The organism is Acinetobacter sp. YH12117 (genome assembly GCF_013418865.1).
Classification (GTDB): domain Bacteria; phylum Pseudomonadota; class Gammaproteobacteria; order Pseudomonadales; family Moraxellaceae; genus Acinetobacter; species Acinetobacter indicus.
Genome location: NZ_VPBF01000019.1, coordinates 1 through 56,641, shown reverse-complemented (window position 1 = coordinate 56,641; position 56,641 = coordinate 1). Strand labels below are relative to the sequence as shown.

Genomic DNA, 56,641 nt, shown 5'->3' with positions numbered 1-56,641 from the left:
CAATATGCAACGGTTTAACACGCGGCGCCAGTAAAGCCACCAGCTCTTCCTGCAAGGCTTTATACAACGAGTGTGAATAAATCAGATCACCACGCGCGGTACGTTCAGTCAGGTTGGCAATAATGGTTTTGGTGGCATCGACACCAATATCGGCCACCAGCAATTGCTCTTCAACTTCTTCTAAAAGTTCATCATCAATTTCTTTGCCACCAATTAAGATGTTGACCATCCCATCGGCAAAGTTTTTACGGGTTTTGGTTAACCCTTCTTTCATACGGCTGAAGAAACCGCCTTTTGATTTCTCTTCAGCTGCTTCTGTGGCTACAGGCGCAGAAACAGGTGCTTGTTCTACTTTAGGTGTTTCAACGATAGGTACATTTACCGCAGGTAAACTTGGTAAAGTGACATCGTCATCCCCGATATCAGCATCAATCAAAAATTTATTTTGCCCATTAGATTGCTGTTGCATGCCGAATCCTTGAAAAGCAGTGCGTTAAAAAGTTGGATTCTAACATAAACTGCCCGCTTTGACTTGTCATTGCCAATCATGTGTCGCAGGCTGCAAAAAGTTACAGGATTCCCTTGCTTTCACTGCCCCGTTTCTGAAGAATGAAAGCAAATACAGATGCATTGCGGATCATCTTTGTGATACTGAACAATAAAATTTTGCCTGCTGTGGTTCATCATTTAAAACAACAACGTTTCGCCCTTACCCTACTTCTGATCGGTTTCTCATCGAGCGCTTTGGCGGCCAATACTCAAAGCGAGCTGGCACGCAGTACCGTTGAAACCACGTTAAAAAACGGTTTAAAAGTCATTATTCGTGAAGATCATCGTTCGCCGATGGTGATGACTCAAATCTGGTACAAAGTTGGTAGCAGTGATGAGTCGGGAAATTTACTCGGTATTTCCCATGCGCTGGAACATATGATGCTCAAGGGCACGCATAAAGTGCCAAATGATGAATTTACCCGACTCAGCCGGATTTACGGCGGCCGGGTCAATGCCTCGACCTTTACCAATTACACCAATTATTATCAGCTGTATCCAAAAACCTATTTTCCGATGGCGCTGGAGCTTGAAGCCGACCGGATGCGTAATTTATTGCTGCGCCAGCAGGATTTTGCCACCGAAATCAAAGTGGTGATGGAAGAACGGCGCCAGCGTACCGATGACAATCCGCGTGCTTTGGCTTTTGAACGGTTTAAATGGATTGCCTACCCGACCAGTCATTATCGCCAGCCAATTATTGGGCATATGAAAGATCTACAAAATATCCAGCTGGAGGATTTACGTCAGTGGTACAAGCAGTGGTATAGCCCGAATAATGCCATTTTAATTATTGTCGGCGATGTTAATGCTGAAGCGGCTTTGCTCCAGGTACAAAAATACTTTGCCGATATTCCAGCGCGCAGCCTGCCAGCCCGCAATGATGTCCGCGAATTTGAACGTCTGGGCTATCGGCACATGGAACTGAATTTTCCGGTTCAGGTGCCGAATTTGTATATGGCCTGGAATGTCCGTTCGCTAACGACTGCGACCAATCCGCAAGATGCCTATGCACTCACCATTATTCAGCATTTATTAGACAGCGGCATTTCTTCTCGTCTGCAGCAGCGTCTGATTCGTGAGCAAAAACTCTTAAGCGCCTTAAGCGTCAGCTATGATCCATATAATCGTGGCGACAGCCTGTTTACCATTTCAGCTTTACCGGTGGATGGCGTGGATCTGGCCGAAGCCGAACAGGCGATTCAGGCTGAAATTGAACGCCTAAAAACCGAGCTGGTGCATGAACAGGAAGTGAAACGCGTGACAGCCAAGTTTGTGTCGAATTTGCTTTATAGTCAGGATGATCTGGCTGGACAGGCCAAGATGATGGGTAATCTGGAGGTGAATGGATTGAGTTATCGCCTGATGGATGAGCTGCCCCAGCATTTTGAAACCGTACGCCCGCAAGACATTCAACGCATCGCCAATGTCTATTTTGTGCGTGACAATTTGACCACCTTATATTTGCGTCCACACAGCAAGTCACCCTAAAGGATACCGACATGCCCTATTTCCGTTCCTGCGTTCTGGTGGCCAGCTTATTTGCGATCAGTTCTGCACAGGCCAATGTTAATACCACCGCCGAAGTGGATGAAAATCCAAATACCTTGCAATCTCTGCCGCTGCTGCAAAGTCTCAGAAATATTAATCAGCAGAAATTGGATTATCGCGCGCCTTATGTGCATGACCTGAATAACCGCTATCAGGTCAGAACCCTGTTTGTGGAAACACAGGACTTGCCAATTCTGGATATACAGCTGACCTTTAATGCCGGTGCCGCGCGTGATCGGGAAATTGAAAGCGGCTTATACGGCGTGGCCAATATGGCCGCCCAGCTCTTAGATGAAGGCACGCCCAAATATAACGCACAACAAGTGGCTGCCGTGTTTGAACAGGTCGGTGCGCAGTTTAGTGCGCGAGCCTATCGAGATATGTTTATTGTCAAATTACGGGTGCTGTCTGACCCGGAAAAATTGGAACCAGCTTTAGCCATGATGATGGAACTGCTCAAACATGCCACCTTTGAAAAACAGAGTATTGGCATGGTGGTCAGCAATAACCAGCTGGGGCAAAAACAGCTGAAAGAAAATCCCAGCCGGATGATGGAGATTCAGCTGTATCGCAGCTTATATGGGCAACATCCTTATGCCCAGCCAATTAACGGCACCAATGGCAGTATTCAGCGGATTCAGCCCAAACATCTGCAACAGTTCCGTGAGCAGTTTCTGGTGGCGCAGAATATGAATATTGCTATTACCGGGAAAATGCAGGCCAAAGCAGCTTTAAATCTGGCAGAACGCATTGCCGGCAACTTAGCGCAAGGTCAGGCGGCTGCACCACTCCCCACACCCATCACAGCAAATGGCTTTCAGATTGTACACATGCCCTATCAGTCCAGTCAGGCGCATATTGTGCTCGGTCATATTGGCACCACACGTCATGATCCAGACCGGCTGGCTCTAGAAGTGGCCAATCGTATGCTCGGCGGTAGTGGTTTTCATTCTGTTTTGATGAAAGAACTGCGGGTAAAACGTGGCTATACCTATGGCGCATCTAGCAGCATGAGCTTTAGTCAGGCACCGGGTGTATTTCGCATCAGCTACTCAACCCGGCAAGATCAGCTAATGGACAGTATTCGTGTCGCGCATAAGGCACTGGTCGATTTTGTCCGTGAACCGATTGATCCGAAACAGCTGGAAGAAACCAAAAACGGCTTGTTAAGAGCCTATCCCAACCATTACAGCAGCAATGCCAGTATTAATGCCCAGCTCGGCAGTTTGGGATTTTATGGACAATCGGCACAGAGCTTGAGTGAATATTCAGCACAGCTCAGCAAAATTAGCGCCGAAGATGTGCAAGCTGCGGTACGCCGGCATCTGCATCCGGAACATCTGACCGTGATTGTAGTGAGTGAAAGTTTAGATAAGGCGGCTTTAGAACAACTGTTGCAGTACAATTTACAGACCACTGGCGGTCAATCGCTTCCTCAGGTTGGAGATATTCCGGCGATTAATACGCCTCCACATCCAGGGGAGGAAGTTGTTTTGCCTGACCCAGTTCCATCTGATGGGCCTGCATCAATTTAAGATATTGCCCATAACGCACCTGTGGCTGCTGCATTAAGCGCACAGCCATCTCCTGAGTTTCAGGATACATCGACTGCTGTGACAGATACTCAATATTCTGAAATTGTACGGACCCGACCGGGCGATAAAGTGCAATGGAAGATAACAGGAGAATAATGACAATAATGCTGACCACTACCCCATTATAAATTTGCTCTAACGTGAGTCGTGATTTTAATTGAATGAATAATTGAGAAATTTTTTGTATTGCGTCATGCATAGCCTACCTCGAATAGCCGTAGTGTAGGATGCTAGCGGTATTTGCACAAGATAGATGACCCAATTTTACCCGAACTGGCGAGTAAAATTGAGCCACTGCTGCTTAAGTCATCAGCGCGCGGAATACGGTATACAGGATAATACCCGCGACAATGGCCAGCACAATGAAGATGGCAAAGATACTGACCCCTTTTTCGGCATCAGCCGGATGCAGTTCATCATCATCGGCAATGCTGATTAGCTCACCATTATAAATACGGTAGAATTCTTCACGCTGCTGTGGATCGAGTGTACTGGTAAAGTCATGCACACGTTTACGCTGCGCCAGACAATACTCACCTAAATGAATTTCCTGATGGAACACCGCCTCATCGAGTTTTTTACGGTGATGATGGGCCAGCTCGATAATCTGCTCCGCACGTAAAGGCAGATCAAAGTTAAAACCGTCTATTGTATTTGTCATGTGGCTCTCCTTTTTATGTTACCTTTCTTATATGCATATCATAATAAAATTATAGAGTGTTCAATGTTTAATCATGTAAACTTGAAATATCACGGATCTGCCCCATCTCTTAGTTGACATTTCAACGAATGTGTAATATTAGTTTAACACAACCTCGATAAACTATTATTTAGACTGGCTATACAGTCTTTATTGCGATCATAATTAAAATAAAGGAGTTTTATATGATTCAGAGTATCTCTCACCATGATCTTGAAATTGCATATGCAAATGCGGTTAACACCATTCAATCACAGATGAACTTCCAAGATGCTGTGGCTGAACTTGAACAGGTTGCCCGCGCGGGTCATGGCAAAGCCGCTATGTTCTTAGCTGAACTGTACTATCAAGGCTTCCGCGTAGAACGCGATTCACTCAAAGCACAGTATTGGCAGAATATGGCCACCATGCAAGCATAAACAGACGTCACCTAGGTGGCGTTTTTTAATGCCTGAAATTTGTTTTTTATATTTGTTTACGATTTAACGCAAAGCTTAAACGCTTTATTCATCTGAATTTCCTACAATACAGGCACCACATTAGTGTTTATATGACATGAACCAGATTAAGTCTTTAAAACCCGCTGCCCAAGATATTCACATGAAAATCAGTATTCTAAAATCAATGATGTATTGCGGGGTACTTTGGGGGCTATATCATCAGGGTTGGGCCATGACCTCCGATCAGGATGATTTTATTTTTCCCTTTTGGTTAAACGGTGTCCAAGCCTATAAATATGCCAAGAAACACTGGCCAAACTACACTCCGCGCCAGATTAGCCCGCAGGATTTTCAGAATTCTTTGCTACCAACCTTAACCCGTTTAAAAGTCACACCGGCGCTGTGCCATTGCTCCAGCCAGCAATTCAAGCTGACCACACAGCAAATGAAACACTTTTTCTTTAATGATGCCCAGTTAAAGACCGCTTAACGTAGAGATTCATGCACCATTAAACCTCAATGAAAACAATATGACTGCTGATTATTGCCTCTAATGATAAAACTATTGGCATTTTTCAAAATTGAGGTTAAGTTAGAACCCATACCAAGAACAAAAATGGCAAGGACCAGACAGAATGACCAATGTAACACACGTATTAAAAGATAAGCATAGCCAGGAAATATATACCGTTAGCCCGGAAGCAACTGTACTCGAAGCAATTTCAATTATGGCCGATAAAGGCATTGGGGCGCTTGTGGTGACCCATGAAGGTCAAGTGGTCGGGATTTTATCCGAGCGTGACTACACCCGTAAAATTGCCCTGATGGAACGCTCCTCTTATGACACCACCGTCAACGAGATTATGACAGCAAAGGTACTGACCGTGACCCAAAGCACCAGCGTAGAAGACTGTTTAAGCCTGATGACCGATCGTCATTTACGTCATTTACCGGTAGTAGAAGATGGCAAGCTGGTCGGACTGGTGTCGATTGGCGACCTGGTAAAAGCAGTAATGGATAATCAACGTAAACTGATCGACCAGCTACAACAATATATTGCCAGCTAAACAGACAATATAAAAAACAAAAAAACTCTCCTTCAGGAGAGTTTTTTTATGGCTAGCCTTTTAAAAAACGATCTTTTTTAAAACTGCTCGTTTAAAAGAGACTAAACAGGATTAATTCAGCCCTAGCTTGTGTGCCACATAGTCCGCATCTTTGTCGCCGCGACCGGACAGGTTTACCACAATATTAGTATCTTTAGACATTTTTGGTGCTTCACGTATTGCCCATGCGACCGCATGCGAGCTTTCCAGTGCCGGCACAATCCCTTCAACCCGTGATAGCTGAATAAAGGCGTCCAAACATTCCTGATCAGTAGCAGTGGTATATTCGACACGACCAGCATCTTTCAGGAAGCTGTGCTGTGGCCCTACACCCGGATAATCCAGGCCAGATGCAATCGAGTGTACCGGGAGTGGCTCACCCTGCTCATCTTCCAGCACATAACAGACCATACCGTGTAACTGACCCGGTTTACCTAAGGTGAGGGTTGCAGAGTGCATATCGGTATTCAGGCCATGACCGGCTGGCTCAACACCAACCAGTTTTACTTCCGGATCATTCAGAAACGCGGTAAAAGCGCCCACAGCATTAGAACCACCACCGACACAAGCCACAATATAATCCGGCTGTGCACCAAAACGTTCCTGCGCCTGAACTTTAATTTCATCACCAATAATGGCCTGGAAATCACGTACCATCATCGGGAATGGATGCGGTCCCACCACCGAACCAATCGCATAAATATAGTTTTTCGGATCTTTTAAGTATTCTTCGAAGGCGCTGTCTACCGCATCTTTTAAGGTTGCAGTGCCGCGGGTCACGGAAATCAGCTTGGCGCCCAGAATTTTCATTTTTACGACATTTGGATGTTCTTTCTCAATATCGACCTGACCCATGTGAATTTCGCATGGAATACCCACCAGAGCACAGGCGGTTGCCAATGCCACGCCATGCTGACCAGCGCCAGTTTCGGCAATGACTTTGGTTTTGCCCATATATTTGGCCAGCAAGGCTTCACCTAAACAATGGTTAATTTTATGTGCACCAGTGTGGTTTAAATCTTCACGTTTTAAATAGATTTGTGCCCCGCCCAACTGCTCAGATAAACGCTTGGCATGAAATAGCGGACTTGGACGACCTACATAATGTGCGAATAGCTCAGCCAGTTCCTGCTGAAATTCCGGAGTCTGACGAATTTCTTCGTAGGCCACTTTAATATCATCCATCGCCGCTTTCAGATGCGGTGGAATAAACTGCCCGCCATATTCACCAAAAAAGCCATCTTCATTGGGTAAGGCAACGCCATTCATCTGAGAGTTCATGCAGTATTCCTTCTATTTTATGAAGCTTAACGCGCCAAATAACGGGTTAAATCTTCAATCCCCTTTAACGTCATGGGATACATATGATTTTCAAAAATTTGCTGAATTAAACCGATGGTCTGGGTGTAGTGCCAATATTGCTCTTGTTCCGGGTTCAGCCAGGCGGTTTTATCAAAATGCTGGCGTAAACGGCGCAACCACACCTGCCCGGCCTCATCATTCATATATTCCACTGAACCCCCAACGGCATTCAGCTCATAAGGTGCCATACTGGCATCCCCGACCACAATCACACGATAGTCGCGTCCATAGGTATTGAATAAGTCCCAGGTATTCATACGAGTGTGTGAACGGCGCACGTTGTCTTTCCAGACATAGTCGTACAGGCAGTTATGAAAATAAAAATATTCCAGCGTTTTAAATTCGGTTTTGGCGGCACTAAACAGCTTTTCACACTGGGCGATGTGCGCATCCATGGAGCCGCCGACATCAAACAGCATTAACACTTTAACCCGGTTACGCCGTTCGGGTACCAGTTGCACATCCAGAATACCCTGTTTGGCGGTTTCACGAATGGTGCCATCGACATCTAATTCTTCAGCCGCGCCCTGACGGGCAAACTTGCGCAGACGGCGCAGCGCCATTTGCATTTGCCGTGAACCGAGCAGCTGGTCATCATCCAGATTACGGTATTGACGCTGTTCCCAGACTTTAACCGCTGAACGTTTACGGCCCGGCCCGCCTATACGCACCCCTTCAGGATGATCACCATAGGCACCAAACGGCGAGGTTCCACCGGTCCCAATCATGCGGTTACCGCCCTGATGCTTTTTATGCTGTTCGCGTAAACGCTCTTCCAGCATTTTCATCAGCTCTTCCAATGAACCGGCTTTTTTCAGTTCTTCGCGCTGCTCTGGGGTTAAATGCTTTTCCAGCAGCTCCAGATCAAACCAGTCTTTCGGCAGCTTATGGACCTGATTCAGCAATTCATCCAGATCAAAGGTCGAGATACCATCAAAGTAATCTTTCATGGCCCGGTCGAACTTGTCAAAAAAGCGCTCATCCTTGACCATAATGGTTTTGGCCAGATGATAAAACTCATCCTGATTGGCAAAGACCAGACCTTCTGCCACTGCACGGTTCAGGTCAATCAGTTCGCGGGTGGTGACCGGGATGCCGTATTTTCTTAAGGTATAAAACAATCGCACAAACATGTGGCGATTACTCCCTTAACGACGGGCCATAAAGGCTAAGCGTTCCAGTAACTGAACATCCTGCTCGTTTTTAATCAGCGCGCCATACAATGGTGGAATGGCTTTGGTTTTGTCAGCATTACGCAGAATATCGTCCGGCATGTCATCCGCCATTAACAGGCTCAGCCAGTCAATCAATTCAGAGGTTGAAGGTGGTTTTTTCAGGCCCGGAATCTGGCGTAGTTTAAAGAATACCTGTAAGGCTTCTGACACCAAAGTCGTGGAGATATTCGGGAAATGCACATTGATGATGTCGCGCATGGTGGCTTCATCAGGGAAATCAATATAATGGAAGAAACAGCGACGCAAGAAAGCATCGGGCAGTTCTTTTTCATTATTGGAAGTGATGATCACAATCGGACGCTGCGTTGCGCTAATGGTTTCGCCAGTTTCATAAACGAAAAAGGACATTTTATCCAGCTCATGCAGCAAGTCGTTTGGAAACTCGATATCGGCCTTGTCAATCTCGTCAATCAGCAGTACACAGCGCTCTTCACTGCTAAACGCTTCCCACAGTTTGCCCGGCTTGATGTAGTTTTTAATATCATAAACCCGGTCATCCCCCAGCTGACTATCACGTAAACGCGACACAGCATCATATTCATACAGGCCTTGCTGGGCTTTGGTGGTCGATTTGATATGCCAGGTAATCAGTTTCAGTCCTAGGCTTTGTGCGACCTGCTCGGCCAGTAAGGTTTTACCGGTACCCGGTTCACCTTTAATTAACAGCGGTTTCTGTAAACGGCGAGCCGCCTGCACCGCCAGCTTTAAGCTGTCAGTGGCGATGTATTGATCGGTACCAGTGAAGTGTTGTGTATCTACAGACATGAGATAACCTTATTTCAATTTAAACTTATTTTTGTAATTAAAGCGCTGTGCTGTTGTTCTTGGCAGCAAGACCTGCTTTACGCTGGCTATATTTAGACCAGAAATAACCAACCACCAGTCCTAAACCAATCACCACCAGAATGGCAGATAAATTGGACCAGACCAACGGCATTTCCTTGGTTAATACACCAAACAGCAAACCAAAGGTGGCCGGTGCAATACCTGCATTATGCCCTTCGGAAATGGTAGGGGTCAGCAAGATGGCAAAGACCACAATCCAGCTTACGCCACCGAGTGGATGAGGCAGACGTTTGGCAATTTCATACCAGCACCATAAAATAATCAGGCTACCCAATAGATAGACCGTAACGGCAATGGTATTTTCAGGAATTGATTCTAAAAAAGTCATTAAATTTTCCATCACTCAACTCCTGAATTTAACTTAGGCACCGCGTAAGCCTTCTGGCTCAACCGCATTCGGATTAATTAAACCTTCTGGCGGCATTTGAATAAAGAAGCCTTTGGTTTGAATCGAATCCATGACATGCAGAATATTGGCCCGCGCCAGTTTACGGTTTTCATGCAATTCTAAATCCATGACAAACGTTGCACGACCAAATGCAGTACGTAGCACTTCTGGTACCACTTCAAGCGGATCTGCCGCTTCTGCTTGATCATCTTGGCTTTCAATACGAGCGACATAAAGATACATTTCATCTTTTTTGCTCGATTTATAAATTGAACAGAACATATTCAGCACAATACTCGTTTAACTCAGGCCAAAGCATACATCAAAAAAAAGACGGATACATTAGTGATTATTAACGCATCAGTCGTGATTGTGTACAAATCATAATTCTGGCAGCAGTTTGCTGTTTTTTTAATCCATCACTTTCATATGATTGGATAAATACTGCTGATCTTGATGCAGCACTTCAATCAGCGGCTTGGTCAGCAGATCATAACGCCAGCCCAATAAATAGCTTGGTAAATCCTGCTCATCATTTTTAAATACCACATGCTGATACAGGGCATTCAGCCATTTTTTCCGCATCAGTACTTCTTTGGGGATGTCGGTTTCATTGACGCCGCGTTGAATCACCTGCTCAATGTGCTGCCCGACTTCTTTGGAAGAATGGCGAATTGGACGCGCCATGCGCAGCGGCCAATGCTCTGGATCGGGCAGGAATTTCAACAGGTCTAAAATAGTTTTGCCATGTTCACGTAAAATATTCGGACGGATTTCCTTCACGTGTGACAGCTGGAAATTATTTTTCGGATTTTTTTCAACCAGATCCAGTAAGGTGGTATTTTTCAGAATAAAGCTGCGTGGCTGGTTTAAAGCCTTAACCATCTGTTCACGCCAGACCACCAGTTGCTGCAACTGCATGAGCTGACGGCGTGAATGGCGGTAATTGCCGATATCCTGATACAAACGCTCTAGCGGTGTATCTTCCCCAATTTCCTGGGTTAAATGACGGCAATCTTCTACCACCAGATTCAGTAACGATTTTTGCTGCAAGTCCTGCTGTACTTTTTCTGCCAGTTGCATTAAATACAGCACATCATTGGCTGCATATTGCAACTGTTCCGGTGATAATGGTCGCGCCAGCCAGTCCGAGCGGGTCTGGTCTTTGTCAATATCGACCTCTAGCACCTGCTTTAGAGCATTCTGATAGCTGACCTGCAGACCATAGCCCAAAAAAGACATGCCAACCTGGGTATCAAATACGTTTTTCAGTGATTTTTGCTGGGCATAATGATAGATCAGGTCAATATCTTCGCCGCAAGCATGGAAAATATTCTGCTGCGCCTGGAAGATTTTTTCCCAGAACGCCGAAAGATTCAGCGTTGTTCCATCCAGCAAATAAACTTTTCCTGCGACATTAATCTGGAACACCCCCAATTTGGGCCATAAGGTATCGACCTTGATGAATTCGGTATCCAGTCCATAGGTAGAGTTTTGACTCATTAATGTTAAAACATTTTCAAAGTCTTGTTGCTGTTGAATAAATTGGAACATAGCAGAGAGAGTCGTTAAAGTTTCTCAAGGGGTATTTTAACCAATAAATATAATTTAGCTATAAAAAAATAAAACTTACGGTATATTTTGCTGATTTTTTTAAAGTTTAAGCTCAAGATAAACAAAAGTTTATATTTTTTATATCTTAGTTAAAGTTTCAATATTTGATTAAGACCCAATTTAAAAAGTTGAAATCTGATGAAATAAGCACCGGGGTACTTATTTCATACGCATACGGTTATGGACAGCCTGACTTAAAGTGTGACTGTCGATATATTCCAGTTCACCACCTTGCGGCACGCCCTGGGCAATCCGGGTCATCTGCACCGGTAAATGCTTGGTCGCTTCGACCAGATAATGCGCCGTCGCCTGACCTTCTACCGTGGCATTGGTCGCCAGAATCACTTCTTTGACCTGACCCGAGCTTAAACGGTGAATTAAAGCTGGAATCCCGATTTCTTCCGGGCCAATCCCGTCAAGCGGCGATAAATGCCCGCCCAAGACATGATATTTACCGCGGAAGCTGCCACTTTGTTCAATTGCCATGACATCGGCTGGTGATTCCACCACGCAGAGTAATTCTTCATCACGTTCCGAAGATGCGCAGATATTGCACACTTCATCTTCGGTTAAAGAATGGCAGATGGAACATTCGTGAATATGCGTGGTCGCCTCATTTAAGGCATAAGCCAGACCCAGCGCGCCTTCACGGTTTTTCATGATCAGGTGCAAGGCCATGCGCTGGGCCGATTTTGGCCCAACACTTGGCAAAATACGCAAGGCTTGTACCAGTTGATCAAAACGATCGCTGAACACAGATGCGCTACCTTAGAACATGCCTGCCAAACCTGGTGGTAAGCCCATACCAGAATTCGCTGCTTTCATACGTTCTTCAGAAATGGTTTCTGCCTGACGCGCTGCATCATTCATGGCCGCAGCAATCAAGTCTTCAATCATGTCTGGATCGTCTTGTAACAGTTCAGGATTGATTTCAATACGCTTCACCACGTTACGGCAGGTCATGGTTACTTTGACCAGACCACCGCCCGCTTCGGCATGCACTTCAGTTTGTGCCAGTTCTTCTTTGGCTTTCTTGATATTGTTTTCTACTTCTTTCTGCATGCGCTGCGCTTGCTGCATTAACATATTAATGTTCATAAAAATCTCCGAACAAAACTGACATCTTTGGCTAAGCACTCTACACGAAAATTCAGCAAAAAGATGTCAGAATTTATAAATTAAATCAGGTCTAAACCACGGCTAAGGTCGCGAATAATATCATCAATATCTTCCAGACCCACAGAAACACGAATTAAACCCTCTGAAATACCGGCTTGCTGTTTGGCTTCGGCAGACATACGGCCATGTGAGGTGGTAGCAGGATGGGTAATTGTAGATTTTACATCGCCCAGGTTACTGGTAATGGATAAGAAACGCGTGTTATCAATGACAGTCCATGCGCCTTCACGCTCACCTTTCACCACGAACGATACAACACCACCAAAACCGCTTTGTTGTTTTTTCGCTAACTCATGCCCCGGATGCTGCGGCAGACCGGCGTAATACACGGTTTCCACTTTTGGATGGGCATCCAGCCATTCTGCCAGCTTCTGCGCACTGGCACAGTGGGCTTTCATCCGCAGGTTCAGGGTTTCCAGACCTTTAAGGAAGACCCAGGCATTAAACGGGCTCATCGAGTTACCCAGGGTACGAATCACGCCATTAATTTCTTCCAGCAGCTGGTGATTACCCACCACAGCACCACCCAGGGCACGGCCCTGACCATCAATATATTTGGTTGATGAATAAATGATTAAATCCGCACCAAATTTAATCGGCTGCTGCAAAACCGGGGTACAGAAAGTATTGTCGACGGCAAACAAGGCATTGGCTGCATGGGCAATATCGGCAATCGCTTGCAGATTACCGACCTGTGCCAACGGGTTAGATGGGGTTTCAATAAACAGTAAACGTGTATTCGGGCGAATCGCCTGCTGCCAGGCCGCTAAATCTTCCAGATCAACAAAGGTTACATCTACGCCAAATTTCATGACGTATTTTTCAAATAATGAAATGATCGAACCGAATACCGCGCGTGAACACACCACATGATCGCCGGCTTTTAAATAGGCCAGGGTAATTGCATGTACTGCAGCCATACCTGAACTGGTGGCCACGGCACGTTCTGCGCCATCGAGCACTGCTAAGCGTTTTTCAAAAGTATGGACAGTCGGATTGGTATAACGGGAATAGGTATTCCCTTCAATTTGCCCAGAAAATTTGGCGGCTGCATCAGCTGCACTTTCGCAAACAAAAGACGATGTTAAAAAGATGGGTTCACTATGCTCACCCTCGAAGGTACGGTCATGACCAGTACGAATTGCCAAAGTATCTAACTGATATTCGATCTCGTCTTGTTCGCTCATCTCGATTTTCGCCCTTAGACTACCGTTATAAGAATTGCCAACATTTTGAGCGCCCAAGGTGTTTAAGGTCAAGGTAAAATATGGAAATATCGCTTAGACTTCATCCAACTCAGCGTCATGACAAGCAGATAGAGGCTATGAACCCAGTACAGAAAAAATTTGCAGATCAACGCAAGAAGTTAAAAAACTTATCGACCCGGCTTTTTAACAGCAAGACTTTGGTGCTCTCCCAAACCACACCGTATGAGATCATTGGCGAATACCAACACGCACACATCCGTTATTACGCTTCACCCAATAAAGCCTATCAGGAGCCGCTGGTCTTTGTTGCGCCGCTGGCGATTAATATGGCGATTTATGATTTGTATCCCTATCGCTCTTTAATCAAGCATTTACAGCATAGCGGTTTTGATGTCTACCTGATTGACTGGGGACGTTTAAACTATACCCATCGTCATTTAAATTTTATGTACTTTATTAATGCTGCGATTCCGCATTGTATTGAGCAGATTCGACAGCACTCCCATAGCGAGCAGATTTCCCTACATGGCTGGAGTATGGCCGGCGTCTTTGTGATGCTGTATACCGCCTATCGTCAACCTCAGATTGTGAAAAACCTGATGGTGCTGGGCAGCCCGGTAGATAGTTATGCTTCCGGTCGCATCGGCCAGCTGTTTAAACGCAGCAACCAGCTGATTTCACGTAATCACAAATTAAAACAGGCCTTACATCAGGGCTCTATTCCCCCACATTTCATTCATACACCCGGCATCATCAACGCTTTAGGTTTTAAAATTCTAGATCCTAAAGGCTGGCTGGACAGTCAGCGCCAGCTGTTTCTCAACCTGCATGATCCGCAAATACTGCATGAACATGCCACGCTGGGGAATTTCCTGAACAATATGATCGATTATCCGGGCGGGATTAATCAGGACATGGTACTGAATGTCTGGCTGCAAAATCCGCTGAAAAACGGCATTATCCGCCTGAAGGATGAACATATTGAACTAAAAAATATTTGCTGTTCTTTATTTGTCGGGGCCGGGCAAAGCGACCAGATTGTGACGGCTGCCGCTGCACAGCCTTTAAGCCAGTTGACAAGTAGTACAGATGTCACGTTTACTCTTATTCCGGGTGGTCACTTAGGCCTGATGTCCAGCCAGAAAAGTGCCAATGAATTCTGGCCCAAGCTGACCCGGTGGCTCGAGCAAAGATCGACAAAAATACACAAGGAAACCGCATGATTCAGTCTGTTGCATTTATTGGTTTGGGCGCTATGGGATACCGCATGGCCGCACATTTACCCCAGCATTTTGATACAGTCTATGTCTGGAACCGTAATTTTGCCAAAGCCGAGCAACACGCAGCGGAATATGCTACACAGGCGGTTGAGCTTGAACAGGCCGTACAGGCCGATGTGATTTTTTCCTGCCTGCCGACCAGCCAGGATGTGGAAAATCTGTTAGACGGTTTGAGTTTAAAAGCCGGCTCTATCTGGGTGGACTGTACCAGCGGTGTTCCAGATTCTGCCAAAAAAGTGGCTGCGCAGCTCAAAGCACAACAGGTAGATTTTTTAGATGCACCTGTGAGTGGACAAACCATCGGTGCAGAAAAAGGCACCTTAACCGTGATGGTGGGCGGTGATGCGCAAGCTTTTGAAAAAGCCCTACCCGCAATGCAGGCTTTTGGGCAACTGATCAAGCATGTCGGTGAACCGGGCGCTGGTTTTGCTGTTAAAGCCATTAACAACATGTTGATGGCTGTCAATTTATGCGCCGTTGCCGAAGGATTTATCACCTTAAAAGCGCATGGGGTAAACTTAAACGAAGCGCTGGATTGTATTAATGCCTCAAGCGGCAAAAGCGCGGTAACGGAAATGGTGCTACCTCAACGTATTCTTAATCGCGCATTTCCACTAACCTTTGCCCTGCCACTACTGGCCAAAGATACCGGAATTGCTTTAGACTTGGTACGCGATGCAAAACTTTCAGCACCGGTACTGGGGCTGGCCCAAAGTTTGATACAGGCTGCCAATGCTACTGCGGAACCAGATAGCGACTTCTCCAGCGCCGTTAAAATGTATGAGGCCTGGAGCAAGATTACAATTGAGTAAGATCTGGCCATTGAATAATCAGAATAAAACCTAATATTGTGAGTAGATGCTTACCCACAATGTTATTACAGAGGAAACTCGTATGAATAAGCTCACTGTTGCATTATTGACCAGTCTTGCAACATTCATTGGGGCAAATACCACGGCTTTTGCTTCAGCACAGGAATGTCAAAAGCTGAAAAATGATCATGATGTGATTTATGCATCAAAAGGCTTCTGCTTTAAAGATCCTGAAGCCAAAGCCAAGTTTGGCAATGACAACTGCTATACCACCAAGCCAAAATTTTCTGAAAGAGAGCAACAACGACTTGACGAAATCAAGGCGCGTCAGAAAGAATTGAACTGTAAATAATTCAATGCATTGATTAAAGGAAATATCATGGCTTACGATGATCAAAATATTTTTGCAAGAATCCTGCGTGGAGAACTGCCTGCAATTAAAGTCTATGAAGATGAACAGGTTCTTGCGTTTATGGACATCATGCCTCAGGCAGATGGTCATACACTGGTCATCCCGAAATCACCTGCGGTTACCCTGCTCGACTTAGATCCACAAGTGGCAGCCTACACCATTCAGGTGGTGCAGAAAGTTGCCAAAGCCATGGAAAAAGCCTTAGGGCTAGATGGAATTGTATTAATGCAGCTGTCTGGCGCTGCTGCGGGACAAACCGTACCGCATGTTCATTTCCACCTCATTCCAACCTCGGTACATCAACTCGGCAAACATGCTGCGCAGATGGGTGACCAGGAAAAAATCATGCAACTGGCTGAAAAGATTAAGGCAGTGCTTTAAAATATTTTCCCCGGTGAAATGTAAAAATGAATGGAGCGACTGCTCCATTTTTTTAAGCAGAACTTCTGCTAAACCTATTTTTATGACACTAAGGTGTCAATTCGCTTGCAATTAAGTGATTCATTTTAAAAATTTTTCCAGATTTTTAAATTTATCTTTTTATAACAATGCTATTAAAAGTAAGTTTTTGATCTGATTTGTACTTTTTAATATTTTTGAAATATTTCCTTAATATTACTGTCGCATTTGTAAGGAATACTTAGCACCAATAGAGAACGGGGGTAGATCAATCCTACTTCTGAACAATGTTTAGGACTAAAAACAATAGTCTGTATTGGAGCTACACATGAAAAAAACGCTTTGCGCATTAGCAGTTGGGGCAACCTTATTTACACCAGCATTAGCTATGGCTGCTGATGTAAAAGTATATGGTCGTGCACACGTATCTTTAGACTATCTTGATGATGGTGCAGACTACAACGAAGTTGGACTATCTTCAAACTCTTCTCGTTTAGGCTTCAAAGCTGAACAAAAATTAGAAAACGGCATGACTGTTTTTGGTCAAATCGAACAAGAAATTAACTTCGCTAGCGGTTCAGCAAACGATGATTTAGAGTTTGCAACTCGCGATACTTTCGTTGGTTTAAAAGGTGATTTTGGTCAGGCACGTGTAGGTCGCTTTGACAGCCCGTTTAAAGTTGCTCGCGGTCCAGTCAACTTCTTTGGTGACCAATTAGGTGATATCCGTAACGTAACACGTGCAGGTAACTTACGTTTTGATGAACGTAATGCCAATACGATTGAATATAAATCACCAAAATTTGGCGGTGGCTTTAATGTAATCGGCGCATTATCTCTACACGAAGATAACAGCGTAGATAACGAAGCAAATAAAGATAAAGCTTATGACCTTGCTTTAACATATAAAGAAGGTCCAGTTGATTTTGCTGCTGCGTATGAACACTATGAAGAAGATGCAAACCGTGGTGAACGTGATGGCTTCCGTGTTGCAGCTGCATATAAAATCACACCTGAATTAAACTTCGGTGGTTTATATCAGTATTTAACGCATGATAACGATGCTGACAACCCAGATGCTCAAGTATTTGGTGTAGCAGCGGATTATAAGTTTGCGCCAAAAACTTATTTACGTGGTCAAGTGTTCCACCGTGATGTAGATGCAGATGATGCAAATGCAACTCTTCTTGCAGTGGGTCTTGAACATCGCCTAGACAAAGCAGTACGTGTATATGGTAACTTGGCTACTGTACTGAATGATGAAAACTCAAATCTGACTCCATGGTCTCAAGGACGCTCAAATAGCGTAGATGGTACACGTGGTGAAGATGCATTCGGTCTTTCTCTAGGTTTCCGTTACGACTTCTAAGTCTAACCTCTACCTAAAAAGCAAAAAAAAACACGCTTCGGCGTGTTTTTTATATCCAGATTTATGGATTTAAAAAGCCAACCTCAGGTTGGCTTCATTATATAAACAGGCTTATCTTTTCAAGAAACCTGACACCATATTCAGCACATTCTGAATATCATTATTGGCTTCAGTTTTACTGGTCTGCTCACCCTGTGGAGTTAAAGAGTCAATAATCTGTGGCAACACCTGTGAAATTGCGCCATAAATATCCTGTTTAGGGGCATGGGTTTGCTGCGCTACCTGTTCCACTTCTTCATCATCAAACAGATTCTGGACTTCCTGCGGATTCACACTGGCATTCTCGCCCGGCCCGGTCGAAACCCAGTCATCCACCTGGCTGCTTAGGCCCTGACCTTTTAATTTGTCCAGTGCACCTTGCAAACCACCCTGCTTTTGGATCCAGGCCAGCACCAAAGGCAATACCGCAACCAGAAGAGAAGTTTTAGAACTACCACCTAGCCCCTGACTAGAACCACCGAATTGGCCCAGCACAGAGCCTAAAATCCCACCCAAACCGCCTTGCTGGCTTTGCCCACTCTGCTGGTGATTATTTCCAAGTTGACCTAGAACTGAACCGAGAATACCGCCTAGCCCACCACTTTGTTGGGATTGCTGCTGATTGGAATTTGAACCTAAGGCCTGTTTCGCCAAAATTTCCACAATATTGCTTAAGTTTGTCATGATTTTTATTTCTTCCTTTAATGACATTCACTCAGCATACGATGCTTCATTCATTTGAAACATCCGAAATTGTTATGTTTTTGCAAAAACCGCAGAAAAGCTGAGCATTACCAGCGATATTTATCCCAGTTTTCCGGGTTAGCCCAAAATTTGGAGTTAAACCAGTCCGGTACATGCTTATAGGTCAAAATATTAAATTGCCACAACATTAGGTCATGCTGCGGCTGACTTTTATCCATCAGCTGGGTAAAGCCCAAGGCACGTAATAAAGGTTCATCTTGACGTTTAGTCACCACCACCATACGTTTGGCCAGCAAATCACGCAGTTTCACCAAAAGCTGCGATTTCTGCGCGCTGCTCAAATCTGCCATTTCTTCAGTATCGAGTAGTACAAAAGCCAAATCAAAACGCTGGGTAAAAGGCAGATTTAAAAGCGTAGTTACGTTAAAATATTGCCATTGAATTGTCTGATGATGATCGTATTGTTCAAGATGTTGACCAATACACAATGCAGTAGAAACTGGCTGCTCCTGGGTTAAATCGTCTAGCATAGAACTGATGACATTCATCTCAGCCATGACTGCATTCCTTATGATGAAAGTGAGTATTTTTTATGGAACTACAAGGCATTTGCCATAAAATGCATGCAGGTCTAAAGGACCTTAGTGTAACTGATCAACAGACACACCGGGCAAATGTTGAATATAAATTTATTCTGGATCGCTCAGAAATCGAACTGCCTTTTCGCTTGGGTCAAGAAATAGAAATTGAATGGACCGGCAATATTTACTGTGTTTCTTGCGGCAGTAAAACACCAAAATCCTATTCACAAGGTCACTGCTTTAAATGCTTTAAAACCAAAGCGTCCTGTGACATGTGCATTATGAAACCTGAAACCTGCCATTATCATTTAGGCACTTGCCGCGAAGAAGAATTTGCACGATCTGTCTGCTTCCAGCCGCATGTGGTGTACCTAGCCAACTCCAGTGGCTTAAAGGTCGGGATTACCCGTATTGGCCAAATGCCAACACGCTGGCTGGATCAAGGGGCGACTCAGGCCTTACCAATTATGAAAGTCGGCTCTCGTCGTTTATCTGGGCAACTGGAAATCATGTTTGGTTCACAAATTGCCGATAAAACTGACTGGCGCAAACTGCTCAAAGGTGAAGCTGAACCGGTCGATTTAATTGCGACCCGTGACCAGCTGATTGAAGAATTTGCACCAAAAATCAGCACCATTCGTGAAGAATTTAACCAGAATCTTGAGTTTAATGAAACATTGGAATTGATGGAGCAGGAACGTCCACGTGAGTTTATTTATCCGGTGGAACAGTATCCTGAAAAAATTAAATCGCATAATCTGGATAAGACCCCGGTGATTCGCGGCAAACTTTTCGGGATTAAAGGACAATATTTAATTTTAGATACTGGCGTAATTAATATCCGTAAATATACCGGCTATGAACTGATTATCCGTACTGAATAAACTTTTCACCAAAATATAAGCACAATAAAAAAACCGGCGTTTGCGCCGGTTTTTTATTATGCAGTCAGACTTATTCAATATCTGCTTTAGCTTTCAGATACTGGGTATAGTCATCCAGTTCTTGCTGGGCGCGCAGCTGTTGATACAACTTGGCCAGCTCCTGTAACTGTTCAGGCGTTAAAGCATTTGAAGTGGTACGGTTCACATTCGATACTGCCACGACCACCAGTTCATTTGGCAAAGCTGCCGTGGTCACAGACCACATCCCTTGCTTCGGTGGCATCAAGCTGAATGCAGCACGCTCAATTTCACGCTTTAAACGACCTTCAGCACGGGTAAATACACCAGCATCTTCAAAACGGATTTGCTGCTGAGCCAAGACTTCTGCAGCCGGTTGCGTCTTGAACTCATCCAGTGATTTCTGGATTTTGGCTTTGGCTGCATTAAAGGCTTTTTCTTCAATCAGTTTGGCACGTACACGTGGTGTTGCTTCAGCCAGGGTTTGCACACCCGCAGCATGATACTCACGTACTTTCACCCAAACCACATTACCATTGGCCATTTGAATGTTACTTGAAGCGTTACGATCGCCGTTTTTCACATCATCATTAAACAGTTTCACCTTCACACTTGGATCAGATAATACTGGATGCTGAGAGGCCAGACTAAAGCCTTTTACCGATTCAACCTTGGTGCCTTTGACTTCCTGAGATACCACATCCAGCGCATCACTACCTACCACCATCTCATTCAGGCTATTTACCGTATCCGAGAAGGCATTTTGCTGTTTGGTCTTTTTCAGTTCTGCAGTTAAACGGGCTTTTTCCGCTTCAAAAGAAGGCACCTGAACTGCATCGGTTTCAACCTGAATTAGATGATAACCATATTGGGTTTTCACCGGCTGAGAAATCTGACCTGATTTCAGACTGGTGACTGCCTGATCAAAGGCATTGCCAAAGGCACCCACGTCATAAGCCTCAAATAAGCCACCCTTGTCTTTAGATTCCGGGTCTTCTGAATATTTCTGTGCAGCAGCGGCAAAACTGGTGCCCTGCTGGATTTCAGCATACACCTGATCCGCCAGTTTTTTGGCAGCTGCATCATCACGTGCATCGGTGGTAATTAAAATATGTTTAACCTCACGCGCTGCATTTTTTTGCTGGGCTTCAACAAACTTGTCATAGGCCTGTTGCAATTCTGCATCGGTGATTGCAGCTTCAGTCGCGGAAATATGTGCTGGCGTCAGAACAATAAAGTCGACATCAACATTGGCGACCTGCTTAAACAGGGTCGAATGTTTATTGTAATAATCACTGATTTCTTGCGCTGAAACCTGAATATTTTTCTTATATTCATCCAGTTTAATGCTGGATAAATGCAAGGTACGCTGTTCGGTTTGTAAATTGGCAATCTGCTGGATATCCAGCTCGCTCACCAAGGCATGATCCATAAAGCTCGCGCTAAGCATTTTCAAGGCATGATCCTGACGCAGATTCTGGATTAAAGCCTGACTGCTCATACCCACTGAACGCAGGTAATTGGCATACAGTGCTTCAGAAAACTGGCCATTTTCCTGAAAGCTTGGTTGCTGGGCAATCATCTGCTCAATTTGCGCATCGCTTAAGGAAATACCCAAATGTTCAGTCTGTTGTAACAGCAAGGTGCGTGCAATCAGAGTATCGAGTGCTTTATTTTCAATATACGCCTGATTCAACAAGGTCTCATCGCCCTGTGTATAGCTGAGATATTGTTGTTTTAATGAGTTGGATAAGGCTTCTAATTCCTGTTTGGAAACCTGTTGCCCATTTACTGATTTTGCCGAGTCGGCAGAATTGCCGCCACTAAAATATCCTTCAATACCTACAAGTGCTAAAGGGATCAGAAACAGAACGAGCAAAACCTTGCCCAACCAGCCCTTAATAACATTACGAAAAGATTCCATAAGTATTCCAATATTTTACTTGTGCAGGATTTTAACCGAAAACCCTCAGCGAATGAATGTATTAAAACCCGAAACTCTGATTATTAATAAAAAACGCGCCAGGAGGCGCGTTTAATACTGCTTAAAAGATCAAGCTACAGAATCTTTTAAACCTTTACCCGCTTTGAAGCTAGGTACTTTGCTTGCTTTAATCTCAAGTGTTTCACCAGTTTGTGGGTTACGGCCTGTACGAGCAGCACGTTCTTTCACATTGAAAGTACCGAAGCCCACTAAAGTCACTGTGTCGCCTGCTTTCAGCGCTTCAGTGATTGAAGCAATTGTAGCGTCTAAAGCCTTACCAGCGTCAGTCTTAGACAATCCCCCTTTCTCTGCAATTGCATCAATTAATTCTGATTTATTCATGAAGATTACGTCCTCTTAATATCGTTTATTTAAGGTCCAAAGATTTCGTTTAAGTTACCGTAATGCCTTTATAGCAATGCTTTGAGGGTAAAAGCAATACTCTCCAGACGCATTTATACAAAATAAGTTGCAAAAATCTGCCAAAAAAATGCCAAAGCTGTCGAGATTTTCACTTTTTCAGGAGTTGTTCTTTTAATTGCTTATTTTCTTCAATTAAAGCATCAACTTTGCTGTGCAGTTGCAGCACCAGCTGCTCTAAATGCTGGATATCTTTCACGGTTACCAGCCCTATACGGTTCAAGGAATGATGAACACTATGGTCAATCATCCGTTCAACCTTATCTTTGGTATCGACCACCGATTCTTTGGCCTTTTCAGAAACTTTTTCTACGGTCTGATCGGCAATTTCGGTGGTTTTGGATTCCAGTTCTTCCCCCACCTTGACCAGTGAGTCAAATAATTTATTGCCTTCTTCTTCAGCACGGGAAAATGCGCCTAAGCCGGCCAGCCAGATCTGTTTGGTATATTTGCGAAAATCCAGCGCCGATTTACGCCCAGAACGTACTCTTGCTTTGTTTTTAGACGCTTTTTCATTTTCGTTTTGTGGTTCTGGCGATTCTACTGCTGCTTCATCCATTCGCATTTCTCCTGCTTATTTTGTATACCATTCAATATCATAAACCAACAAAATGCTCTTATAATAGCAAATTAAGCACTTGAACGTTTTGTTAAACTGTTCTACAAAGCAAGAATATTATGTATTACTTCCTGGTAATGCACCGCTTGGATATGCACGACTCGATCTGGTTAGGGACTAAATTGTATGAATGAATCGCAACAAAGACAAAATGAATCACATTTGTTGCTGACGATGGTGATGATTGTTCTGGAAACAATCTTTAGCTTTATCTTGAAATATGATCGTGTCGTTGCACTTCAGGCCAAAAAATTTGTAGACCAGAAAATTGCAGTCAAAATTAACAGCTATATCCCCTATTTCGACTTCTATGTGCAGTTTAGCGAACACGGCATCCTGTTTGATCTAAAAGCACCTGAAAAAGCCGTCGAATTAGATGTCCGTACCACATTGCTGGATTTGATCAAGATTTTTGTCTTGGGGAATCGCCGCAGTATTCGAGCCATGCGCATTGAAGGCGACCCGACTTTAAAAGATGAATTCCGTGATCTGCTGACCTTATTCAGTATTCCTAAAGTGCTGTCGGACTGGCGTCAATGGCTGGCCGATCCTGAACACGAGCAGGAACTGGAAACCTCTAAACGCCGGATTGCCCCGTTATTAGAGAAAATTGACCTGCAACGCTCGACCATTAATACCCTGCAAGTAGAAGTTAAACAGTATAAAAACCGCATTCGTCGCATGCAACGCAACCAAAAGCGAATTAATCTGGCTTTTAGTCTAATTACTCTGCTATTAATTGCGTTATTAGTGTATAATTTATGGATCGTTTAAATCCTTAATTTCCCTGCGATTGAATCGAATATCCGAATAATAAAAAAACTTGACTATTTTAGTCAGGATTCATAGAATCTACACATCTAGTCCAACCATGTGTATCGAATCATGCGCTTAACCACTCGCGGTCGCTACGCAGTGACTGCTCTACTTGATCTAGCTTTGCAGCCAACTGAACAAACGATCACTCTTGCAGAAATTGCAGCTCGACAATCTATTTCTGTCGCTTACCTTGAGCAGTTATTTGCGAAATTAAAGCGTCACGGCCTGGTTTCCAGTATTCGTGGAGCCAATGGTGGTTATCTTCTGGCGCGTAATGCTCAAGACATCACTGTGTTAGAAATCATTGAAGCTGTAAACGAAACCGTTGATGCTACTCGCTGCGACCATAAAGGCAACTGCCAGAATGGTGCGATGTGCTTGACTCACGATTTATGGCAGGAACTCTCCCACCACATTGCCGATTATCTCGCAAAAATCTCGCTTGCTGACCTCGTAGCTCGTGACAACGTTCAAACCGTTTCACTACGCCAAAATTCAGCATCTTTTGATTCAGCTCTTTTATCGGTTACAGGTATTTGACATGAAACGTCCGATTTATCTTGACTATGCAGCAACCACTCCTGTAGACCCTCAAGTTGCAGAACGCATGATGGAATGCTTAACTTTCGAAGGTACCTTCGGTAATGCTGCATCTCGTTCACATGCCTATGGCTGGCAAGCAGAAGAAAAAGTGGAATATGCACGTGAACAAGTTGCGAACTTGATCAAAGCTGACCCACGTGAAATTGTCTGGACTTCAGGCGCAACTGAATCTGACAACCTTGCCCTGAAAGGTGTGGCTCAATTCTATGCATCTAAAGGCAAGCACATCATTACCTCTAAAATTGAACACAAAGCAATTTTAGATACCTGCCGCGAGCTTGAGTCTGAAGGCTTCGAAATTACCTATCTTGAGCCACAACCACAAACCGGTTTAATTACCCCGGAAATGGTTCAGGACGCAATTCGTCCAGATACCATTCTTGTTTCCCTGATGATGGTGAACAACGAAATTGGTACCGTGACTGACGTTGCTGCAATTGGTGAAATTACCCGTGCCAACAAAATCTTCTTCCACGTTGATGCTGCACAGGCTGCGGGTAAAGTCGAGATTGATCTTTCAACCTTAAAAGTTGATTTAATGAGCTTCTCTGCACACAAAATCTATGGCCCTAAAGGCATTGGTGCCTTATTTGTACGCCGTAGCCCGCGTGTGCGTCTGAAAGCGCAAATGCACGGTGGCGGTCATGAGCGCGGTATGCGTTCTGGTACGCTGGCGACCCATCAAATCGTAGGTATGGGCGAAGCATTTGAGCTGGCAGGTAAAAACCTGGAAGCTGAACAAACCCGTTTACGCGTGTTACGTGACAAACTCTGGAATGGCCTGCAAGATCTTGAACAGGTATTCCTGAACGGTCACCCGACTCAAAACGTAGCCAACTATTTAAACGTCAGCTTCAACTTTGTTGAAGGTGAATCGTTAATGATGGCGCTTAAAGATGCAGCAGTGTCTTCAGGTTCTGCATGTACGTCTGCAACCCTTGAGCCATCTTATGTACTGCGTGCGCTAGGTCTGTCTGACGAGCTTGCGCACAGTTCAATTCGCTTCAGCTTTGGTAAATACACCACTGAAGAAGATATTGATCATGTGTTATCAATTACCAAAGCTGCTGTTGAGAAATTACGTGAACTTTCTCCGCTTTGGGATATGTATAAGGAAGGTATCGACCTTTCTACAGTTGAGTGGGCGGAACACTAATTCGACACTGAGATGAAGCTTTATTCAGCTTCATCTCATTGATAAAACGAATATTGACCCCATATTAATATTAACGCTGACCCCGAGGTTTGGAGAAGCAAAATGGCATATAGCGAAAAAGTAATTGATCATTACGAAAACCCACGCAACGTTGGTGTTTTAGACAAAAATGCAGACAACGTAGGTACAGGCATGGTCGGTGCACCAGCATGTGGCGACGTGATGCGTTTACAGATTCAAGTGAATAACGACGGTGTAATTGAAGAAGCACGCTTTAAAACCTATGGCTGTGGTTCGGCAATTGCATCAAGCTCACTAGTAACTGAGTGGTTAAAAGGTAAAACTTTGGACGAAGCTCAAGCCATCAAAAACATTGATATTGCAAACGAACTGGCTTTACCACCAGTTAAAGTACACTGCTCTGTACTTGCAGAAGACGCGATTAAAGCGGCTGTTGAAGACTATCGTACCAAACAGCAAAAAGCTTAATTGTTTCTCGTTTTAAAGACAGATTAACGGAGTTTTCATGATCCATTTAACTGAAAATGCTGCAACTCATATCAGCAATTACTTAAAGAATCGCGGTAAGGGTGAAGGTATTCGCGTTGGTGTGAAAACTTCCGGCTGTTCGGGTCTGGCCTATGTGCTTGAGTTTGTTGATGACGTCAATGCATACGATCAGGTATTTGAACAGCACGGTGTAAAAGTATTCGTTGACCCGAAAAGTTTGGTCTATCTTGAAGGTTTAGAGATGGACTATGTCAAAAACGGCTTGAATGAAGGCTTCGAATTCAATAACCCGAATAAAAAAGGTGAATGTGGTTGTGGTGAATCCTTCACGGTTTAACTCCCGACCTTCCCTTCTTTTGCAGATTAAAACAGTGTCTTGTACACTGTTTTAATCGCATTTATGCAGTCCTTTTTTGCAATCAATCGCGGATTATCTCTCCCATGAATCATTTTGAGCTGTTTAACCTGCCTGTAGCACTCGATATTGATTTGGCTACTTTAAAAGCAGAATTTTTAAAGTTACAGCAACAATATCACCCCGATAAAGCCGAAGATAAAGACCAGGCCCTGATTCAGTCCAGCGAAATCAACCAGGCGTATAAAGTTTTATCTCAGGTTGACAGCCGCGCAGGTTATTTACTGAGCTTAAAAAAACAGGATTATCATCTGGATCAGTCGATCAGTGATTTCGAGTTTTTACAGTCTGCCCTGGAAATTCGTGAGCAGCTGGATGATGCCCGCTCTGCCGATGAACTGGCTTCCCTGAAAACCGAAGTCCAGCAATGGATTGATGGTCTGGTTCGCGAATTTAAAATTGATTATGCAGATGAAGACTGGGGCGAAGCACGCGATACAGTACGTAAATTGCGTTTCTTCCAGAAAGTCATGACCGATATTGACAAGGCTGAAGATCGTTTCCTCGACGACGACAGCTTTGACCTAGATGACGATTTTTAATTTTATTTTTTCAAATTAACGTGCAAAGGATGTAACACAATGGCGCTCTTGCAAATTGCAGAACCAGGACAATCAAGCGCACCGCATGAACATCGCATTGCGATTGGAATTGATTTAGGCACCACACATTCACTGGTGGCCACTGTTCTTTCGGCGCAAGCCAAAGTCCTTCATGATGAACAAGGTCGTGTGTTACTTCCCTCAATTGTTCATTATGCCGAAAATACCACGCAATATGGCAATGATGCCAAACCGTTTATCACCAGCGATCCGAAAAATACCATTGTTTCAGTGAAACGATTTATGGGTCGCTCCAAGGCAGACATCAAGTTTCAGCACCCTTACGATTTAGTGGGTGAAGCCAATGAAATGCCGGCTTTTGAAACTGCACAAGGTCGTAAAACACCGGTAGAAATCTCGGCTGAAATTTTAAAACAGCTGAAAGACCGTGCTGAAGACAGCCTGAAAAATCCGGTCAATGGCGCAGTAATTACTGTTCCGGCCTATTTTGATGAAGCTCAGCGTCAAGCCACACGTGATGCAGCTCAACTGGCTGGCCTGAATGTGCTGCGCTTACTTAATGAACCGACTGCTGCTGCAGTGGCCTATGGTCTGGATCAGGACAGCAATTTAAGCACCGATCGCAACTATGTGATTTATGACTTAGGCGGCGGTACCTTTGACGTATCAATTTTACGTTTCTCGCAAGGCGTATTTGAAGTACTGGCGACCGGTGGTCACACTGCATTAGGTGGTGATGATCTGGATCGTTTAATTGTCAAATGGGCGAAAAAACAGCTGAATATTGCCAGCTTAAATGATACTGAATATGCCCACTTTGTGGTCGCAGCGCGTCAGGCCAAAGAAGCGCTATCGGATGCGGAATCGGTAGAACTGCAACTGTTAGACCAAACACTGACACTGGATCGTGCGACTTTTGAAAGCATTATTCAGGTGGCGTTAGACAAGACTATTAGTGTCTGCAAACGCGTACTGCGCGATGCCAAACTGGAACTGACCGATATTCAAAACGTAGTACTGGTTGGCGGCTCTACCCGCTCCTATGCCGTGCAAAAAGCTGTCCGTGAGGTATTTAACCAAGAACCGCTGTGTACTATTAACCCGGATGAAGTGGTTGCAATTGGCGCCTCTATTACGGCCAATCAGCTGATTGGTAATACCAAAGATGGTTCATTACTTTTAGATGTTACCCCACTGTCTTTAGGTCTGGAAACCATGGGCGGTCTGGTCGAGCGTTTAATTTCACGTAATACTGCAATTCCAGTCGCGCGTCGTCAGGAATTCACCACTTATCAGGATGGACAAACCGCCATGCTGATTCATGTGGTGCAAGGTGAACGTGATCTGGTTGAGCATTGCCGTAGTTTAGGCCGTTTTGTCCTGCATGGTATTCCACCAATGACTGCCGGTCAGGCGCGTATTGAAGTGACCTTTCAGGTCGATGCCGATGGCCTGCTTAGTGTTTCTGCCAAAGAAACGACTTCTGGCGTCTCTGCGCACATCGACATTAAACCGTCTTATGGTTTATCGAGCGAAGATACCGAACGTTTACTGCTTGACGGTTTCAAATACGCAGAAGAAGACAAACACCTGCGTCATTTACAGGAAACCAAGGTCGAAGCACAGCGTGAACTGGAAGCTCTGGAGCAGGCGTTAAAAGTTGATGCACAGCTATTGAGCACAGAACAACTGGACGCATTGAATGGTGCGAAAACCCATTTGTACAGCCAGCTTGAAACAACCGATATTCAGGCTATTGAACAGGCTATTGAACAGCTTAAAATACACAGTGATGCTTTTGCTGCGCTTCGCATGAACCAGCATATTGATGCTGCTCTTAAAGGCACCAAGCTCGATGACTGGTCAAACTCAAACTAATTTAAGGTAAAGACTATGCCACGTATTAAAGTACTTCCACATGCGCAATTCTGCCCAGAAGGTGCTGAGTTTGAAGTTGAACAAAATGCCAACCTGTGCGAAAGCCTGTTAAAAAACGGCATTAAAATTGAACATGCCTGCGATATGTCATGTGCCTGCACCACCTGTCACGTGGTGGTACGCCGCGGTTTTGACAGCCTGGAAGAAATGAATGATGTCGAAGCTGATCTGTTAGATCGTGCTTGGGGTCTAGAACCTGACTCACGTTTATCATGTCAGGTACAGGTGGTTGATGAAGATCTGGAAGTTGAAATTCCAAAATACACCATTAACCATGCTTCTGAAAATCACTAAGACTTAAAACAGAAAAACCACGCTCCGGCGTGGTTTTTTTGACTTGATAGAACACTCAACAATCTTCGATCAAGCAGATCATCTATCTTTATAAGTTAATGAAATTCCCGATCTGGTCGATTAACCTCGACTTCTTCAATCACTTCATCTTCCAGTTTTAATTTCACAATACCCTGCGAGTTGGTCAGTTTTTGCTGGGTCTGAATCCGTTTAATCATTTTTTCCAGCACACCAATCATTTCCGGATATTCAAAGTTTTGCACTTCATCCAGATTCAGCAACAGATGAAAACCTTTGTATTCATAGTCAAACCAGCGCTGATAATCGGATTTTCTGGCCGCATATTTTTCCATGACCTGCCAGGTTTTCACCGGACCCTGAATACCTTTCAGGAAAATTGGCGCTTTCGGCGCACACAGATAATCATTTTTCACCAGTTGATAGGTATCATCTGACAGCAGGATTTCATCAACTTCGGCTGCGCTTTGCAAACGCGCTGCCAGATTGGCATCGCGGCCGACAATGGTATAGGCCATCCGATGCGCCGCACCATAGTTACCCACGTGGCAATAACCGGTACTGATGCCCATGCGGATATGTAACGGCGGATAGCCCATTTTAATCCAGCGTTCACGCAGCAGTTTCATTTGCTGGCGCATGGCAATGGCCATTTCAACGCAGGTCTTGGCATCATTTTCTACACCCTGACTGCTTGGATCACCAAAGAAAATCAGGATGGCATCCCCCATAAACTTATCGACGGTGGCTTCATACTGCTTGGCAATTTCAGTCATATGACTCAAATAATCATTCAGCAGGTAGGCTAAATCGTCTGGAATCAGGGTTTCAGACAGCTCGGTAAAGCCCTGAATATCGGAAAAGAAAATGGTGAGTTTTTTACGTTTATATTCAATTTTGGCTTCTGACTCGCCTTTCATGATCGAATGCCAGAGCTGAAGCGGCGCATAACGGCTCAACTGGTTGGCAAACTCCATATAGCGGTTCATTTGCTGATAATAATGCTCACGCTTATGGTTAGAGGCACGAATCCGGCGGGTCTGATAAACACTGCCCATCCCGAAATACACGATCATGCACAGGAAGGCCAGAATAGTCAGCTCATTGGTGGTGTATTCAAAATATTCACCAAAGCCAAATACGAAAATATTGCACAGATAGAATACCGACGCTGCAAATAAAGCCGCCAGCGACACCAAAAAGAACGACACTTTGACGTTAATGGCGGTATACAGCAAGGCAAAAATAGCCGCAAAGGTCAGGACCAGATTTAAATGCACGGCCGACAGACAGATGGCCACAATCATAATATCTATAATAAATAAGATATTTCTTTTAATCTGATAGTTATATTTAGATTGTAGCCAGCGCGACAGTTTCGGGGTAATAAACAGCAAAAATGCCAATAAAACCGGAATATAAATTTGGTACTGGGTGTCTGGATAGGTGTAATGATAGACAATCAGGATCAGCGATAAACTGGCATAGCCCATAACCCGATGCAGGTAATCAAATTGTGTAGGATCTCGATCCATCCAATAACCTAGTGACACCGTACTCTACTCTCCTTAGCGGATCTGGTCACACCATACATCCCTGCATGATGCAAACACGAATATCAGTCCATTCGCCAGTCAAATGGCATATCGCCCTGACCGCGTAGTGCCAACATTAGCGTTTGGCGCATATGGTTCAGCACTTCATTGTTATACGGTACTGCTGGTGTTCCCCAGACCGGTTTTGGCCATGCCACATCATTTTGATAACGCACCACATGATGGAAATGCAATTGTGGCACCATGTTGCCCAGTGCAGCGACATTCATTTTATCGGCACGGAATACACGTGACAGTTGGCTAGATAACCAGCTCGATTCACGCAGGAACTGTTCCTGGTCGGCCTGGCTTAATTCATAGAGTTCGGTAATGCCCGGCACACGTGGAATAAGAATGAGCCAAGGAAATTGCATATCATTCATTAAACGACATGTTGACAGGGGAAAGTCGCCTACAAAAAAAGTATCTTGAGCAAGTTGTGGATGCAAACTAAACATATCTTTATAAATGACGCAAATTAGAATGATGGCTAATACTATCACATCCCAAAGGACGTGAATATTCTATAACGGCCGTTTCACCACAAATAACACACTATTTGCAGCCAGCCAGAGCAATCCCCTATCTTCAATAAATTTCCTTAAATAATCAAGACTTCTTTGCGCAGTCAGCGATTAAATAAACAGCAGGAATTGCATCAGGACTGAGCGCTAACTCAGGCTGGCAGCTCACGCAGCAGTTGCTCCAGCAAATCGGAAATAAACTGAATCCGTTTTTGATGTTCATCCAACAGCACCATGACTTTTAAACGCTGTCCGCCATCCATCCGGAAATAGGTCGGATGTTTTTGCATCATCTGGATAATACTAATGGCCTGCACCGGGGTATCTGGTGAAAACTCGATATTGCCGCCATTAGCACCCACATCAATTTTGGTAATACCAAGCTGCTCGGCTTTCAGACGCAGCTGATGCACGGCAAATAGCTGTTTTACCGGTTGTGGTGGAATACCAAAACGGTCAATCAGTTCCATACGGATGTTGTCGAGTTTTTCCTGTGTATCGGTATTGCTGATACGTTTATAGAATAATAAACGCTGATGCACATCGCCCAGATACTCATCCGGAATCAAGGCTGGCATGTGCAGGTTGATTTCCGCTGTTAACGACAACGGCGCATCGAAATTTGGGGTTTTGCCTTTTTGAATGGCTTTAGTGGCTTTTTCCAGCATTTCCATATACAGGCTATAACCAATGGCCTGCATCGAACCGCTTTGCTGTTCCCCGAGAAGTTCACCGGCACCACGAATTTCCAGATCTTCGGTGGCCAGCATAAAACCGGCACCCAAGGTCGATGCACGCTGAATCGCATCCAGACGTTTTTCAGCATCACCTTTTAAGCCTTTAATCGACGGCACCAGCAAATAGGCATAGGCCTGATGGTGCGAACGTCCAACCCGGCCACGTAACTGGTGCAATTGCGCCAGGCCGAGCTTGTCGGCGCGTTCAATTAAAATGGTATTGGCATTCGGGACATCAATCCCGGTTTCAATAATGGTGGAACAGACCAGCACATTATATTCTTTATGATAGAACTGCTGCATCACCTGCTCCAGTTCACGCTCACGCATCTGGCCATGTGCGACTGCTACCCGTGCTTCCGGCACCAGCTGGCGGATATTTTCTGCTGCACGTTCAATGGTATCGACTTCATTATGCAGGAAATACACCTGACCGCCACGCAGCAATTCACGCAAAATCGCTTCTTTGACTGAATCACCAGTCTGTTCCTGCACAAAGGTTTTTACGGCTAAACGACGCGCAGGTGGTGTGGCAATGATGGATAAATCGCGCATACCACTAAAGGCCATATTCAGGGTACGTGGAATAGGGGTTGCCGTTAAGGTCAGCATATCGACATCGGCGCGCAAGGCTTTAATCCGCTCTTTATCGCGCACACCGAAACGGTGTTCTTCATCGACAATCATCAGTCCCAGCTGTTTGAACTGGACATTTTCCTGCAAAATTTTATGGGTACCAATCACAATATCGACTTTGCCTTCGGCCAAATCTTCAATGATTTTAGTATGGGTTTTGGATGAACCAAAACGCGACAGGACTTCAATACGCACCGGCCAGTCGGCAAAACGGTCTTTAAAGGATTCATAATGCTGCTGTGCCAGCAAGGTGGTCGGTACCAAGACCGCTACCTGTTTATTATTTTGCACGGCGACAAAGGCGGCACGCATGGCCACTTCGGTTTTACCAAAGCCAACATCCCCACAGACCAGACGGTCCATTGGTTTGGCCTGCTGCATATCATATAAGGTCGCTTCAATGGCATTGGCCTGATCCAGCGTTTCTTCATAGGCAAACCCGGATGCAAACTGCATATACAGTTTTTCATCCAGCTCAAAGGCATAGCCCGGCTTGGACTGACGGCGTGCCTGTATATGCAGCAATTCGGCTGCGACATCGTGAATCTGCTCCAAGGCTTTACGCTTAGCCTTGTGCCAGGCATCAGTGCCAAGTTTATGTAGCGGTGCCAAATCCGGATCGCCACCACTATAGCGGCTAATTAAATGCAAATTGGTCACTGGCACATAGACTTTGGCGCCATCGGCATAATCGAGCTGCAAGAATTCATGATCCTGCTGATCAATTTCCAGCGTCACCAGTCCGGCATAACGCCCCACACCGTGATCAATATGTACCACCGGTGCACCAATACTCAGCTCGGTCAGACTGCGAATTAAAAACTCTTCCGAGACTTCCTGCTGACGTTTACGCCGACGCTGAACCACACGATGTTCATAAAGCTGATTTTCCGAAATGACCGAAAGCTGGCCCTGAATTACCAGACCACGATCTAAAGGAGCGTTGGTAATGGCAACGGCATATAAAGATTTCTGGAATTCAGCAAAGTTCTCAACCGTTGGGATTTCTCCCAGACTGGAACGCAGCGCATCTTTCAAGGTTTCACGGCGACCGGCACTTTCTGCGACCAGCAACACCGGATGATTGGCCGCGTTAATATACTCTTTGACTAGACTAAATGGTTTTTCCCGTTTCGGATCGACCGGCAATTTAGGCGGTGCTTCAGTGGCCAGATTTACCACACCGGCTTTTTCAGCAAAATGATCTGCCGAGGCGATGATGCGGCCAAACTGGTTCAGCTGTCCCAGCACCTGCTGCGATGATAAAAACAATTGCTCTGGCGGTAAAATAGGCTGGTCAATATTATGCCGGCGATCTTCATAACGGCGGTTTACTTCCTGCCAGAAGCTGTTTAAACTTTCTTCCAGCCCTTTATCTGTAATGACAATGCCATTCTCAGGTAAGTACGCCATTAAGGTACTTTCGGCAGCCATTGCCTGAGCGCTAAAGAATAACGGAAAATAGAACTCTATCCCTGGCGAGGCAATGCCATCGAGCACATCCTGATACACCGGGCTTTTCTTTGGATTTGCACTTGGGAATAATTCTGCATAACGATCGCGGAACAGCGAACGGCCTTCTTTTAAAGGAAACTCTTTGGCGGGTAGTACTGAAAATTGCTGAATGGTTTGGGTGGTCCGCTGGGTTTCCGGATCAAAAAACTTCAGGCTTTCAATTTCATCATCAAACAGGTCAATCCGGATTGGTGCTTCTTGCCCTGAAGCAAAAATATCCATAATACTGCCGCGCACCGCAAATTCACCATGATCATAGACTGTATCGACCAGATGATAACCAGCCTGAATCAGGCGTTTCTTTTGCTGTTCCAGTTCAAATTTCTGGCCAACCTGAATATCAAAATGCTCACCTAAGACCCAAGAGGTTGGCGCCACACGCTGCGCCAGGGTTGCAGCCGACACCAGCAGCACGCCCTGCTGTGGCATATTCGATAAAATCGCCAGACGCTCAGAGACAATATCCTGATGCGGCGATAAACGGTCATAAGGTAAGATTTCCCAATCGGGAAAAATAGTCGGTTGAATACCATAAAACTCGAACTCGCTTTCCAACTGCCCCAAATGCTGGCTGTTACGCGCCACCACAATCAATAACTGTTTATGCTGGGTACTCAGCTGCTTGATCAGCAAGGCCGCGGATGAGCCCTGCAAATTGCCCACCCAGCGTTTTTCGCCCGTTTTTAATTGTTTCAGATTGAGTTGGGAGCTTTCGTGTTGGAACATGTATATAGCTTTTAGGTCTAATCAACATGCGGCTTATACTAACACGAGCATTTCCATCCATTACGTTAATTTTTCTTAATCTTTATCTGAAAAATGAGACTACATCTAGCTGAAAAGATGGATTGAAGCTTACTTTTTCTCCCGCAAAAACTGACGATAATAATCATTCAGGCGTTTCACGATACTTTTAAACTGCAACAGGTTTTCTTCTGTGTTGCCCAAACGCGTCACAAAGCTTTGCGTGGCAATTTCCAGATCAATTTTTTCATTGATCAGCATGGCGGTAAAATACAGTTCTTTCAGGTCATCAAAACGGTTCATACGCCGATTAGACAAATACTCCAGCCGCTCCGATAAAGTCTCATTCAGCACAATACCATCGACAATATAGCCGTGTTGCGGATCAAACTGAATCTGATGTTCAGCCAGAAATTCTGCTTCTGGAGAGGGCTTGCTTTTAAACAGTTGCGCCACTTTATTGAACATATACTGATATCCTGAAATTCGCTGTGCCTAGTGTATCGGCTTTAGCGTGGAGATCCAGCATTTGAACGCGGCAATATCCTTATAAAAACAAAAAAGCATCCGAAGATGCTTTTAACTTGAGAGTTTTAACCATACTGGCGCTGTAAATAATGCACAATATCATCCGATTCAAACATATGAGCGCCGGTATTCGGATCAACCAGATAAGGCACCTGAATATTCTCTCCCATCAGTGCCAAGACTTTCTCACGTTTACCGCCCTTTAAAGGTACATATTTACCTGGCTTTAAACGTAATTTGGCCAGCCCCTGATCCTGCCAGCGCTCTTTGGCCACATTATGGAAAATAAAAGGCAATTCCAGCTCGGTTAAGGTACTGCGCACAATGCGCGTATACGGACTGGCTTCAAAACCCCACAGCTCCAGCAGTTGCTCTGGTGCCGCACGGTTTTTAATCTTTTTCTTGACCCAGACCCCGCGTGCACCATTAAGCAGCGTACCAGCAAAGGCCACAAAGGGAATTTTTGGATAATGTGCATAGCGCCGCGGGGTTTTCCCGCTTTTGCCATAGTGTTTAAACAGATGATGAATAATCTGCTGCGATTCGTAGAGATGATCTCCGGTATTTTCATCTACCAGAAATGGAAATTGCAGTTTACCGCCCAATTCCTTGACCTGCGGACGGTATTTTTTACCACCTTTAGGACAGGGATAGACTTCATAATCCAGATTCAGCAAGGTCATGACTTCGCGTACACGTCGACAAAATGGTGAACCTTCAAACTCATACAACTTGAGCGGCTGCTCAGGTTGCTTGGGAAATGCTGTGCCATTGCTTCCGCGCCCGCCTTCGGTCAAAGCAGAAGCCAATGCCTGTACCACTTTAATTTGATGATGCAACATCATGACCTTCCTGTTCTTGTTATGTTCTAGAAGATGAATGCCGAATCGGGTTGATTACAGCTCCACCAATGCTTCTTTGGCCACCACAATACCATTATTATCGGCATAAATATAATCACCCGACTGAATATTCACACCACCAAAGCTGAGCGGAATATCGACCTCACCCACGCCTTTACGGTTACTTTTTTGTGGAATTGCTGCCAGCGCATGTACGCCTAAATCCAGTTCAGCAATGGCATCGACATCACGTACACAACCGTAAATAATCACACCATTCCAGTTGTTTTTTACTGCAGATTCGGCAATCAGGTCGCCCATAAGTGCACAGCGCATTGACGCACCACCATCCACCACCAGCACTTTGCCCCGGCCTTCAGTCGCCAGTAATTCTTTTACACGCGAATTATCTTCAAAGCATTTTACCGTCACCACCTGACCGCCAAAACTTTTACGCGCGCCATAGCTTTTGAAAAATTTGCCATCCATTGATGGGGTGACCACTTGCAGCTGTTTATCCGGGTTATCATCCAGCAAATCACAAGTAACGAAAGCGACTGTAGACACGTGTGTTTCCCTCATTTTGTATGTTGTATGCGTAAATTATCATAAATTTCAAACTTTTCAGTTTGAGTTAAGGCAGCCTCGACCATAGTATGAGCCACCTGCCCGGCTGTCACTGGCCGATGTTTAAAATTTTTAGGCAAAAAAGATGAACAGCGCTGAAACAGCTGCTGTGACAGATCTTCCAGAAAACGTGCATCCTGACGCTCGCCTAGCAATAAAGATGGGCGCAGCAGTGAAACTTTGCTTAAAGATAAGTTCTGAATGTACTGTTCCAGTTCACCTTTGACCCGATTATAAAAAAATGGCGATCTGGCATTGGCCCCCAAGGCACTGACCAGCAGATAATAGGCAGAGGTTTGCTGCAACAGCTCGGCAAAATGGGCATTGATAGTAAAGTCAGTCGCATAAAAGTTATCTTTTGAGCCGGCTTTTTTCAGGGTGGTACCCAAACAGCTAAAGCCATGACTATGCTCGCTGACATCCTGATCATTCAGCATCAGTAAATCTTCCAGCACCAATGGCTGTACTTTGGCCATCTGTTCAAAGGCTGTATCCGGGCGACGCACCACCGCCGTAACCTGCTGACAGGCAGGATGATCATTTAAGGCAGAAACCAGCGCCCGGCCGACCAAACCGGTCGATCCAATGACAATGGCTTTTTTTATGATTTGAGTCATTTTTTATCCAATATTCAGGCACTCACACTAATCTAACGTTTTCTTTCATTTTTTTCTGCATCTTAAATGTTGTCAAAGCTTGTCAAGACTTGACTTCGACGCATTGTTTAATCAAAATATGGCACTTGTTTACGGGCTGGTGAAATTCTGCTGATGTGGTTTTCAGTTGAATTGCGGCCCGCCCAGACCAATCTATTTCAAGGAGTGCACGAGTGGCAAACTCTGCTCAAGCTAAAAAACGTGCTCGTCAAAACGTTAAAGCACGTAAACATAACGCAAGCTTGCGTTCTATGGTTCGTACCTATCTTAAACGTACAGTAGCTGCTATCGCTGCTGGTGACTATGCTGTTGCTTCAGAAGCTTACAAAAAAGCTGTACCTGTAATCGACCGCATGGCTGATAAAGGCATCATCCATAAAAATAAAGCTGCTCGTCATAAGAGCCGCTTGAACGCGCAAGTTAAAGCATTAGCTTCTAACTAATCGCAAAGCAGAAAGAGCCCTGATTCAGGGCTTTTTTTGTATCTGTAGATTTTATTTTGGTCCGATCTTATCCTCAATACGTTTACGTCCCGATCGATTCCATCTCAATTCCACACTAAACCGTCTAAAAAACATCTAACCATCACACGACCTACCATCACTAGAAAATAAATCTGTCCCCCTATATTTTTGATTGCCACAACATCCCCCATAAAAAAACACCTCCTAAACTACTTAGAAGATGTTTATGTAATTCAGACTTAGAATGTTGAATATGAATTGTTATTTCAGCATCAGTCTTAAGTTTTCTGGGGTTAAATAAGCCAGTTGCAGACTATTATTAGCGCTTAACTGGGTCCATTGCTGGTTAGCCCCACCGGTACAGCCATAGCGGATTAAACGGGCACAATTGTCTTTTAAATAGCCATGTTCCAGATCAAAACATTGAGCACCCTGGCGGATGGTTCCGGTTTCTGTATGCATTGTCCACACCTGACTGTCCTGTGTGGTGCTACAGCTGGCCAGTGTTACCACATTGCTGTTATTGCTTAAACACAAATCTATCTCGGCTTTACTATGAATCCGGCCCAAACCATCATAAATCCATTGCTCGGTGTCATCTCCGGTACAGGCGCTTGCACCACTGATATAGACATTTTTCTGACCTGTCGCCAGAGTTTCCACTTTCAAACAGTTATTTCTGTTTTTAAGTAGCGTTGCTTCAGCCAGAAGATCTTCATTGGCCAGTCCCAACTGCGTCACGAAGCCTTCCAGCGCTGTTTGCGCTTCAGGTTTTGCATGCTCCAGATCGGCACGGTAGACATTCATCCAGCGATTCAAACGGTAGATGTTCTGTTGCTGCTGTTCATAACGCTGCAACTGCTGCTGAGCTAGTGCACTCAATTCATGACGATTTTCTGCATAAGAATCATATAGTAATTGTGCAGCCGGCTTTAAAGCGATGACCGCCTGATTGGCCTGTGCTTCCAATTGCTGCTGGAATTCCGGCAATTCCACTTTTCTAAGCGCCGTATAACCATCCGCGCGTCCAATTTTTACAGCAGCTGAAATGGCAGTGCTGTATTGAGGAATCGTAAGTGTCGATAATAATTTCTCGGCTTCATTGGCTTTTTTGCAGTACAAATTAACCTGTTGCGGCTGATCTGTAATGGCCAGGTTCACATGCAGCTTATTGGCATTACCACGCATACGATGAGGTGCCAAAGCCACGTTCTGGCTGCGATTGGTATATTGAACATCTAACCAGCAAGCCGCCTGCTCTGCGCCACGCTGTGCAGCCGGCAAATCATAGACATTGCCCCAGTTGCTGCGTGCTGCCGGATACAACACCCCTTGCTGGGTTTCCGGATCATAGCTGCCAATAATGGTAATCACCGGCACCCCAAATAAACGCGGTTTTAAATAATAGCCATCGGCGCTGTTATACCAGACCTCGCTTGAATTCGGCACTTTCGGATAGACCACTTCCATCTGGCGGCTGTCCGGATTCCAGCGTTTATAGCCGGATGGCGAGCTTTCATCCCACACATGACGATTGGTAAAATGCGGCTGGATACGCAAAAAGGTACTATAACCGGTGTAATGGGTATAACGTGAAATACTGCTATTGGTGGCACCGCCTGACATGGCATCCCAACCATACGGATACAGTTTCAGGAAATTTGGCACCCCGTTTTTGCCATCGCCCAGATTGGAGGATTGCCAGGCCAAATTACCGCGCATTTTGTTGCGATAGCCTATATAGCCCCAGCCACTATCGGCATGATGTGCCGACCAGAAATAATTGGTGGTGGTATCATCTACTTTAAAAGAGCCCGGATAATGGCCTAAACCATAATGATGGCCAATTTCATGGCTAAATTCGTTACCCACCGAGTTATACAGGGTCAACATGCCGTTACCGCCACTCAAGCCATGGGTCTGTTCACCATTGCTATATTTACCCCGCGCATGGTGAGTTACCACAGTTTGAGTCAGTTGAGGCTGTTGCTGACTGAGCATCGAAGCACTGGTCACCCCCCAGTTGGCCAAGTTAATTCCCACACTAAAGGTCGATTTCGCCGTGTTTTCACGCATATCCCCCGAATAAACACCGCCTTCGCCTGCACTTTGACTGTCGTAGATGGTGCCGTTGGCCACCATCACCCGATCCAGCTGAATATCATCATATTTAGCCACCGTCATGTGCGCTGCCGGAATGGTCTGGAAATAGTCTGTGCCTGAATTTTCCGGTTCAAGCAGCATGGCATGTCCTGTTGAATGTGGCGGCGCAGTGAGCAGTCCAATCCGGATATTATTTAGTACCAGTTCACCAGGCGCAGCAAAATCAATCTGCTCTGCCAGTAAATCACCACTGCGGTTTTTGCTGTCAATGATCCGTAATTTTAAGCCCGGACGTACTTCATCCCAGTTTAAGCGCGCTGACCAGGCCCGTTTACTGTAGCGCACTTCTGCACGGCCATCACGATTGCTCTGGTCCGAGGCCGGAATTTGAGTCGGATCAGCCAGGTTGATACGGCGTAACAGCCGTTCATTCTGATACACCTCAACCTGCAGTGCATTAATCTGATCCATCTCCTGCATCGGTGTGATTAATAACAATGCCTCCCGTTCTGCGGTTAAACGTGGCATTTTTTTCTCTTCGTTACCATTCGGGTCAACCACATGGCCTTGGGCAAACTGCACCATCGCCTGCAAAGAACCTGTTAAATCATTACGCACTTCACGTGATTCAGACTGGGCATTAAAATCATAAAAACCCAAAACAGATGGACTTACCACATCTTGCGTTGGCTCAGGATAATGACTTCCATGCAGCGGAGCATCTGGTGCTGTCCCATTGTTCGGCTGTTGACTTTCTCCATCACTACCACCACCGCCACATGCCGTCAGCATAAACGACAATATACTTACACTTAACAAACTAAGCGGAAACTTGATCACACTTTTCACTATTTACTTTACCCCAATGTCAATTTATGACTAAAAATAAAAAAATAAACACATATTTTTCAATAACTTAATTAAATATATTAAAGTAGTTTAGAGTCCAAAGCAATGTGTTGTACTTTATTGAGCAGATACAGAGAAAGCTAATTTTTATTTTTTAAATGATGAACAAAAATGCAGCAGAAAATAAAATTTTGATTTAGGCGTTTTTTAGACAGACAAGACTCTTACACCCCAATAGAAATAGGCGTAGCACATAGTCATTTTAGGTGAATTTTTTTGAGTGTGAGCAAGATATATTAAAGCCAGCCATAGCTCACCTTCACAAACCATCCCCAGCGCAAATTTATATTAAACTTTTTGATGAAACTGCGAGATATCCAAGGTATGTACTTTGCCGCGCCAGATCCATTTCAACTGTGATTCCAGAAAATTTTCACCTTCAAACCAGACAAACAGCCCTTCCATCATTTGTGGCCAGTCTTCCTGTGACACCTCATTACGCCCTGAAATTACCGCAATAATCGCAGCCAGAATGGTGTCATGACTGACCGCCAGACTTAGGCCGCCCGGACTGTTAGGATGAGTGTTATAAATCAGTTCCAGCACATCCACCACGCCATGAATCGGATGTTTCATGCCCGGCAAGGCATTATTGACAAAGCTGTTAATAAAGCCCAACGCACCCTGCTGGCGAAAATACGGACCAGCCTGCTTGATGTCCAGCACAAAACTGCCTGGCTCGACCAGCAAACCCTGCTCGACAATTTCAATATGATGGGTATTTGGCGCAATATGTACCGAATCTGCACCTTCAATCATTAAGGCGGCAGTATCGACACAGCGCTGGATCGGACTAGAGATACAATGCTGAATGGCGCGTCCGCTATGGTCAATAAGATAAGCCCCCCATTTTTGCGCCAGTTCACGCCCCGGACCGGTTAACTGCAAATCATAGCCCGCCAGCCCCTGTCCAGCCACATTTTCACGAATGGAATGCCGGGTAAACAAGGTCACGGGAGTATGTACATCGGGCAATAAATCAATTGCCTTTAACATACTCGGTGGAAGCAGCTCTAACGCCATGGATCAAGCCAAATACAAAGGTGTTAAGCCCACTATAGCATGTTGGCAAATTAGCTCAATGTTCATTCGCCATAAGTGCTAGAGCACGCAAGGCAATCTCTTTCATTTCGGCATTTTTATAGGCAATAAAATTGCCATTTAACAGCGTATCACGATGGTTATATAAAAATGGCCGTCCCTGAAAATCAATCAGGCCACCGCCAATCCGTTCAATCAGGCATTGGCCAGCACTGGTGTCCCATTCACTGGTTGGGTGAAAACGCGGATATAAATCCACTTTATCTTCCAGCATCATGCAGAACTTATAAGCACTGCCAGCACGAAAAACCGTATAGTCCTGTTCAATCGTAGCGAGCGCCTGTAGATACTGCTCATAGACCGGTTTATTTTGGCTACTTTGACTTAAACCGACTTGAATCTGCGGACCACTGTCTACATATAGATAGGCGTACCATTGCTGTTGCTGGATATTAAACCGTAGCGGCAGGCCCTGTTTGGGGCAGATATACACCGTTTGCTCGCCCGGAATCGCCAGAATGGCAAAGGTGGTATGAATGCCTTCGACCAGACTCAGGTTAATGGTAAATTCCGGACGTTGATGTAAAAACTCTTTGGTGCCATCGAGTGGATCAAGCAGCCAGAACGTGTCCCACCGCGCCCGATCATAAACTGCGCCTTCTTCTGACAGTAGCGGCACATCTGGAAACTGCTGGGCCAGCTGTTCTGTAATGAAGGCATTCACCCGAAAATCGGCCTGGGTTACGGGCGATTCATCGCTTTTGTGTTCAATATCAAAATCGGCACCGGAACAATAACGCTGATATTCTTCTCGCAAGATTTCACATGCCTGTGTCACAATGGGCATCAGCTGCAAAATCAGTGGATCTTGTGGTGCTGTGGTTTTTTTAAACATAGATAGCCTTATATGTCGAATTATTCTGATCAACCCACCATCATCTTTGACATGGATGGTACGCTGCTTGACCTTGCCTATGATGATTTCATCTGGAATGAGCTGTTACCGGTGCGCTATGCCGAGCTGCATCAATGCAGTCTGGCGGAAAGCCGGGATACCCTGTTCCAGTTTTATCAGGAACACAACCATACCCTCAACTGGTATTCATCGCGCTTCTGGACCAGTAAAGTCGGGGTCGATGTACTGGCCATGCAGATTGAGCACAAACATAAGGTGGCTTTAAGACCGGGCTGTATCGAGCTGCTCGATTACCTAAAAGCCAATGGCTATCCAATCTGGCTGGCCACCAATGCCGACTGCGCCGGCCTGGCCTTTAAACTTGAGCAGACTGGTCTGGCCGACTATTTTGATGTCATGATCAGCAGTGAAAGCGTTGGACATGCCAAAGAATTTGTCGCGTTCTGGCAATACCTGGCACAGCAGCATCCTTTTGATCCTGCCCGCTGTTACTTTATTGATGATACCGAAAAAGTACTCAATGGTGCAGCAAAATTCGGTATTCAACAGCTGCTGACCATTCAGCAGCCTTCATCAGGCAAAGCAGCCCGTGCAGACAGCCGTTATCCGATGCTGCATGCGCTGACCGACCTGATTCCCCTATTGCAACACGCTGAGGAAAACAAAATATATGCCTAAATCTGCTCAACACGAAGCTGTAGAAAGCATGCGTATTGACAAGTGGCTCTGGGCGGCCCGCTTTTTTAAAACCCGTTCAATTGCCAAAGCAGCCATTGAAGGCGGCAAGGTGCATCATAATGGTGAGCGCGTCAAAGTTTCCAAGGAAATCCGGGTTGGCATGGAGCTGACCGTACAACAGGGCTTTGACCGCAAAACGGTCAAAGTACTGTCTTTATCGGCAGTCCGTGGTCCGGCACCGGTGGCCCAGCAACTTTATGAAGAAACTGAGGTCAGTATTGCTCGTCGGGAATTGATTGCATCACAAAGAAAGTTGCATAATCTAGCACGGCCTGATCATCGTCCAAGTAAAAAAGACCGACGACAAATCAGTAAATTTAAACAAGAAAATGATCAGTCCTATGACCAGTCCTGGTCATATCATGATGATTAATTTTGGGCGTCAGAATGTGTCGCAAGGCCACTGATTTTCATAGAAGAGAAACATAAATTCTGTCACTATACTCGGGTGGAAAGAGTTTGAAGTACATACATCCACTTGAGTATATTGTTTGGTGACATCGTATTGAGGTTGTAAGATGGATGAGAATAAAAGCAAGGCGCTAAATGCTGCCCTAAGCCAGATTGAAAAACAGTTTGGTAAAAACACAGTAATGCGTCTTGGTGACAATACCGTACAGGCTGTAGAAGCAGTATCTACCGGCTCATTAACGCTGGACATCGCGCTCGGTATTGGCGGTTTACCAAAAGGCCGTATTATTGAAATTTATGGCCCTGAATCTTCAGGTAAAACCACAATGACCCTGCAAGCCATTGCGGAATGTCAAAAAGCCGGCGGCACCTGTGCCTTTATTGATGCCGAACATGCTCTTGATCCTCAATATGCACGCAAACTGGGTGTAGATATTGACAACCTGCTGGTTTCACAACCGGACAACGGTGAACAGGCGCTAGAAATTGCAGACATGCTGGTACGTTCAGGCGCAATTGACCTGATCGTTGTCGACTCTGTTGCAGCCCTGACCCCACGTGCCGAAATTGAAGGCGAAATGGGTGATTCACATATGGGCTTGCAGGCTCGTCTGATGAGCCAGGCGCTACGTAAAATTACCGGTAATGCCAAACGTTCTAACTGTATGGTGATCTTCATTAACCAGATCCGTATGAAGATTGGTGTGATGTTTGGTAGCCCGGAAACCACCACTGGTGGTAACGCACTGAAATTCTATGCCTCAGTACGTTTAGATATTCGCCGTGTTGGTCAGGTTAAAGAAGGTGACGAAATTGTCGGCTCTGAAACCAAAGTGAAAGTGGTGAAAAACAAGATGGCACCTCCGTTCCGTGAAGCGCTGTTCCAGATTCTGTACGGCAAAGGTGTAAACCATTTAGGTGAACTGGTCGACCTAGCTGTACAGCAAGAGATTGTACAAAAAGCCGGTGCCTGGTATTCATATCAAGGTGAAAAGATTGGTCAGGGTAAAAACAATACCATTCGCCATCTGGAAGAACATCCTGAACTGGCACAGACCATTGAAAAACTGATTCGTGAACAGCTGTTAACCACAGGCAACGTGGTTGAAGAAAAAGACGAAGAAGAACCAGACTTTTCATTAGATCTGTAAGACTCAACTGTTGAGACTTTAGACATTACACAATACGCCCTACGGGGCGTTTTGTTATTATGCTGATGGCCCTTTTCTGCGAGATGCTTATGTCAGATGCAAAATTCACTAAACTGTTGGACTATGAAACCTTAAAGCAGCAATTTGGCGATGCAGAAGATCAGCCAGCACCATCTGTATCTGCAGCTGCCCCGCCTGAATTTGATCCTGAAGAACGCTTATTCGAACATAATAACGGTCAGGAGCACAAACCGGGTTTAAGCGGCTCGCGTTTGCGCTCTTATGCTTTTGCAGTCCTAACCCGTAAAGAATATTCCAAAGCCGAACTGATTGAGAAACTGGCGCTGTATGCAGAAAACCGTGAAGAAGTGGTCGCCTTGGTCGATGAACTGTCACGCGAGAATTACCAGAGTGACCAGCGTGTGGCCGAAACCCTGCTGTCCAGCCAAAAGCGCAAAGGCAAAGGCCCCAATCAGATTAAAATGAAGCTGAAAAGCAAAAAAATTGATACCGCTTTAATTTCAGAAGAACTGAAAGAAACCGACTGGGTGCAGCAAGCCTACGAATTAAAAGTTAAAAAGTTTGGTCCTGATGTCACGAAAGACCCGAAACTGAAAGCCAGACAGATCCGCTTTTTAATGTATCGTGGTTTTGAAATGGATGCGATTATGAAGGCGATTAACCGTAAAGCAGAAGATTAAAAACTGAATCTAGAGATGTAGATAAGCATCTAACTAGGATGAAACATCGACAAATATAAGAGAATAATATAGGGATTAAATCGAAAGGAAATTAAAAAGAAAAAAGCGATATTCTAAGAATTATAAAAATGGTGGCAACCCTACCAGCAAAGCTTCGGCACATCCCACGTCTGCTACCGTTGCTACCTTCCGGTCCTGGCGGGGTTCACAGGGTGAAATTGCGAAGTAACCGGCAGGGCTACCATTGCAGAAACAGAGTATAGACAATTTTATTGAACTTGCAAGTCCTGATTGCGCTTTTATATAAATCAGCCATCTATTTGATTATTAAAAAAACAGTTTGTATTTAATTGGTTATTTTGCAACAGAATTCCGAGAATTTTGACAGACGCCTAATTCATGACAACTTTGTAAAAGCTTATTGCAATTCGGGTTCGGGCCGTTTTTAATGTGCACATGATGATTTGGAATGAGCCCTTTCCTGCCCGCTCATTCCCAGTAAAGATAAAAGATGGATATGAAAATGATGCTAAAAAAGCATACGCTCTGTGCACTCACCCTGCTCTGCTCTGCGCCAGCACTGGCCAATATTCCCATTGAATCACGCGGCTTAAGCCAGAACAGCGGCAGTGCCAGCACCCCGACGGCCATTGGCGCCTCCAATAGCGGCGCTCCGGTCACCACCAACCTGAACTGGCAATTAATGCAAAAAAACCAGCAGCTTGAAAATGATATTCGCACCCTGCGTGGCAAAATGGAAGAACAGGAAAACGAGATTGCCCAGCTCAAGCATGAACTGACCAACCGTTATACCGATTTAGACCAGCGTCTTGAACTGCTGAACCAGAAAATTGATCCGGAAGCGGCACCTGCTGTAGAGGAGGATAATCAACAGGATAGTTCTCCCAGTACAGCCAGCAGCAGCCAACCCACCAGCAACCCCGTAAATAATACCGCTGCCCCAGCACCAGCAGCGACCACCGTGGTTAGCACACAAAGCTCGACGGAAGAACTGGAAAAAGCCGCCTATACCATCGCTTTGGATGCCTATAAACAAGGCGGGGCCAAAAAAGCCATTGCCCCGATGCAGAACTTTATTAAAAACCATCCGAATAGCGTGTATATCAGCAATGCCTATTTCTGGCTGGCCGAGTTTAATCTGGCAATTGAACCAACCAATTACAGCGAAGCCAAAAAGAATTTTGAAATTGTTGCCAGCAAATATCCAAATTCGTCTAAAGCCTCCAATGCGGTGTATCGCCTGTATAGCATTGCCAAAAATGTCGACAAGAATGATGCACTGGCCGCGCAGTATCGTAGCACCCTGCTGACCAAATACCCGTCTTCCCAGGAAGCAGGCTTTGTGAAAAGCTCATAACCAAAAAGCCTCAGATGAGGCTTTTTTATAACAGCAGGATCGTGTTTAACGATGGGTATGTACCGACATGACAATGCCCATCCCGGCCAGCAAACTGACCACAGCCGTACCGCCATAGCTCATTAACGGTAATGGATCGCCGGTTACCGGTAAAATCCCGCTGACCATGCCAGAATTTAAAAACACAAAGAAGAAGAAGGTCAAACCAACTGCACCGGCATATAGGCGGCCGAAATTATGAAAACAGCTCAAGCTGATAATCAGGCAGCGGATAATAATTGCAGCAAACAGCGCGAACAGTAAAAATACGCCAAAGAAGCCAAATTCTTCAGCATAGGTCGACATAATAAAGTCAGTATGATGCTCCGGCAAATAACCCAAATGCGACTGAGTGCCTTCCAGATAGCCCTTACCGGTCAGACCACCCGAACCAATGGCAATTTTAGATTGAATAATATTCCAGCCAGCGCCGAGTGCATCAGATTCCGGATCAAACAGGGTTAAAATCCGTTTCTTTTGATATTCCTGTAATAAAAACATCCAGGCCAGCGGTGCAACAATGGCCATCGCCGCAAATGCCCCGCCAATTAAACGCCAGGACATGCCGCTCAGAAACAATACAAAAATGCCCGGAATAATCAGGCCAATGTTCAAGTCCGGCTGTAGCGCCACCAGCACAAAAGGAATGCCGAGCAGCACCAGCGCACCGACGATTTGCAGGAATTTGGGTGGAAACGGTTTACGAGCAAAATACCAGGCCATCATCAGTGGCATGGTAAATTTCATGAATTCACTGGGCTGCATACTACCAATACCGGGCAGACTGATCCAGCGTTTGGCCCCCATGCGGGTTTCACCAATCAGCAGCACCAGTACCAGCATGAGCACGGCCAGGGCATAAAAATAGGGACTGGCGGCCTGATAGACCTTGGGCGGAATCTGCGCACAGATAAACATGGCAATAAAGCCGATACCAAAGCTGATGCCCTGACGCATCACCATTCCCATATCCTGTGCGGTGGCACTATACACCACCATCAGCCCTAAAATTGCATTCAGGATCAGGAAGCATAATAGCCAGGGATCGAGGTGTAGTTTGGTCCAGCGAGAGGTATCGCTTTTAATGCTTCTTCCATCACGTAAAGAGTGACGTAAAAAACGATACTGCTGAGAAGGTATCATTGCGCCCCATTCAATCCAGATAACAAATCATCGGCAATTATAGGATGAACCATGCGCAGAGTGAATCGGAAATACACACTCGACTCATGATTTCAGCAAAGATTTTTTATGCAGTGGTTGCGGCGTGCTGGGCTTGCAGAATTAAACGCGCCAGCTCCAGATCATCGGGATAGGTAATTTTAATATTGTCCGAGCGTCCCTGTACCACCTGTACCGGATAGCCACCATGCTCCAGCGCACTGGCTTCATCGGTAATATTCACCTCTTGCGCCAATGCCTGTTCAATCGCGCGTTTTAGCTCACCTAAGCGCGCCATTTGCGGGGTTTGCGCCTGCCACAGCTGGGCACGGTCTACTGTGGTCTGAATCTGCTGCTGCGTCTCTACGCGCTTGAGGGTGTCACGGACCGGAATGGCCAGAATGGCACTCTGGTTGCTGTGTACCGCCTGATTCACCAGCGCATATAAGTTTTCAACCGCCACACAGGGACGCGCGGCATCATGCACCAGCACCCAGTCTTCATCCGATGCAATAGCAGATAAATACTGCAAGGCATTCAGTACCGAGTTGACCCGCTCTGCGCCACCCAGACAAAAATGAGCTTTATCCTGATGTGCAAACAGCAAACGCTGGGCCACATCATCCTGCGCACCAATGGCCAGCACATAACCTGCCAGCGGCAACTGATTTAAACGCGCTACCGTATGCTCCAGCACCGTGTGGTCCTGGATCATCTGATATTGCTTGAGTTCGGATTTGGAAAAGCGACTGCCCGAGCCTGCTGCCGGAATAACGGCCCAAAGTTTATGGTGTAGGGGTTGTTGCAGCTGGCTGTGGTGCTTCATTGGTACGTAAATCTACCTGGGCATTCGGATTGATATAAATCGGCTTATATTGGGTACTGATGGTACTCATCTGTACAAAAGTTTCATGTGGTTTAATTAAGCCCAGATCAAGACGGGCATGTTCTTCGATGGCTTCTACACCATTTTTTAAATCATAAACTTCCGCGGCCAAAACCCGGTTACGTTCTTTTAATTCATTATTGAGTTCGGTTTGTTGTTGTATTTTCTGGGTCAGTTCCTGATGTTCACGATAACCACCTTCACCAAACCAGTATAAATATTGAAACCCTGCGATCAGAACGATCGCAAGGCCCAACAGTACTTTACTCGATTTCGAGTCGAATACACTTAACATTGACATCTGTCGCTTAGTTTAAACCTTTAAACTCAGCTTTACCGCGATATGCAGCATTCGTCAATTCTTCAATACGAAGTAATTGGTTATATTTCGCTACACGGTCAGAACGGCATAGAGAACCGGTCTTGATTTGACCTGCTGCTGTACCTACTGCAAGATCGGCAATGGTCGAATCTTCAGTTTCACCTGAACGGTGAGAAATAACAGTCGAGTAACCATTGGCTTTTGCAAGGTAGATGGCATCTAAAGTTTCAGTCAAGGTACCAATCTGGTTGTATTTAATCAGAATCGAGTTACCCACTTTTTCGTTGATACCGCGTTGCAGGATTTTAGGGTTAGTCACGAACAGGTCATCACCGACCAACTGGATCTTGTCGCCAAGAATTGACGTCAGGTAAGACCAGCCTTCCCAGTCAGATTCATCTAAACCATCTTCAATTGAGATAATTGGATATTGGTTTACCAAGCCAGCTAAATAGTCAGCAAACTGGTTGCTGGTGAATGCTTTGTTGCCTTCGCCTTCCAGTACGTATTGACCGTTCTTGTAGAATTCAGAAGATGCACAGTCAAGCGCAAGCATCATGTCAGAACCTGCCTTGTAGCCAGTCTGTTCAATTGCTTCAAGAATTACGGTAATTGCTTCTTCGTTTGAACGTAAGTTCGGCGCGAAACCACCTTCATCACCTACAGCTGTGTTCAAACCTTTTTTCTTTAATACTGATTTTAACGCATGGAATACTTCAGCGCCTGAACGTAATGCTTCAGCGAATGAAGTGAAGCCTACTGGCTCAATCATGAACTCTTGGATGTCAACAGTGTTGTCTGCGTGCGCACCACCGTTCAGGATGTTCATCATTGGCACAGGCATAGTCAGAATAGTTTGACCACGTAAATCTGCGATGTATTGGAAAAGAGGAATTTTCTTTTCATCAGCAGCAGCGCGTGCAGCAGCCAAAGATACGGCTAGCGTTGCGTTTGCACCTAATTTTTCTTTGTTTTCAGTACCGTCTAAAGCAATCATCGTATTGTCGATGTCTTTTTGCTCAAATACTGATTTACCCACCAGCGCATCACGGATTAGCGTGTTAACGTTGTTTACGGCAGTTTTCACACCTTTACCTAAGTAACGTGTTTTATCGCCATCACGAAGTTCTAAAGCTTCACGAGAACCAGTTGAAGCACCAGATGGTGCACATGCACGGCCAACTACGCCAGATGCTAAGATTACGTCTGCTTCGATGGTTGGGTTACCACGAGAGTCCAAAATTTCACGTGCACGAATGTCAACGATTTGGCTCATGAACAATTCCTCAGTTGATTGAATAATAGATGCTGTTGCGGGCATCAATGAGTATCTAACTTTTTGAATCCTTTAACTAAAGTATCCAATTCTTTTAATTGCGCCAAGAATGGCTCTAATTGTGACAGGCGCAGCGCACACGGGCCATCACATTTGGCCACATCCGGATCTGGATGCGCTTCCAGGAATAAACCTGCAAGACCAGTCGCCATACCAGCACGCGCCAGTGTGGTGATTTGCGCACGGCGACCACCTGCTGAATCGGCACGGCCACCCGGCGTTTGCAGCGCATGGGTCACATCGAAGAAGACCGGCACATTCATTTCTTTCATGATGTCAAAGCCCAGCATGTCGACCACCAGATTGTTGTAACCAAAGGCTGAGCCCCGTTCACAAAGAATCAGTTTGTCATTACCAGCTTCCAGACATTTATGCAGGATATGACGCATTTCATGCGGCGCAAGGAATTGGGCTTTTTTAATGTTGATGATGGCCTGTGTTTTGGCCATAGCTTCAACTAAATCGGTCTGACGGCTTAAAAAGGCAGGAAGCTGAATAATGTCAGCAACTTCAGCCACCGGTGCAGCCTGATACGGCTCATGCACGTCGGTGATAATCGGAACATTGAAGTGTTTTTTAATGTCTGCCAGCCACTCAATCCCTTTTTCCAGGCCTGGGCCACGGAACGAGTTCAGGCTTGAACGGTTGGCTTTATCAAAGCTGGCCTTAAAAACGTAAGGAATATTCAAACGTGTGCAGATATCAATATAGGTTTCTGCAATTTCAAAGGCCAAATCTTTGGACTCAAGTACGTTCATGCCGCCGAATAGTACAAATGGCAAGTGGTTTGCCATTTGTATATCGCCTAAACGTACAACTTCTTGTGCTTTTAATTGTGACATTTAAACTTCCTGGTTTATTCCTTTTACCGCTTAGTGCTTGTTTTGGTACTGCTTTTTGGCAGCATCAATAAAGCTTGCAAACAGCGGATGTCCATCACGTGGCGAGCTGGTAAATTCTGGGTGGAATTGTACCGCAATAAACCAAGGATGTTGAGGGATTTCAACTGTTTCCACCAAGTGCTGTACTGGTGAATAACCTGAGATTTTCATGCCTTTTTCTTCAAGAACAGGAATATAACGGTTATTCATTTCATAGCGGTGGCGGTGACGTTCAATAATTTCTGCTGAACCGTACACTTCACAGGTTTTGGTGCCTTCAACCAGTTCTGATTTTTGTGCACCTAAACGCATGGTACCGCCGAGGTCAGAATCAACTGAACGCTGCTGTACTTCACCACGCTCATCTAACCATTCGGTAATCAGACCAATTAATGGAGATTTGGTTGAACGGTTAAATTCAGTTGAAGTCGCATCTGCAATACCGGCAACGTTACGTGCGTATTCGATCACGGCAAGCTGCATACCTAAACAGATGCCCAGGAATGGTACACCGTTTTCACGTGCATAGCGGATTGCCGCCATTTTGCCTTCAGTACCGCGCTCACCAAAGCCGCCAGGGACCAGAATTGCGTCAGCATCTTTCAGTACGGCTGCAACGTCCTGGCTTTCCAGGTCTTCTGCATTGACATAGTCAATCTGTACTTTGACACGGTTTTGAATACCAGCATGCAATAACGCTTCGTTCACCGATTTATAGGCATCTGGCAGTTCAACGTATTTACCAACCATCGCTACACGTACGGTGTATTCCGGATTCAGTAAGGCTTCAACCACGTTATCCCAGTCAGACAGGTCTGCTTCTGGCACATCAAAACCAAAACGTTCACAGATCAGATCATCCACATCCTGCTCATAGAAGGTACGTGGAATTTGATAAATGGTTTTGGCATCTTTACACACCACCACTGCACGCGCTTCAACGTTGGTGAACAGTGCAATTTTACGGGTGGTATCTGCGTCTACATCGTGCTCAGTACGGCAGATTAAGATATCTGGCTGAATACCGATTGACAGTAATTCTTTAACCGAGTGCTGGGTTGGCTTGGTTTTTAACTCTGCTGCAGACTTGATGTATGGCAACAGGGTTAAATGCATCAGCATGGTACGTTTATGACCGAGCTCAACCATGAGCTGACGGACCGATTCCATGAATGGGAGAGATTCAATGTCACCGACCGTGCCGCCAATCTCAACAATGGCAACGTCATAACCTTCACCTGCGCGAAGGACACGCTCTTTAATATTATCTGTGATGTGTGGAATCACCTGAACGGTACCGCCCAGATAATCACCACGACGCTCTTTATTTAAGACGTCTTGGTACACGCGACCTGATGTGAAGTTGTTTAACTTCGTCATCTTCGCACGACGCAAGAAACGTTCGTAATAACCCAAGTCTAAGTCAGTTTCAGCACCATCCTCTGTGACAAAAACTTCACCATGTTGGAAAGGACTCATCGTCCCTGGATCGACATTGATGTATGGATCCATTTTGACCATGGTTACTTTCAAACCACGGGCTTCTAAAAGTGCAGCAACTGAAGCAGCTGAAATACCTTTACCTAGTGATGAAACAACACCACCAGTCACGAAAATAAAATGGGTCATTGGGTTTCTCGTACAATCGAGCCTAAACTGGCCTGCAATGTTGCGCAATTTTACTTTACTCTGCACCTATAAAGCAAAGTCATTCCGCATCAATTCATAGAACAATAAACAATTGGCTATTCTATCAGCATTTCCGATAAAAAATTAGATTTTATTCATAGGATTTTCATCTGATTTTTTGCTGTTATAATACGCGCATCTCGTTGAACCCTCCTTTTTTAGATTATGAACAAAAAATTTTTGATTTGTGGTGCAATTGCAACCAGTTTATTCCTGAGTGCCTGTGTTAAAAAAGAAGCACCTCAGGAAGAAGAACAGGTTGAAGTTGAGGTTCAGCAAACTGAGCAGATCACTGAGCCAGCCCAGTTCGAGCCACTTGAAGCAGAAACGCCAGAAGTGTCTGAAACTGAAGCGCCAGTGGAATACGAAGTTGAACGTACTGAAACTGAAAACACCACAACCGAAATTCGTCGTGAAGTGACGCCACGTGAACCTGCGCCAGCCCCTCAGCCAGCTCAGGCCGCTCCTGCTGAAGACAAGCCGGTAGAAGCCCGTCCAGCCAACCCGGACCCGGACAGCCAGTCACAAGATGACGCTGTTGCCGCAGCCATTGCCGCAGCAACCCCAGCGCTTGAAAACTGATTTCAGCCTTCAAGCACTGTTGCATAAAAAAACCCAGTCCATGTACTGGGTTTTTTATTGGCCTTTTTATGAAGCTATTCCATTCAGGAATAAGAACGTTCACCCTGTTGATGCTGGTTCTTTAAATAATCAGCCATTAAACGTGTGGCCCAGGACTGTGGCGCACCTAAACCTTCATAAAAACCGCAATGACTGCCCTTTTTGGTGGTCACCACCATAATATTTGGCATTTTCTGAATACTTTCTTTATACGGTTCCAGATTTTTAATATGACAAACCGGATCATCTTCGGCGTTTAAAATCATCAGGGGAATTTTGACATTCTGGAACACATAAATCGGGTTAATGGCTTTGCTATAACTTTCATAATCATGATAGCCGGCCATCTCAAAATAGGCCTGTTCAAATTCGGCCAGGTTTTGCGCGGTAATGACTTTGGCCAGCGATTTGGTTTTCTGCCAGCTACTCCGATAAGGATCAATAAAGGCCTGAATCACCTTTTTGGTCATGACCTTACTATAAAACGGATGAACATGGTTAAAGCCGATTTCGGTGTCATACCCCGGGCACAGTGCAAAAGCAGCTTTTAGCGGCGTTTTGTCGCCTTCTTCACCTAAATAACGCACCAGCAAACCGGTACCGGCCGATGAACCTACCCCATATAGGGCAGAAACCGGGAATTTTTTCTGAATAAACTGGATCTGTTCCCGTAAATCTTCGGTGGAACCAAACAGGCAGATTTTCGGAACCGGCATAGGCAAGTTGGCATGACCACGGCGTAAACATAAGGCAATACGCCAGCCGGTCTGCTGATGTAAATCCCGCACCAGCTCGCTCATGCTCTCGGCAGTTCCGACAATGGTGTGCATTACAATAATGGTTGGGGTGCGTGGTGGCAGATGCAGACCGTACCAGGCAATAGCCGTTACGCCACCATCGGACATGTTCAGCTGCTCAATGGCATCGTAATGCAGGCGGATGGTTTTTTTCTTGATTAAGTCAAAATAAAGCAGATGCGCATGGGTATTGGACAGCCACGGGGTTGGCCGGTATTTCTGTTTCAGTTGCGGTAAAACATCTATACAGCGCCGGATTTGACCTTCGGGATTAAAATATAAGGTCGGTTCTGCGGCGCCGGTCCATTCATCAATCAAGCGCTGGGTGAGCTGGGCCATTTTCTGGATCACAAATTTCATGTTTTGTTCCCCCCTTTTATGGTTTGGCTTATATCATGCTAGTTCTCTCATGTTATGAAGTCAGTTGAGTTCAGGGCTTAGATCAGGTGGGCATAAATTGTGCCATCCGTTGTCCCATCTCGGCAGCCAAAGCTTCGAGGCCGCTTTTAGGACGAATCATCACTTCAAAATCAATGATCTGACCTTGACCATTGAAGCGGATCATATCAATACCCTTGAGTTTTTTATCTCCCACCTGGGCAGAAAACTCAAGCACAACATTGTTACCGTCTGCAGCATAAAATTCACGGTGATAGCTAAAGTTCTCAAAGACCTGAATTACATTGGTCAGAATAAAAAACACCACCTGCTTGCCAGCATAAGGCTGATAGGCCACCGGAGAACGAAACACCACCTCATCGGCCAGCAGTTCATTCAGGATGGCCATATCACGCTGTTCAAGCATCTGGTGCCAACGGGCAATCGCGGTTTTGGTGATGTGTAAGGTCATTTTGGAGTCCTTTTTTATTTTGATATTTCATTGCTATATAAACTCCCCCTGAGCAAGTTTTAAAGCATTGCTTTAAAACGAAGTGCAAGAAAGGGGGATTTAGAACACTGCTGTCCCATAGTTTGCTTTAAATAAAAAAACCTGAGTCCTAACAGTTAAAATATGAGTGCAAACAAACACTTTAACGACCAGGATTCAGGTTTTGTCACATCAGAATACCGTATTTCATGAG

The 56,641-nt window shown here is 45.2% G+C and carries 61 protein-coding genes and 1 other RNA gene (1 of these 62 cut by a window edge); 26 read left to right on the top strand and 36 right to left on the bottom strand.

Annotated elements, in window-relative coordinates; genetic code table 11:
• A protein-coding gene (gene ftsY / locus FTU55_RS08675; protein ID WP_016658995.1) for a signal recognition particle-docking protein FtsY crosses the window boundary here: on the bottom strand, nt 1–469 show its 5' end (the start). The gene continues 632 nt to the left of window position 1, outside the view; only the first 469 of its 1,101 coding nucleotides appear in the window; its start codon is at nt 467–469; its stop codon lies beyond the left edge, outside the window.
• Between the two features lie 254 nt (nt 470–723).
• On the opposite strand from ftsY, the gene FTU55_RS08670 reads away from it, so the two are divergent.
• Nucleotides 724–2,040 carry a M16 family metallopeptidase gene (locus FTU55_RS08670; protein ID WP_373686120.1) on the top strand — a complete coding sequence of 439 codons (1,317 nt, stop codon included), beginning with the start codon at nt 724–726 and terminating at the stop codon, nt 2,038–2,040.
• Between the two features lie 11 nt (nt 2,041–2,051).
• On the top strand, nt 2,052–3,635 hold the full coding sequence (locus tag FTU55_RS08665; protein ID WP_180046806.1) for a pitrilysin family protein: 1,584 nt from the start codon (nt 2,052–2,054) through the stop codon (nt 3,633–3,635).
• Here the strand turns inward: FTU55_RS08665 and FTU55_RS08660 are convergent.
• Both FTU55_RS08660 and FTU55_RS08655 read right to left on the bottom strand, forming a co-directional pair.
• Nucleotides 3,559–3,894 carry a hypothetical protein gene (locus FTU55_RS08660; RefSeq protein ID WP_005178398.1) on the bottom strand — a complete coding sequence of 112 codons (336 nt, stop codon included), beginning with the start codon at nt 3,892–3,894 and terminating at the stop codon, nt 3,559–3,561. The two genes, FTU55_RS08665 and FTU55_RS08660, sit on opposite strands and share 77 nt — an antisense overlap.
• A gap of 102 nt (nt 3,895–3,996) precedes the next feature.
• A complete protein-coding gene (locus FTU55_RS08655; RefSeq protein WP_005178401.1) occupies nt 3,997–4,356 on the bottom strand; it encodes a hypothetical protein in 360 nt (119 codons plus the stop codon).
• Nucleotides 4,357–4,580: 224 nt separating this feature from the next.
• Here FTU55_RS08655 and FTU55_RS08650 point away from each other — a divergent pair, with 224 nt between their 5' ends.
• From FTU55_RS08650 to FTU55_RS08640, 3 genes are all read left to right on the top strand, one after another.
• Complete coding sequence (locus FTU55_RS08650; RefSeq protein ID WP_005178404.1) at nt 4,581–4,814, top strand: hypothetical protein; 234 nt, start codon at nt 4,581–4,583, stop codon at nt 4,812–4,814.
• Between the two features lie 136 nt (nt 4,815–4,950).
• On the top strand, nt 4,951–5,325 hold the full coding sequence (locus FTU55_RS08645; protein WP_005178408.1) for a DUF2750 domain-containing protein: 375 nt from the start codon (nt 4,951–4,953) through the stop codon (nt 5,323–5,325).
• Between the two features lie 145 nt (nt 5,326–5,470).
• On the top strand, nt 5,471–5,902 hold the full coding sequence (locus FTU55_RS08640) for a CBS domain-containing protein (protein ID WP_180046804.1): 432 nt from the start codon (nt 5,471–5,473) through the stop codon (nt 5,900–5,902).
• 111 nt (nt 5,903–6,013) lie between these two features.
• Here FTU55_RS08640 and trpB read toward each other — a convergent pair whose 3' ends face one another.
• The 9 genes from trpB to FTU55_RS08595 all read right to left on the bottom strand — a co-directional run bounded on the left by trpB (nt 6,014) and on the right by FTU55_RS08595 (nt 13,752).
• Nucleotides 6,014–7,222, bottom strand: coding sequence for a tryptophan synthase subunit beta (trpB, locus tag FTU55_RS08635; protein WP_168398041.1), 1,209 nt, complete (start codon nt 7,220–7,222; stop codon nt 6,014–6,016).
• A gap of 26 nt (nt 7,223–7,248) precedes the next feature.
• Nucleotides 7,249–8,436 carry a VWA domain-containing protein gene (locus FTU55_RS08630; RefSeq protein WP_104505803.1) on the bottom strand — a complete coding sequence of 396 codons (1,188 nt, stop codon included), beginning with the start codon at nt 8,434–8,436 and terminating at the stop codon, nt 7,249–7,251.
• A gap of 15 nt (nt 8,437–8,451) precedes the next feature.
• Nucleotides 8,452–9,303: a MoxR family ATPase gene (locus FTU55_RS08625; protein WP_045795395.1), complete on the bottom strand. Its 852-nt coding sequence runs from the start codon at nt 9,301–9,303 to the stop codon at nt 8,452–8,454.
• A gap of 37 nt (nt 9,304–9,340) precedes the next feature.
• Nucleotides 9,341–9,724, bottom strand: a complete 384-nt coding sequence (locus tag FTU55_RS08620) for a hypothetical protein (RefSeq protein ID WP_045795396.1) — start codon at nt 9,722–9,724, stop codon at nt 9,341–9,343.
• Between the two features lie 21 nt (nt 9,725–9,745).
• The gene (locus FTU55_RS08615) at nt 9,746–10,054 is read right to left on the bottom strand and encodes a YcgL domain-containing protein (protein ID WP_005178417.1); all 309 of its coding nucleotides are present in this window, start codon (nt 10,052–10,054) and stop codon (nt 9,746–9,748) included.
• 129 nt (nt 10,055–10,183) lie between these two features.
• A complete protein-coding gene (locus FTU55_RS08610) occupies nt 10,184–11,326 on the bottom strand; it encodes an HRDC domain-containing protein (RefSeq protein WP_180046802.1) in 1,143 nt (380 codons plus the stop codon).
• 219 nt (nt 11,327–11,545) lie between these two features.
• Nucleotides 11,546–12,142, bottom strand: a complete 597-nt coding sequence (gene recR / locus FTU55_RS08605; RefSeq protein ID WP_005178420.1) for a recombination mediator RecR — start codon at nt 12,140–12,142, stop codon at nt 11,546–11,548.
• Between the two features lie 12 nt (nt 12,143–12,154).
• The gene (locus FTU55_RS08600) at nt 12,155–12,484 is read right to left on the bottom strand and encodes a YbaB/EbfC family nucleoid-associated protein (protein ID WP_005178423.1); all 330 of its coding nucleotides are present in this window, start codon (nt 12,482–12,484) and stop codon (nt 12,155–12,157) included.
• An 80-nt stretch (nt 12,485–12,564) separates the two neighbouring features.
• Nucleotides 12,565–13,752 carry an O-succinylhomoserine sulfhydrylase gene (locus FTU55_RS08595; RefSeq protein ID WP_104472779.1) on the bottom strand — a complete coding sequence of 396 codons (1,188 nt, stop codon included), beginning with the start codon at nt 13,750–13,752 and terminating at the stop codon, nt 12,565–12,567.
• A gap of 137 nt (nt 13,753–13,889) precedes the next feature.
• Between FTU55_RS08595 and FTU55_RS08590 the strand changes: the two genes are divergently transcribed.
• The 5 genes from FTU55_RS08590 to FTU55_RS08570 all read left to right on the top strand — a co-directional run bounded on the left by FTU55_RS08590 (nt 13,890) and on the right by FTU55_RS08570 (nt 18,045).
• Nucleotides 13,890–14,996: an alpha/beta fold hydrolase gene (locus FTU55_RS08590; RefSeq protein ID WP_180046800.1), complete on the top strand. Its 1,107-nt coding sequence runs from the start codon at nt 13,890–13,892 to the stop codon at nt 14,994–14,996.
• Nucleotides 14,993–15,865, top strand: coding sequence for an NAD(P)-dependent oxidoreductase (locus FTU55_RS08585; RefSeq protein WP_180046799.1), 873 nt, complete (start codon nt 14,993–14,995; stop codon nt 15,863–15,865). The genes FTU55_RS08590 and FTU55_RS08585 overlap by 4 nt, the downstream gene beginning before the upstream one ends.
• Nucleotides 15,866–15,947: 82 nt before the next feature.
• The gene (locus FTU55_RS08580) at nt 15,948–16,217 is read left to right on the top strand and encodes a YARHG domain-containing protein (protein ID WP_045795400.1); all 270 of its coding nucleotides are present in this window, start codon (nt 15,948–15,950) and stop codon (nt 16,215–16,217) included.
• A 27-nt stretch (nt 16,218–16,244) separates the two neighbouring features.
• Nucleotides 16,245–16,658, top strand: a complete 414-nt coding sequence (locus tag FTU55_RS08575) for an HIT family protein (RefSeq protein WP_005178433.1) — start codon at nt 16,245–16,247, stop codon at nt 16,656–16,658.
• Nucleotides 16,659–17,004: 346 nt separating this feature from the next.
• A complete protein-coding gene (locus tag FTU55_RS08570) occupies nt 17,005–18,045 on the top strand; it encodes a porin (protein ID WP_180046797.1) in 1,041 nt (346 codons plus the stop codon).
• 111 nt (nt 18,046–18,156) lie between these two features.
• Here FTU55_RS08570 and FTU55_RS08565 read toward each other — a convergent pair whose 3' ends face one another.
• Both FTU55_RS08565 and FTU55_RS08560 read right to left on the bottom strand, forming a co-directional pair.
• The gene (locus tag FTU55_RS08565) at nt 18,157–18,768 is read right to left on the bottom strand and encodes a YidB family protein (RefSeq protein ID WP_104498959.1); all 612 of its coding nucleotides are present in this window, start codon (nt 18,766–18,768) and stop codon (nt 18,157–18,159) included.
• Nucleotides 18,769–18,875: 107 nt separating this feature from the next.
• The gene (locus FTU55_RS08560) at nt 18,876–19,346 is read right to left on the bottom strand and encodes a DUF6231 family protein (RefSeq protein WP_180046795.1); all 471 of its coding nucleotides are present in this window, start codon (nt 19,344–19,346) and stop codon (nt 18,876–18,878) included.
• A 35-nt stretch (nt 19,347–19,381) separates the two neighbouring features.
• On the opposite strand from FTU55_RS08560, the gene FTU55_RS08555 reads away from it, so the two are divergent.
• Complete coding sequence (locus FTU55_RS08555; protein ID WP_075174536.1) at nt 19,382–20,254, top strand: DUF2797 domain-containing protein; 873 nt, start codon at nt 19,382–19,384, stop codon at nt 20,252–20,254.
• 70 nt (nt 20,255–20,324) lie between these two features.
• On the opposite strand, the gene FTU55_RS08550 is transcribed toward FTU55_RS08555, so the two are convergent.
• The 3 genes from FTU55_RS08550 to FTU55_RS08540 all read right to left on the bottom strand — a co-directional run bounded on the left by FTU55_RS08550 (nt 20,325) and on the right by FTU55_RS08540 (nt 23,235).
• The gene (locus FTU55_RS08550; RefSeq protein WP_168399949.1) at nt 20,325–22,196 is read right to left on the bottom strand and encodes a SurA N-terminal domain-containing protein; all 1,872 of its coding nucleotides are present in this window, start codon (nt 22,194–22,196) and stop codon (nt 20,325–20,327) included.
• Nucleotides 22,197–22,325: 129 nt separating this feature from the next.
• Nucleotides 22,326–22,598, bottom strand: a complete 273-nt coding sequence (locus FTU55_RS08545) for an HU family DNA-binding protein (RefSeq protein ID WP_005178445.1) — start codon at nt 22,596–22,598, stop codon at nt 22,326–22,328.
• Between the two features lie 169 nt (nt 22,599–22,767).
• Complete coding sequence (locus FTU55_RS08540; RefSeq protein WP_005178447.1) at nt 22,768–23,235, bottom strand: phasin family protein; 468 nt, start codon at nt 23,233–23,235, stop codon at nt 22,768–22,770.
• Nucleotides 23,236–23,421: 186 nt separating this feature from the next.
• On the opposite strand from FTU55_RS08540, the gene FTU55_RS08535 reads away from it, so the two are divergent.
• The 8 genes from FTU55_RS08535 to fdx all read left to right on the top strand — a co-directional run bounded on the left by FTU55_RS08535 (nt 23,422) and on the right by fdx (nt 29,593).
• Nucleotides 23,422–24,069 (top strand): hypothetical protein, encoded by a 648-nt coding sequence (locus FTU55_RS08535; RefSeq protein WP_005178449.1) that lies wholly within the window; start codon nt 23,422–23,424, stop codon nt 24,067–24,069.
• A 111-nt stretch (nt 24,070–24,180) separates the two neighbouring features.
• Nucleotides 24,181–24,654 (top strand): Rrf2 family transcriptional regulator, encoded by a 474-nt coding sequence (locus tag FTU55_RS08530; protein ID WP_180046793.1) that lies wholly within the window; start codon nt 24,181–24,183, stop codon nt 24,652–24,654.
• Nucleotide 24,655: 1 nt separating this feature from the next.
• Complete coding sequence (locus tag FTU55_RS08525; RefSeq protein WP_005178458.1) at nt 24,656–25,873, top strand: IscS subfamily cysteine desulfurase; 1,218 nt, start codon at nt 24,656–24,658, stop codon at nt 25,871–25,873.
• 102 nt (nt 25,874–25,975) lie between these two features.
• A complete protein-coding gene (gene iscU, locus FTU55_RS08520; protein WP_005178460.1) occupies nt 25,976–26,362 on the top strand; it encodes a Fe-S cluster assembly scaffold IscU in 387 nt (128 codons plus the stop codon).
• Nucleotides 26,363–26,399: 37 nt separating this feature from the next.
• Entirely contained in the window at nt 26,400–26,720 is a 321-nt protein-coding gene (gene iscA, locus FTU55_RS08515) for an iron-sulfur cluster assembly protein IscA (RefSeq protein WP_005178462.1), read from the top strand.
• A 104-nt stretch (nt 26,721–26,824) separates the two neighbouring features.
• Entirely contained in the window at nt 26,825–27,340 is a 516-nt protein-coding gene (gene hscB / locus FTU55_RS08510; RefSeq protein WP_016659013.1) for a Fe-S protein assembly co-chaperone HscB, read from the top strand.
• Nucleotides 27,341–27,379: 39 nt separating this feature from the next.
• On the top strand, nt 27,380–29,239 hold the full coding sequence (gene hscA / locus FTU55_RS08505) for a Fe-S protein assembly chaperone HscA (protein ID WP_163170183.1): 1,860 nt from the start codon (nt 27,380–27,382) through the stop codon (nt 29,237–29,239).
• Nucleotides 29,240–29,254: 15 nt separating this feature from the next.
• The gene (fdx, locus tag FTU55_RS08500) at nt 29,255–29,593 is read left to right on the top strand and encodes an ISC system 2Fe-2S type ferredoxin (RefSeq protein WP_005178469.1); all 339 of its coding nucleotides are present in this window, start codon (nt 29,255–29,257) and stop codon (nt 29,591–29,593) included.
• Nucleotides 29,594–29,688: 95 nt separating this feature from the next.
• Here the strand turns inward: fdx and FTU55_RS08495 are convergent, their stop codons facing one another.
• The 7 genes from FTU55_RS08495 to FTU55_RS08465 all read right to left on the bottom strand — a co-directional run bounded on the left by FTU55_RS08495 (nt 29,689) and on the right by FTU55_RS08465 (nt 37,976).
• Complete coding sequence (locus tag FTU55_RS08495; RefSeq protein ID WP_218949095.1) at nt 29,689–31,146, bottom strand: adenylate/guanylate cyclase domain-containing protein; 1,458 nt, start codon at nt 31,144–31,146, stop codon at nt 29,689–29,691.
• Nucleotides 31,147–31,229: 83 nt separating this feature from the next.
• Nucleotides 31,230–31,664, bottom strand: a complete 435-nt coding sequence (locus FTU55_RS08490) for an HIT domain-containing protein (protein WP_005178471.1) — start codon at nt 31,662–31,664, stop codon at nt 31,230–31,232.
• Nucleotides 31,665–31,882: 218 nt separating this feature from the next.
• On the bottom strand, nt 31,883–35,344 hold the full coding sequence (gene mfd / locus FTU55_RS08485; protein WP_180046788.1) for a transcription-repair coupling factor: 3,462 nt from the start codon (nt 35,342–35,344) through the stop codon (nt 31,883–31,885).
• Between the two features lie 129 nt (nt 35,345–35,473).
• A complete protein-coding gene (locus tag FTU55_RS08480) occupies nt 35,474–35,830 on the bottom strand; it encodes a hypothetical protein (protein ID WP_075167974.1) in 357 nt (118 codons plus the stop codon).
• 125 nt (nt 35,831–35,955) lie between these two features.
• On the bottom strand, nt 35,956–36,732 hold the full coding sequence (locus FTU55_RS08475; protein WP_034597779.1) for a glutathione S-transferase N-terminal domain-containing protein: 777 nt from the start codon (nt 36,730–36,732) through the stop codon (nt 35,956–35,958).
• Nucleotides 36,733–36,786: 54 nt separating this feature from the next.
• Complete coding sequence (gene rraA, locus FTU55_RS08470) at nt 36,787–37,299, bottom strand: ribonuclease E activity regulator RraA (protein ID WP_005178481.1); 513 nt, start codon at nt 37,297–37,299, stop codon at nt 36,787–36,789.
• A gap of 11 nt (nt 37,300–37,310) precedes the next feature.
• Entirely contained in the window at nt 37,311–37,976 is a 666-nt protein-coding gene (locus FTU55_RS08465) for an NAD-dependent epimerase/dehydratase family protein (RefSeq protein ID WP_180046786.1), read from the bottom strand.
• 212 nt (nt 37,977–38,188) lie between these two features.
• Between FTU55_RS08465 and rpsT the strand changes: the two genes are divergently transcribed.
• Nucleotides 38,189–38,458, top strand: coding sequence for a 30S ribosomal protein S20 (gene rpsT, locus FTU55_RS08460; protein WP_005178484.1), 270 nt, complete (start codon nt 38,189–38,191; stop codon nt 38,456–38,458).
• A 282-nt stretch (nt 38,459–38,740) separates the two neighbouring features.
• On the opposite strand, the gene FTU55_RS08455 is transcribed toward rpsT, so the two are convergent.
• From FTU55_RS08455 to FTU55_RS08445, 3 genes are all read right to left on the bottom strand, one after another.
• Complete coding sequence (locus tag FTU55_RS08455; RefSeq protein ID WP_373686119.1) at nt 38,741–41,419, bottom strand: M66 family metalloprotease; 2,679 nt, start codon at nt 41,417–41,419, stop codon at nt 38,741–38,743.
• A gap of 360 nt (nt 41,420–41,779) precedes the next feature.
• Nucleotides 41,780–42,514 (bottom strand): histidine phosphatase family protein, encoded by a 735-nt coding sequence (locus tag FTU55_RS08450; protein ID WP_005178488.1) that lies wholly within the window; start codon nt 42,512–42,514, stop codon nt 41,780–41,782.
• 55 nt (nt 42,515–42,569) lie between these two features.
• Complete coding sequence (locus FTU55_RS08445) at nt 42,570–43,427, bottom strand: 3'(2'),5'-bisphosphate nucleotidase CysQ (RefSeq protein ID WP_005178490.1); 858 nt, start codon at nt 43,425–43,427, stop codon at nt 42,570–42,572.
• Nucleotides 43,428–43,439: 12 nt separating this feature from the next.
• On the opposite strand from FTU55_RS08445, the gene FTU55_RS08440 reads away from it, so the two are divergent.
• From FTU55_RS08440 to FTU55_RS08425, 4 genes are all read left to right on the top strand, one after another.
• Nucleotides 43,440–44,126 carry an HAD-IA family hydrolase gene (locus FTU55_RS08440; protein ID WP_180046782.1) on the top strand — a complete coding sequence of 229 codons (687 nt, stop codon included), beginning with the start codon at nt 43,440–43,442 and terminating at the stop codon, nt 44,124–44,126.
• A complete protein-coding gene (locus FTU55_RS08435) occupies nt 44,119–44,559 on the top strand; it encodes an RNA-binding S4 domain-containing protein (protein WP_005178493.1) in 441 nt (146 codons plus the stop codon). Before FTU55_RS08440 ends, FTU55_RS08435 begins: the two co-directional genes overlap by 8 nt.
• A gap of 145 nt (nt 44,560–44,704) precedes the next feature.
• The gene (gene recA / locus FTU55_RS08430; protein ID WP_005178495.1) at nt 44,705–45,748 is read left to right on the top strand and encodes a recombinase RecA; all 1,044 of its coding nucleotides are present in this window, start codon (nt 44,705–44,707) and stop codon (nt 45,746–45,748) included.
• An 89-nt stretch (nt 45,749–45,837) separates the two neighbouring features.
• Entirely contained in the window at nt 45,838–46,449 is a 612-nt protein-coding gene (locus tag FTU55_RS08425; protein ID WP_180046780.1) for a regulatory protein RecX, read from the top strand.
• Nucleotides 46,450–46,587: 138 nt separating this feature from the next.
• On the opposite strand, the gene ffs is transcribed toward FTU55_RS08425, so the two are convergent.
• Nucleotides 46,588–46,684, bottom strand: an RNA gene (gene ffs, locus FTU55_RS08420) — signal recognition particle sRNA small type.
• 288 nt (nt 46,685–46,972) lie between these two features.
• On the opposite strand from ffs, the gene FTU55_RS08415 reads away from it, so the two are divergent.
• Nucleotides 46,973–47,827: a YbgF trimerization domain-containing protein gene (locus FTU55_RS08415; RefSeq protein ID WP_168398679.1), complete on the top strand. Its 855-nt coding sequence runs from the start codon at nt 46,973–46,975 to the stop codon at nt 47,825–47,827.
• Between the two features lie 45 nt (nt 47,828–47,872).
• Here the strand turns inward: FTU55_RS08415 and rodA are convergent, their stop codons facing one another.
• The 6 genes from rodA to FTU55_RS08385 all read right to left on the bottom strand — a co-directional run bounded on the left by rodA (nt 47,873) and on the right by FTU55_RS08385 (nt 54,081).
• A complete protein-coding gene (gene rodA / locus FTU55_RS08410) occupies nt 47,873–49,009 on the bottom strand; it encodes a rod shape-determining protein RodA (protein WP_005178500.1) in 1,137 nt (378 codons plus the stop codon).
• 106 nt (nt 49,010–49,115) lie between these two features.
• A complete protein-coding gene (ispD, locus tag FTU55_RS08405) occupies nt 49,116–49,853 on the bottom strand; it encodes a 2-C-methyl-D-erythritol 4-phosphate cytidylyltransferase (RefSeq protein WP_180046778.1) in 738 nt (245 codons plus the stop codon).
• Nucleotides 49,813–50,214 carry a septum formation initiator family protein gene (locus FTU55_RS08400; protein WP_075167982.1) on the bottom strand — a complete coding sequence of 134 codons (402 nt, stop codon included), beginning with the start codon at nt 50,212–50,214 and terminating at the stop codon, nt 49,813–49,815. Before FTU55_RS08400 ends, ispD begins: the two co-directional genes overlap by 41 nt.
• A gap of 7 nt (nt 50,215–50,221) precedes the next feature.
• Nucleotides 50,222–51,511, bottom strand: coding sequence for a phosphopyruvate hydratase (eno, locus tag FTU55_RS08395; protein WP_005178507.1), 1,290 nt, complete (start codon nt 51,509–51,511; stop codon nt 50,222–50,224).
• Nucleotides 51,512–51,555: 44 nt separating this feature from the next.
• Entirely contained in the window at nt 51,556–52,413 is an 858-nt protein-coding gene (gene kdsA, locus FTU55_RS08390) for a 3-deoxy-8-phosphooctulonate synthase (protein WP_005178509.1), read from the bottom strand.
• Between the two features lie 30 nt (nt 52,414–52,443).
• Nucleotides 52,444–54,081, bottom strand: a complete 1,638-nt coding sequence (locus FTU55_RS08385; RefSeq protein ID WP_005178510.1) for a CTP synthase — start codon at nt 54,079–54,081, stop codon at nt 52,444–52,446.
• A 225-nt stretch (nt 54,082–54,306) separates the two neighbouring features.
• On the opposite strand from FTU55_RS08385, the gene FTU55_RS08380 reads away from it, so the two are divergent.
• Complete coding sequence (locus tag FTU55_RS08380; RefSeq protein WP_005178512.1) at nt 54,307–54,723, top strand: hypothetical protein; 417 nt, start codon at nt 54,307–54,309, stop codon at nt 54,721–54,723.
• Nucleotides 54,724–54,806: 83 nt separating this feature from the next.
• Here FTU55_RS08380 and FTU55_RS08375 read toward each other — a convergent pair whose 3' ends face one another.
• Both FTU55_RS08375 and FTU55_RS08370 read right to left on the bottom strand, forming a co-directional pair.
• Entirely contained in the window at nt 54,807–55,919 is a 1,113-nt protein-coding gene (locus FTU55_RS08375) for a YheT family hydrolase (protein WP_016659027.1), read from the bottom strand.
• An 82-nt stretch (nt 55,920–56,001) separates the two neighbouring features.
• Nucleotides 56,002–56,409, bottom strand: coding sequence for a nuclear transport factor 2 family protein (locus FTU55_RS08370; RefSeq protein WP_168396505.1), 408 nt, complete (start codon nt 56,407–56,409; stop codon nt 56,002–56,004).
• Nucleotides 56,410–56,641: the final 232 nt, after the last annotated feature.

Excerpts from the sequence above, each read along its gene's own strand:
- mfd (WP_180046788.1), bottom strand. The coding sequence starts at position 35,344 with ATGTTCCAACACGAAAGCTCCCAACTCAATCTGAAACAATTAAAAACG.
- fdx (WP_005178469.1), top strand. The coding sequence starts at position 29,255 with ATGCCACGTATTAAAGTACTTCCACATGCGCAATTCTGCCCAGAAGGT.
- rodA (WP_005178500.1), bottom strand. The coding sequence starts at position 49,009 with ATGATACCTTCTCAGCAGTATCGTTTTTTACGTCACTCTTTACGTGAT.
- recA (WP_005178495.1), top strand. The coding sequence starts at position 44,705 with ATGGATGAGAATAAAAGCAAGGCGCTAAATGCTGCCCTAAGCCAGATT.
- trpB (WP_168398041.1), bottom strand. The coding sequence starts at position 7,222 with ATGAACTCTCAGATGAATGGCGTTGCCTTACCCAATGAAGATGGCTTT.
- iscU (WP_005178460.1), top strand. The coding sequence starts at position 25,976 with ATGGCATATAGCGAAAAAGTAATTGATCATTACGAAAACCCACGCAAC.
- eno (WP_005178507.1), bottom strand. The coding sequence starts at position 51,511 with ATGAGCCAAATCGTTGACATTCGTGCACGTGAAATTTTGGACTCTCGT.
- iscA (WP_005178462.1), top strand. The coding sequence starts at position 26,400 with ATGATCCATTTAACTGAAAATGCTGCAACTCATATCAGCAATTACTTA.
- FTU55_RS08565 (WP_104498959.1), bottom strand. The coding sequence starts at position 18,768 with ATGACAAACTTAAGCAATATTGTGGAAATTTTGGCGAAACAGGCCTTA.
- FTU55_RS08595 (WP_104472779.1), bottom strand. The coding sequence starts at position 13,752 with ATGAGCGAACAAGACGAGATCGAATATCAGTTAGATACTTTGGCAATT.
- FTU55_RS08490 (WP_005178471.1), bottom strand. The coding sequence starts at position 31,664 with ATGTTTAGTTTGCATCCACAACTTGCTCAAGATACTTTTTTTGTAGGC.
- FTU55_RS08535 (WP_005178449.1), top strand. The coding sequence starts at position 23,422 with ATGAATGAATCGCAACAAAGACAAAATGAATCACATTTGTTGCTGACG.
- FTU55_RS08450 (WP_005178488.1), bottom strand. The coding sequence starts at position 42,514 with ATGGCGTTAGAGCTGCTTCCACCGAGTATGTTAAAGGCAATTGATTTA.
- FTU55_RS08480 (WP_075167974.1), bottom strand. The coding sequence starts at position 35,830 with ATGTTCAATAAAGTGGCGCAACTGTTTAAAAGCAAGCCCTCTCCAGAA.
- FTU55_RS08545 (WP_005178445.1), bottom strand. The coding sequence starts at position 22,598 with ATGAATAAATCAGAATTAATTGATGCAATTGCAGAGAAAGGGGGATTG.
- FTU55_RS08525 (WP_005178458.1), top strand. The coding sequence starts at position 24,656 with ATGAAACGTCCGATTTATCTTGACTATGCAGCAACCACTCCTGTAGAC.
- FTU55_RS08560 (WP_180046795.1), bottom strand. The coding sequence starts at position 19,346 with ATGGCTGAGATGAATGTCATCAGTTCTATGCTAGACGATTTAACCCAG.
- FTU55_RS08440 (WP_180046782.1), top strand. The coding sequence starts at position 43,440 with ATGTCGAATTATTCTGATCAACCCACCATCATCTTTGACATGGATGGT.
- FTU55_RS08495 (WP_218949095.1), bottom strand. The coding sequence starts at position 31,146 with ATGGATCGAGATCCTACACAATTTGATTACCTGCATCGGGTTATGGGC.
- FTU55_RS08620 (WP_045795396.1), bottom strand. The coding sequence starts at position 9,724 with ATGGAAAATTTAATGACTTTTTTAGAATCAATTCCTGAAAATACCATT.
- FTU55_RS08655 (WP_005178401.1), bottom strand. The coding sequence starts at position 4,356 with ATGACAAATACAATAGACGGTTTTAACTTTGATCTGCCTTTACGTGCG.
- FTU55_RS08385 (WP_005178510.1), bottom strand. The coding sequence starts at position 54,081 with ATGACCCATTTTATTTTCGTGACTGGTGGTGTTGTTTCATCACTAGGT.
- FTU55_RS08570 (WP_180046797.1), top strand. The coding sequence starts at position 17,005 with ATGAAAAAAACGCTTTGCGCATTAGCAGTTGGGGCAACCTTATTTACA.
- FTU55_RS08610 (WP_180046802.1), bottom strand. The coding sequence starts at position 11,326 with ATGTTCCAATTTATTCAACAGCAACAAGACTTTGAAAATGTTTTAACA.
- FTU55_RS08575 (WP_005178433.1), top strand. The coding sequence starts at position 16,245 with ATGGCTTACGATGATCAAAATATTTTTGCAAGAATCCTGCGTGGAGAA.
- FTU55_RS08370 (WP_168396505.1), bottom strand. The coding sequence starts at position 56,409 with ATGACCTTACACATCACCAAAACCGCGATTGCCCGTTGGCACCAGATG.
- FTU55_RS08425 (WP_180046780.1), top strand. The coding sequence starts at position 45,838 with ATGTCAGATGCAAAATTCACTAAACTGTTGGACTATGAAACCTTAAAG.
- FTU55_RS08375 (WP_016659027.1), bottom strand. The coding sequence starts at position 55,919 with ATGAAATTTGTGATCCAGAAAATGGCCCAGCTCACCCAGCGCTTGATT.
- ispD (WP_180046778.1), bottom strand. The coding sequence starts at position 49,853 with ATGAAGCACCACAGCCAGCTGCAACAACCCCTACACCATAAACTTTGG.
- FTU55_RS08400 (WP_075167982.1), bottom strand. The coding sequence starts at position 50,214 with ATGTCAATGTTAAGTGTATTCGACTCGAAATCGAGTAAAGTACTGTTG.
- FTU55_RS08660 (WP_005178398.1), bottom strand. The coding sequence starts at position 3,894 with ATGCATGACGCAATACAAAAAATTTCTCAATTATTCATTCAATTAAAA.
- FTU55_RS08415 (WP_168398679.1), top strand. The coding sequence starts at position 46,973 with ATGATGCTAAAAAAGCATACGCTCTGTGCACTCACCCTGCTCTGCTCT.
- FTU55_RS08615 (WP_005178417.1), bottom strand. The coding sequence starts at position 10,054 with ATGTTCTGTTCAATTTATAAATCGAGCAAAAAAGATGAAATGTATCTT.
- FTU55_RS08590 (WP_180046800.1), top strand. The coding sequence starts at position 13,890 with ATGAACCCAGTACAGAAAAAATTTGCAGATCAACGCAAGAAGTTAAAA.
- FTU55_RS08630 (WP_104505803.1), bottom strand. The coding sequence starts at position 8,436 with ATGTTTGTGCGATTGTTTTATACCTTAAGAAAATACGGCATCCCGGTC.
- FTU55_RS08580 (WP_045795400.1), top strand. The coding sequence starts at position 15,948 with ATGAATAAGCTCACTGTTGCATTATTGACCAGTCTTGCAACATTCATT.
- FTU55_RS08645 (WP_005178408.1), top strand. The coding sequence starts at position 4,951 with ATGAACCAGATTAAGTCTTTAAAACCCGCTGCCCAAGATATTCACATG.
- FTU55_RS08585 (WP_180046799.1), top strand. The coding sequence starts at position 14,993 with ATGATTCAGTCTGTTGCATTTATTGGTTTGGGCGCTATGGGATACCGC.
- FTU55_RS08625 (WP_045795395.1), bottom strand. The coding sequence starts at position 9,303 with ATGTCTGTAGATACACAACACTTCACTGGTACCGATCAATACATCGCC.
- FTU55_RS08540 (WP_005178447.1), bottom strand. The coding sequence starts at position 23,235 with ATGGATGAAGCAGCAGTAGAATCGCCAGAACCACAAAACGAAAATGAA.
- FTU55_RS08640 (WP_180046804.1), top strand. The coding sequence starts at position 5,471 with ATGACCAATGTAACACACGTATTAAAAGATAAGCATAGCCAGGAAATA.
- FTU55_RS08435 (WP_005178493.1), top strand. The coding sequence starts at position 44,119 with ATGCCTAAATCTGCTCAACACGAAGCTGTAGAAAGCATGCGTATTGAC.
- FTU55_RS08475 (WP_034597779.1), bottom strand. The coding sequence starts at position 36,732 with ATGTTGCATCATCAAATTAAAGTGGTACAGGCATTGGCTTCTGCTTTG.
- FTU55_RS08550 (WP_168399949.1), bottom strand. The coding sequence starts at position 22,196 with ATGGAATCTTTTCGTAATGTTATTAAGGGCTGGTTGGGCAAGGTTTTG.
- FTU55_RS08380 (WP_005178512.1), top strand. The coding sequence starts at position 54,307 with ATGAACAAAAAATTTTTGATTTGTGGTGCAATTGCAACCAGTTTATTC.
- FTU55_RS08650 (WP_005178404.1), top strand. The coding sequence starts at position 4,581 with ATGATTCAGAGTATCTCTCACCATGATCTTGAAATTGCATATGCAAAT.
- hscB (WP_016659013.1), top strand. The coding sequence starts at position 26,825 with ATGAATCATTTTGAGCTGTTTAACCTGCCTGTAGCACTCGATATTGAT.
- FTU55_RS08445 (WP_005178490.1), bottom strand. The coding sequence starts at position 43,427 with ATGTTTAAAAAAACCACAGCACCACAAGATCCACTGATTTTGCAGCTG.
- FTU55_RS08665 (WP_180046806.1), top strand. The coding sequence starts at position 2,052 with ATGCCCTATTTCCGTTCCTGCGTTCTGGTGGCCAGCTTATTTGCGATC.
- FTU55_RS08555 (WP_075174536.1), top strand. The coding sequence starts at position 19,382 with ATGGAACTACAAGGCATTTGCCATAAAATGCATGCAGGTCTAAAGGAC.
- FTU55_RS08465 (WP_180046786.1), bottom strand. The coding sequence starts at position 37,976 with ATGACTCAAATCATAAAAAAAGCCATTGTCATTGGATCGACCGGTTTG.
- FTU55_RS08600 (WP_005178423.1), bottom strand. The coding sequence starts at position 12,484 with ATGAACATTAATATGTTAATGCAGCAAGCGCAGCGCATGCAGAAAGAA.
- kdsA (WP_005178509.1), bottom strand. The coding sequence starts at position 52,413 with ATGTCACAATTAAAAGCACAAGAAGTTGTACGTTTAGGCGATATACAA.
- FTU55_RS08530 (WP_180046793.1), top strand. The coding sequence starts at position 24,181 with ATGCGCTTAACCACTCGCGGTCGCTACGCAGTGACTGCTCTACTTGAT.
- hscA (WP_163170183.1), top strand. The coding sequence starts at position 27,380 with ATGGCGCTCTTGCAAATTGCAGAACCAGGACAATCAAGCGCACCGCAT.